At 57.0% G+C, this 56,125-nt stretch carries 57 protein-coding genes and 1 tRNA gene (2 of these 58 running past the window's edge); 26 read left to right on the top strand and 32 right to left on the bottom strand.

The genetic code is table 11. The annotated features are described in order from the left end of the window. Positions 1-217 carry the 5' end (the start) of a carbamoyl-phosphate synthase large subunit gene (carB, locus tag ACRZ96_RS06235; RefSeq protein WP_480771934.1) on the bottom strand. The gene continues 3,128 nt to the left of window position 1, outside the view, so the window shows 217 of its 3,345 coding nt (coding positions 1-217); it begins with the start codon at positions 215-217; its stop codon lies off the left edge, out of view. Positions 218-394: 177 nt separating this feature from the next. Between carB and ACRZ96_RS06240 the strand changes: the two genes are divergently transcribed. The 4 genes from ACRZ96_RS06240 (at position 395) to aspS (ending at position 4,647) form a co-directional block, all read left to right on the top strand. Next, a complete protein-coding gene (locus ACRZ96_RS06240) occupies positions 395-1,522 on the top strand; it encodes an aminodeoxychorismate synthase component I (RefSeq protein WP_480706985.1) in 1,128 nt (375 codons plus the stop codon). Beyond that, positions 1,477-2,124, top strand: coding sequence for an aminotransferase class IV family protein (locus tag ACRZ96_RS06245; protein WP_480706857.1), 648 nt, complete (start codon positions 1,477-1,479; stop codon positions 2,122-2,124). Before ACRZ96_RS06240 ends, ACRZ96_RS06245 begins: the two co-directional genes overlap by 46 nt. Further along, positions 2,121-2,792 carry a CPBP family intramembrane glutamic endopeptidase gene (locus ACRZ96_RS06250; RefSeq protein ID WP_480706855.1) on the top strand — a complete coding sequence of 224 codons (672 nt, stop codon included), beginning with the start codon at positions 2,121-2,123 and terminating at the stop codon, positions 2,790-2,792. Before ACRZ96_RS06245 ends, ACRZ96_RS06250 begins: the two co-directional genes overlap by 4 nt. Positions 2,793-2,871: 79 nt before the next feature. Beyond that, entirely contained in the window at positions 2,872-4,647 is a 1,776-nt protein-coding gene (aspS, locus tag ACRZ96_RS06255; RefSeq protein ID WP_170392347.1) for an aspartate--tRNA ligase, read from the top strand. Between the two features lie 232 nt (positions 4,648-4,879). On the opposite strand, the gene ACRZ96_RS06260 is transcribed toward aspS, so the two are convergent. Then, positions 4,880-5,596, bottom strand: a complete 717-nt coding sequence (locus ACRZ96_RS06260; protein ID WP_170401760.1) for a response regulator — start codon at positions 5,594-5,596, stop codon at positions 4,880-4,882. Positions 5,597-5,730: 134 nt separating this feature from the next. Between ACRZ96_RS06260 and mce the strand changes: the two genes are divergently transcribed. Further along, positions 5,731-6,135, top strand: coding sequence for a methylmalonyl-CoA epimerase (mce, locus tag ACRZ96_RS06265; protein WP_170420613.1), 405 nt, complete (start codon positions 5,731-5,733; stop codon positions 6,133-6,135). Between the two features lie 5 nt (positions 6,136-6,140). Next, positions 6,141-6,416, top strand: coding sequence for a DUF1467 family protein (locus ACRZ96_RS06270; protein WP_170392343.1), 276 nt, complete (start codon positions 6,141-6,143; stop codon positions 6,414-6,416). Between the two features lies 1 nt (position 6,417). Here ACRZ96_RS06270 and ACRZ96_RS06275 read toward each other — a convergent pair whose 3' ends face one another. The 3 genes from ACRZ96_RS06275 to ACRZ96_RS06285 form a co-directional block, all read right to left on the bottom strand. Further along, complete coding sequence (locus tag ACRZ96_RS06275) at positions 6,418-7,116, bottom strand: EI24 domain-containing protein (RefSeq protein WP_170401754.1); 699 nt, start codon at positions 7,114-7,116, stop codon at positions 6,418-6,420. Beyond that, complete coding sequence (locus tag ACRZ96_RS06280; RefSeq protein ID WP_170661835.1) at positions 7,113-7,691, bottom strand: nitroreductase family protein; 579 nt, start codon at positions 7,689-7,691, stop codon at positions 7,113-7,115. The genes ACRZ96_RS06275 and ACRZ96_RS06280 overlap by 4 nt, the downstream gene beginning before the upstream one ends. Before the next feature lie 136 nt (positions 7,692-7,827). After that, positions 7,828-8,076 carry a hypothetical protein gene (locus tag ACRZ96_RS06285; protein WP_170392337.1) on the bottom strand — a complete coding sequence of 83 codons (249 nt, stop codon included), beginning with the start codon at positions 8,074-8,076 and terminating at the stop codon, positions 7,828-7,830. Positions 8,077-8,197: 121 nt separating this feature from the next. Between ACRZ96_RS06285 and ACRZ96_RS06290 the strand changes: the two genes are divergently transcribed. From ACRZ96_RS06290 to ACRZ96_RS06310, 5 genes are all read left to right on the top strand, one after another. Then, on the top strand, positions 8,198-8,899 hold the full coding sequence (locus ACRZ96_RS06290) for a M48 family metallopeptidase (RefSeq protein ID WP_170392335.1): 702 nt from the start codon (positions 8,198-8,200) through the stop codon (positions 8,897-8,899). Beyond that, positions 8,899-9,267 carry a YigZ family protein gene (locus ACRZ96_RS06295; protein WP_170392333.1) on the top strand — a complete coding sequence of 123 codons (369 nt, stop codon included), beginning with the start codon at positions 8,899-8,901 and terminating at the stop codon, positions 9,265-9,267. Before ACRZ96_RS06290 ends, ACRZ96_RS06295 begins: the two co-directional genes overlap by 1 nt. A 68-nt stretch (positions 9,268-9,335) precedes the next feature. Then, a complete protein-coding gene (locus tag ACRZ96_RS06300) occupies positions 9,336-9,587 on the top strand; it encodes a DUF6455 family protein (protein WP_480814327.1) in 252 nt (83 codons plus the stop codon). Between the two features lie 16 nt (positions 9,588-9,603). After that, positions 9,604-9,867, top strand: coding sequence for a DUF6455 family protein (locus ACRZ96_RS06305; RefSeq protein WP_370644304.1), 264 nt, complete (start codon positions 9,604-9,606; stop codon positions 9,865-9,867). A gap of 4 nt (positions 9,868-9,871) precedes the next feature. Continuing rightward, positions 9,872-10,129 carry a DUF6455 family protein gene (locus tag ACRZ96_RS06310; protein WP_170465100.1) on the top strand — a complete coding sequence of 86 codons (258 nt, stop codon included), beginning with the start codon at positions 9,872-9,874 and terminating at the stop codon, positions 10,127-10,129. 3 nt (positions 10,130-10,132) lie between these two features. On the opposite strand, the gene ACRZ96_RS06315 is transcribed toward ACRZ96_RS06310, so the two are convergent. Then, on the bottom strand, positions 10,133-10,375 hold the full coding sequence (locus ACRZ96_RS06315) for a CDGSH iron-sulfur domain-containing protein (RefSeq protein ID WP_170401738.1): 243 nt from the start codon (positions 10,373-10,375) through the stop codon (positions 10,133-10,135). A 215-nt stretch (positions 10,376-10,590) separates the two neighbouring features. On the opposite strand from ACRZ96_RS06315, the gene ACRZ96_RS06320 reads away from it, so the two are divergent. Next, entirely contained in the window at positions 10,591-10,779 is a 189-nt protein-coding gene (locus ACRZ96_RS06320; protein ID WP_255611743.1) for a hypothetical protein, read from the top strand. Positions 10,780-10,914: 135 nt separating this feature from the next. Then, the gene (locus ACRZ96_RS06325; protein WP_170420629.1) at positions 10,915-11,271 is read left to right on the top strand and encodes a diacylglycerol kinase; all 357 of its coding nucleotides are present in this window, start codon (positions 10,915-10,917) and stop codon (positions 11,269-11,271) included. Positions 11,272-11,287: 16 nt separating this feature from the next. Here ACRZ96_RS06325 and rimO read toward each other — a convergent pair whose 3' ends face one another. After that, the gene (gene rimO, locus ACRZ96_RS06330) at positions 11,288-12,685 is read right to left on the bottom strand and encodes a 30S ribosomal protein S12 methylthiotransferase RimO (protein ID WP_480814328.1); all 1,398 of its coding nucleotides are present in this window, start codon (positions 12,683-12,685) and stop codon (positions 11,288-11,290) included. A 93-nt stretch (positions 12,686-12,778) separates the two neighbouring features. On the opposite strand from rimO, the gene ACRZ96_RS06335 reads away from it, so the two are divergent. Next, positions 12,779-14,707, top strand: coding sequence for an AsmA family protein (locus tag ACRZ96_RS06335; RefSeq protein ID WP_480706841.1), 1,929 nt, complete (start codon positions 12,779-12,781; stop codon positions 14,705-14,707). A 51-nt stretch (positions 14,708-14,758) separates the two neighbouring features. On the opposite strand, the gene ACRZ96_RS06340 is transcribed toward ACRZ96_RS06335, so the two are convergent. The 4 genes from ACRZ96_RS06340 to ACRZ96_RS06355 are packed head-to-tail and all read right to left on the bottom strand — an operon-like array spanning position 14,759 to position 19,333. Then, on the bottom strand, positions 14,759-16,255 hold the full coding sequence (locus tag ACRZ96_RS06340) for a phosphomannomutase/phosphoglucomutase (protein WP_480814329.1): 1,497 nt from the start codon (positions 16,253-16,255) through the stop codon (positions 14,759-14,761). 15 nt (positions 16,256-16,270) lie between these two features. Next, positions 16,271-17,104 carry a 3-deoxy-8-phosphooctulonate synthase gene (gene kdsA, locus ACRZ96_RS06345; RefSeq protein WP_170512445.1) on the bottom strand — a complete coding sequence of 278 codons (834 nt, stop codon included), beginning with the start codon at positions 17,102-17,104 and terminating at the stop codon, positions 16,271-16,273. A gap of 5 nt (positions 17,105-17,109) precedes the next feature. Continuing rightward, positions 17,110-18,696, bottom strand: coding sequence for a KpsE/RkpR family capsule polysaccharide export protein (locus tag ACRZ96_RS06350; RefSeq protein ID WP_480586811.1), 1,587 nt, complete (start codon positions 18,694-18,696; stop codon positions 17,110-17,112). Further along, a complete protein-coding gene (locus ACRZ96_RS06355; RefSeq protein WP_170392311.1) occupies positions 18,674-19,333 on the bottom strand; it encodes an ABC transporter ATP-binding protein in 660 nt (219 codons plus the stop codon). Before ACRZ96_RS06355 ends, ACRZ96_RS06350 begins: the two co-directional genes overlap by 23 nt. A gap of 208 nt (positions 19,334-19,541) precedes the next feature. Here ACRZ96_RS06355 and ACRZ96_RS06360 point away from each other — a divergent pair, with 208 nt between their 5' ends. Next, on the top strand, positions 19,542-20,129 hold the full coding sequence (locus ACRZ96_RS06360; protein WP_170636042.1) for a uracil-DNA glycosylase family protein: 588 nt from the start codon (positions 19,542-19,544) through the stop codon (positions 20,127-20,129). Then, on the top strand, positions 20,122-20,910 hold the full coding sequence (locus ACRZ96_RS06365) for an SseB family protein (RefSeq protein ID WP_480814330.1): 789 nt from the start codon (positions 20,122-20,124) through the stop codon (positions 20,908-20,910). Before ACRZ96_RS06360 ends, ACRZ96_RS06365 begins: the two co-directional genes overlap by 8 nt. Before the next feature lie 9 nt (positions 20,911-20,919). On the opposite strand, the gene yghU is transcribed toward ACRZ96_RS06365, so the two are convergent. Continuing rightward, the gene (gene yghU / locus ACRZ96_RS06370; RefSeq protein WP_170401711.1) at positions 20,920-21,795 is read right to left on the bottom strand and encodes a glutathione-dependent disulfide-bond oxidoreductase; all 876 of its coding nucleotides are present in this window, start codon (positions 21,793-21,795) and stop codon (positions 20,920-20,922) included. 242 nt (positions 21,796-22,037) lie between these two features. Between yghU and ACRZ96_RS06375 the strand changes: the two genes are divergently transcribed. Continuing rightward, a complete protein-coding gene (locus ACRZ96_RS06375; protein ID WP_170392303.1) occupies positions 22,038-22,556 on the top strand; it encodes a YHS domain-containing (seleno)protein in 519 nt (172 codons plus the stop codon). 61 nt (positions 22,557-22,617) lie between these two features. Here the strand turns inward: ACRZ96_RS06375 and ACRZ96_RS06380 are convergent, their stop codons facing one another. After that, the gene (locus tag ACRZ96_RS06380) at positions 22,618-23,280 is read right to left on the bottom strand and encodes a J domain-containing protein (RefSeq protein WP_170401705.1); all 663 of its coding nucleotides are present in this window, start codon (positions 23,278-23,280) and stop codon (positions 22,618-22,620) included. Positions 23,281-23,483: 203 nt separating this feature from the next. Then, entirely contained in the window at positions 23,484-24,350 is an 867-nt protein-coding gene (metF, locus tag ACRZ96_RS06385; protein ID WP_170609018.1) for a methylenetetrahydrofolate reductase [NAD(P)H], read from the bottom strand. A gap of 94 nt (positions 24,351-24,444) precedes the next feature. Here metF and ACRZ96_RS06390 point away from each other — a divergent pair, with 94 nt between their 5' ends. Continuing rightward, positions 24,445-25,350 (top strand): LysR family transcriptional regulator, encoded by a 906-nt coding sequence (locus ACRZ96_RS06390; RefSeq protein ID WP_170512437.1) that lies wholly within the window; start codon positions 24,445-24,447, stop codon positions 25,348-25,350. Between the two features lie 95 nt (positions 25,351-25,445). After that, a complete protein-coding gene (locus ACRZ96_RS06395; RefSeq protein WP_170392295.1) occupies positions 25,446-26,231 on the top strand; it encodes an inositol monophosphatase family protein in 786 nt (261 codons plus the stop codon). Between the two features lie 59 nt (positions 26,232-26,290). Here the strand turns inward: ACRZ96_RS06395 and bhcD are convergent, their stop codons facing one another. From bhcD to bhcA, 4 genes are all read right to left on the bottom strand, one after another. Next, positions 26,291-27,256 carry an iminosuccinate reductase BhcD gene (bhcD, locus tag ACRZ96_RS06400; RefSeq protein ID WP_480814331.1) on the bottom strand — a complete coding sequence of 322 codons (966 nt, stop codon included), beginning with the start codon at positions 27,254-27,256 and terminating at the stop codon, positions 26,291-26,293. 72 nt (positions 27,257-27,328) lie between these two features. Beyond that, entirely contained in the window at positions 27,329-28,492 is a 1,164-nt protein-coding gene (gene bhcC, locus ACRZ96_RS06405; RefSeq protein ID WP_480706835.1) for a 3-hydroxy-D-aspartate aldolase BhcC, read from the bottom strand. A gap of 11 nt (positions 28,493-28,503) precedes the next feature. Further along, complete coding sequence (gene bhcB / locus ACRZ96_RS06410; protein ID WP_480706833.1) at positions 28,504-29,475, bottom strand: beta-hydroxyaspartate dehydratase BhcB; 972 nt, start codon at positions 29,473-29,475, stop codon at positions 28,504-28,506. A gap of 11 nt (positions 29,476-29,486) precedes the next feature. Further along, positions 29,487-30,677 (bottom strand): L-aspartate--glyoxylate aminotransferase BhcA, encoded by a 1,191-nt coding sequence (gene bhcA, locus ACRZ96_RS06415; RefSeq protein ID WP_480706831.1) that lies wholly within the window; start codon positions 30,675-30,677, stop codon positions 29,487-29,489. 202 nt (positions 30,678-30,879) lie between these two features. Between bhcA and ACRZ96_RS06420 the strand changes: the two genes are divergently transcribed. Next, positions 30,880-31,701 carry an IclR family transcriptional regulator gene (locus ACRZ96_RS06420; RefSeq protein ID WP_170625223.1) on the top strand — a complete coding sequence of 274 codons (822 nt, stop codon included), beginning with the start codon at positions 30,880-30,882 and terminating at the stop codon, positions 31,699-31,701. Positions 31,702-31,708: 7 nt separating this feature from the next. Here ACRZ96_RS06420 and ACRZ96_RS06425 read toward each other — a convergent pair whose 3' ends face one another. Then, the gene (locus tag ACRZ96_RS06425; RefSeq protein WP_170732976.1) at positions 31,709-32,452 is read right to left on the bottom strand and encodes a rhomboid family intramembrane serine protease; all 744 of its coding nucleotides are present in this window, start codon (positions 32,450-32,452) and stop codon (positions 31,709-31,711) included. Between the two features lie 42 nt (positions 32,453-32,494). Next, complete coding sequence (gene putA / locus ACRZ96_RS06430; protein ID WP_480814332.1) at positions 32,495-35,893, bottom strand: bifunctional proline dehydrogenase/L-glutamate gamma-semialdehyde dehydrogenase PutA; 3,399 nt, start codon at positions 35,891-35,893, stop codon at positions 32,495-32,497. A gap of 103 nt (positions 35,894-35,996) precedes the next feature. Here putA and ACRZ96_RS06435 point away from each other — a divergent pair, with 103 nt between their 5' ends. Both ACRZ96_RS06435 and ACRZ96_RS06440 read left to right on the top strand, forming a co-directional pair. Then, complete coding sequence (locus ACRZ96_RS06435; RefSeq protein WP_480814333.1) at positions 35,997-36,473, top strand: Lrp/AsnC family transcriptional regulator; 477 nt, start codon at positions 35,997-35,999, stop codon at positions 36,471-36,473. 40 nt (positions 36,474-36,513) lie between these two features. Next, a complete protein-coding gene (locus tag ACRZ96_RS06440; protein WP_480706825.1) occupies positions 36,514-37,074 on the top strand; it encodes a tetratricopeptide repeat protein in 561 nt (186 codons plus the stop codon). Positions 37,075-37,135: 61 nt separating this feature from the next. Here ACRZ96_RS06440 and ACRZ96_RS06445 read toward each other — a convergent pair whose 3' ends face one another. Then, complete coding sequence (locus tag ACRZ96_RS06445; RefSeq protein WP_480706823.1) at positions 37,136-39,025, bottom strand: PhoX family protein; 1,890 nt, start codon at positions 39,023-39,025, stop codon at positions 37,136-37,138. 177 nt (positions 39,026-39,202) lie between these two features. Beyond that, on the bottom strand, positions 39,203-40,846 hold the full coding sequence (locus tag ACRZ96_RS06450) for a hypothetical protein (RefSeq protein ID WP_480814334.1): 1,644 nt from the start codon (positions 40,844-40,846) through the stop codon (positions 39,203-39,205). 294 nt (positions 40,847-41,140) lie between these two features. On the opposite strand from ACRZ96_RS06450, the gene ACRZ96_RS06455 reads away from it, so the two are divergent. The 4 genes from ACRZ96_RS06455 to ACRZ96_RS06470 all read left to right on the top strand — a co-directional run bounded on the left by ACRZ96_RS06455 (position 41,141) and on the right by ACRZ96_RS06470 (position 46,164). Continuing rightward, positions 41,141-41,214, top strand: a tRNA-Gly gene (locus tag ACRZ96_RS06455). Positions 41,215-41,357: 143 nt separating this feature from the next. Then, complete coding sequence (locus tag ACRZ96_RS06460) at positions 41,358-43,178, top strand: ABC transporter transmembrane domain-containing protein (protein WP_480706819.1); 1,821 nt, start codon at positions 41,358-41,360, stop codon at positions 43,176-43,178. Positions 43,179-43,338: 160 nt separating this feature from the next. After that, on the top strand, positions 43,339-45,228 hold the full coding sequence (locus tag ACRZ96_RS06465) for an acyl-CoA synthetase (RefSeq protein WP_480706817.1): 1,890 nt from the start codon (positions 43,339-43,341) through the stop codon (positions 45,226-45,228). Between the two features lie 12 nt (positions 45,229-45,240). Continuing rightward, entirely contained in the window at positions 45,241-46,164 is a 924-nt protein-coding gene (locus tag ACRZ96_RS06470; protein WP_480706815.1) for an alpha/beta hydrolase, read from the top strand. Positions 46,165-46,170: 6 nt separating this feature from the next. Here the strand turns inward: ACRZ96_RS06470 and ACRZ96_RS06475 are convergent, their stop codons facing one another. The 10 genes from ACRZ96_RS06475 to ACRZ96_RS06520 all read right to left on the bottom strand — a co-directional run. After that, positions 46,171-47,007, bottom strand: coding sequence for an alkaline phosphatase family protein (locus ACRZ96_RS06475; protein WP_480706813.1), 837 nt, complete (start codon positions 47,005-47,007; stop codon positions 46,171-46,173). 162 nt (positions 47,008-47,169) lie between these two features. Further along, a complete protein-coding gene (locus tag ACRZ96_RS06480; protein ID WP_170512411.1) occupies positions 47,170-48,807 on the bottom strand; it encodes an ABC transporter ATP-binding protein in 1,638 nt (545 codons plus the stop codon). Beyond that, on the bottom strand, positions 48,804-49,619 hold the full coding sequence (locus ACRZ96_RS06485) for an ABC transporter permease (RefSeq protein ID WP_170402849.1): 816 nt from the start codon (positions 49,617-49,619) through the stop codon (positions 48,804-48,806). The genes ACRZ96_RS06480 and ACRZ96_RS06485 overlap by 4 nt, the downstream gene beginning before the upstream one ends. Further along, positions 49,619-50,575: an ABC transporter permease gene (locus tag ACRZ96_RS06490; protein ID WP_170392259.1), complete on the bottom strand. Its 957-nt coding sequence runs from the start codon at positions 50,573-50,575 to the stop codon at positions 49,619-49,621. Before ACRZ96_RS06490 ends, ACRZ96_RS06485 begins: the two co-directional genes overlap by 1 nt. A 15-nt stretch (positions 50,576-50,590) precedes the next feature. Beyond that, positions 50,591-52,177 carry an ABC transporter substrate-binding protein gene (locus tag ACRZ96_RS06495; RefSeq protein ID WP_170392257.1) on the bottom strand — a complete coding sequence of 529 codons (1,587 nt, stop codon included), beginning with the start codon at positions 52,175-52,177 and terminating at the stop codon, positions 50,591-50,593. 334 nt (positions 52,178-52,511) lie between these two features. Further along, positions 52,512-53,615, bottom strand: coding sequence for a glycerate kinase type-2 family protein (locus tag ACRZ96_RS06500; protein ID WP_480771940.1), 1,104 nt, complete (start codon positions 53,613-53,615; stop codon positions 52,512-52,514). Continuing rightward, positions 53,615-54,052: a D-aminoacyl-tRNA deacylase gene (gene dtd, locus ACRZ96_RS06505; RefSeq protein ID WP_480771941.1), complete on the bottom strand. Its 438-nt coding sequence runs from the start codon at positions 54,050-54,052 to the stop codon at positions 53,615-53,617. The genes ACRZ96_RS06500 and dtd overlap by 1 nt, the downstream gene beginning before the upstream one ends. Before the next feature lie 22 nt (positions 54,053-54,074). After that, a complete protein-coding gene (locus ACRZ96_RS06510) occupies positions 54,075-54,743 on the bottom strand; it encodes a nitroreductase (protein WP_480771942.1) in 669 nt (222 codons plus the stop codon). 63 nt (positions 54,744-54,806) lie between these two features. Further along, on the bottom strand, positions 54,807-55,898 hold the full coding sequence (locus ACRZ96_RS06515; protein ID WP_170392249.1) for a TFIIB-type zinc finger domain-containing protein: 1,092 nt from the start codon (positions 55,896-55,898) through the stop codon (positions 54,807-54,809). Positions 55,899-55,933: 35 nt separating this feature from the next. Next, a protein-coding gene (locus tag ACRZ96_RS06520; protein WP_170563990.1) for an SPFH domain-containing protein crosses the window boundary here: on the bottom strand, positions 55,934-56,125 show its end. Its footprint extends 957 nt past the window's final position; 192 of the gene's 1,149 nt are visible here — the last part of the coding sequence; the start codon falls outside the window, past its right edge; it ends in the stop codon at positions 55,934-55,936.

Raw genomic sequence — 56,125 nt, forward strand, 5'->3', positions numbered from 1 at the left:
CCTCGGGCGTGATCGGCTCGATATAGGTCGCATCGGCTAGTCCCGGGTCGGTCATGATCGTTGCCGGGTTCGAGTTCACCAGAATGACCCGATAGCCTTCCTCGCGCAGCGCCTTACACGCCTGAGCGCCGGAATAGTCGAACTCGCAGGCCTGACCGATAACAATGGGGCCTGCCCCGATGATCATGATCGACTGGATGTCGGTTCTTCTCGGCATGGCTTGGCCCCTTCAATTGTCCGCGAGTCAGGGCACCGCCCCAGCGCCCAAATTGTCCTGCGTTATAGGGACCGCGCGAAAAGGTGCAAGAGGTATCGGAAACGGGTTTGAAATTGCCGCTTTCCCCTCTTTCCCTTGGCGCGCTATTCTCTATACCGCGCAGCACGGCAAATGAGGATGCAATTGCGTATTCGTTTCGATCAAGGACCAGCTGGGCGCGGAACCCGGTTTGAGCGTCCGTCCCGGATTATCCGCGCGGATAACGCGGCGGAGGTGCCCCAGGCTCTGGCGGCGCTGGATCAGGCGCGCGCGGATGGGGCCTGGCTGGCAGGATACGCAAGTTATGAACTGGGCTACGTGCTGGAACCCCGTCTGGCAGACCGGCTGCCAGAAGGACGACGCCTGCCACTACTGTGTTTCGGTGTGTTTGACGCACCGGATCGCGTTGGACTGCCAAAGGCGTCGGGCAGTGTCACTGCGTTTCAGCCCCGCTGGGACGAGGCGCGATATACGCAGGCCTTTCGTACAGTGCATGAGGCGATTGGTGCGGGTGACATTTATCAGGCAAATCTGACCTTCCCAATTGATCTCGATGTAACCGGAGACAGCGTCGCGCTTTATGCGGCGCTTGCGGCTGGTCAACCCGTCGGCCACGGCGCCTTGGTTGAGCAGGAGGGGCTGCCTGATCTGCTGAGCCGCTCGCCCGAACTGTTTTTCCGAACCGACGCCGAGGGCCGGATCGAAACGCGCCCGATGAAGGGAACTCAACCGCGCAGCGAGGACCCGGTCGAAGACGAGCGTCGACGCGCTTTTCTGTCTTCGGATGAAAAGAACCGGGCCGAAAATCTGATGATCGTTGATCTGCTGCGCAACGATATTAGCCGGGTCGCGCTGGCCGGATCGGTGAAAGTACCCGAGCTGTTCAAGGTTGAGACCTATGCGACTGTTCATCAGATGGTCTCGCTTGTGCAGGCGCAGTTACACCTTGGCGTAGGCCTTTCGGATATTCTGACCGCCCTGTTCCCGTGCGGATCAATCACCGGAGCGCCAAAGATTCGAGCGATTGAGATCCTGTCCGAACTGGAACCTTGGCCTCGCGATGTTTATTGCGGAACCATCGGTTGGGCGGCCCCGGACGGTCGGTCGGAATTCAACGTGGCCATCCGGACCCTCATGGTTGACGGCGGCAAGGCGACCCTTAACGTAGGCGGCGGGCTGGTCTGGGACAGCACCGCGCCATCGGAATATGAGGAGGCGCTATGGAAAGCCCGCTTCGCCCACCAACTGAGCCTGATTTCCGTCTGATCGAAACTTTGGCCTACCGGCCGGGGCAGGGGTTCGTCAGGCTTGATCGTCATTTGGCCCGCATGGCGCGCACAGCACAGAAGTTCGGCATTGATTTTGACCGAACCGCCGCTTGGACGATTTTGGATGCGAGTTTGTGTGAGATTGCATTGCGCTGCCGTTTGACCTTGGACGCGGATGGCAAATTTGAACTGACGTCCGGAGAATTGGCTGCCAATCCGTCCGTCTGGCGTGTGGATTTGGCCAAACAGAGACTATCATCATCGGATATCTGGCTGGGTTACAAAACGACCCGACGAGCCGTCTATGACATGGCGCGGGCGGGCTTGCCGCTAAGAGTTGATGAGCTTTTGTTTTTGAACGAACGGGATGAGCTTTGCGAGGGCACTATCACGAACCTGTTCCTGACCATGCCCGATGGCAGACGACTGACGCCCTCACTGCGATGCGGATTGCTTCCCGGGGTTTTGCGCGAGGAATTGTTGGATAATAAAGAAGTTACCGAATCCGTTCTGACCTTGACCGATCTAAAAAACGCGCAATCTATCCACTGTGGAAATTCCCTTCGGGGGCTGATCCGTGCGGAGCTTGTGGCACCTTGAGCAAAAATACCGAATGGGTGGAGACCCCTGTTACCAACTCACGCCTCAGGATTGAGTTTGTGCTCTTCTTTGTGGCGGTTCCCATAGCCATCGCGACAATGTTCCCGCCAAACTGGATGTTCCCCTCGCTTTTTGCGTTTACCGGACTGGGCATACTACTGCTGCAAGATACGCCCGGTTTTTCCTGGGCGGAGCTTCGGTATGGCTGGCGAAACTGGTCGTGGACCGAAGTCTTTGTATTTACCCTGTTCATGGCTGCCTTCTGTTCCGCCCTGGTGCTGTGGGCGCGACCGGATGCAGCCTTTGTTTTGCTGCTGCATCGGCCAGAGATGTTGATATTCATCTGTATCGGCTACCCGGTGTTGTCCGCTCTGCCACAAGAGCTGCTTTTCCGCTCTCTCTTTTTCCGACGCTATCACGCGATCCTACCTGAAGGGCGGGCCGCATACCTTTTGAACGCTGGCCTGTTTTCGCTTGCGCACCTCATGTACTGGAGCTGGGTCGTAGCCATCATGACTTTCGTCGGAGGCCTCCTGTTCACCTGGGCCTACCGCAAGCGCGGATCATTCTTTTATGCAGTTCTTCTGCACGCAATTGCCGGTAATATTATCTTTGCGGCAGGGCTGGGCGTCTATTTCTACTCGGGCAACGTGCAAAGGCCGTTTTGACGGCGCGACCCGCCTTGACTTTCCAAGCCTGACGGGGTGTATCGGCGCGACGAATTCTGCGCCCGAAGGGATATGATCCATGCACGCCTATCGCAGCCACACCTGCGCCGCTCTGACCGCCGCCAATGTCGGTGAAACCGTCCGCCTGTCCGGTTGGGTGCATCGTGTCCGAGATCATGGCGGCGTACTGTTCATCGACCTGCGCGACCATTTCGGTGTGACCCAGGTTTTGTGCGACGGCGATAGTGCGGCATTTGCTGAACTGGAAAAGGTACGGTCCGAGTGGTGCATCCGCATCGACGGCACTGTCAAAGCCCGCGACGCTGATCTCATTAACCCGAAATTGCCGACAGGCGAGATCGAGGTTTATGTGCGTGAGCTGGAGGTTCTTGGTGCTGCCGACGAATTGCCGTTGATGGTGTTCGGCGATCAGGAATACCCCGAGGAAACACGTCTGCGCTATCGCTACCTCGACCTAAGACGCGAGGCGATGCAGCAAAACATGACCCTTCGCTCGGACGTTGTCGCATCCATGCGCCGCCGGATGTGGGATCAGGGATTCCGTGAATATCAGACACCGATCATTACCGCATCGTCGCCCGAAGGCGCACGCGACTTTCTGGTCCCCTCGCGACTACATCCGGGCAAGTTCTACGCCCTACCGCAGGCCCCGCAGCAATTCAAACAGCTGATCATGGTGTCGGGCTTCGACAAATATTTCCAGATTGCACCCTGCTTCCGCGATGAAGACCCGCGTGCAGACCGATCGCCCACCGATTTCTATCAACTCGACCTAGAGATGTCGTTCGTCGAGCAGCAGGATGTGTTCGACACGATCCAGCCCGTGCTGACTGGTGTGTTCGAAGAGTTCGGGGGCGGGCGCAAGGTCGATCAGGAGTGGCCGCAGATTTCCTACAAGGACTCAGCCCTATGGTACGGCACCGACAAGCCTGACCTGCGGAACCCCATTAAGATGCAAGTGGTCTCTGACCACTTCCGCGGTTCTGGCTTCGCGATTTTCGCGAAGCTGTTGGAGCAGGAAGGCACCGAAATCCGCGCTATCCCTGCGCCGAGCGGTGGCAGCCGCAAATTCTGTGACCGTATGAACGCATTTGCCCAGAAAGAAGGTCTGCCCGGTATGGGTTACATTTTCTGGCGTGATCAGGGCGAGGGTATGGAGGCCGCAGGTCCACTGGCCAAGAACATCGGCCCCGAACGAACCGAGGCGATCCGTCAGCAATTGGGTCTGGGCGTCGGTGATGCCGCGTTCTTCCTGGGTGGTAAGCCAAAAGCCTTTGAGAAGGTGGCCGGTAAGGCCCGTGACGTGATCGGAGATGAACTGAATCTCACCGAGAAAGACCGCTTTGCCTTTGCCTGGATCGTCGATTTCCCGATCTACGAGCAGGACGAAGAAACCGGTGCGATTGATTTCGAACACAACCCGTTCTCGATGCCGCAGGGTGGAATGGAGGCGCTGCAGGGCAATCCTCTGGACGTACGCGGGTATCAGTATGACCTGGCCTGCAACGGCTACGAGCTGGTGTCAGGTGCGATCCGGAATCATAAGCCTGAGATTATGTTGAAGGCCTTTGAACTGGCAGGGTACGGCGAAGACGAAGTCAAATCCCGCTTTGGCGCCTTGTTTAACGCCTTCCACTACGGCGCCCCGCCGCACGGCGGCTGTGCCGCAGGTATCGACCGGATCGTGATGCTATTGGCGGATGAGGCTAACATCCGCGAAGTCATGATGTTCCCGATGAACCAGCGCGCTGAAGACCTGATGATGGACGCGCCATCCGATCCGACCTCGGATCAGTTGATGGAACTGGGTCTCAGGATCATCCCGCAAGACTAAATCTAGCCGCCCGCCCTGAGCGGGCGGTCTACGTTTGGGGCAGTACAATACAATCGGTGTATCCGCCGCGCCACGCAAATCTGAGTTGCGTGGTGGTCTCAAAACAAGCTCAACTCAATCCAGTGGATTTGCGGCATCCCGACGATTGCGGATGCCCTTGGCCGTCTGTCGTGTCAGGCGGTAGACCCAGATGCAAAGGATCGATGCGGTAATAAAGTATGCGGTCAGCATCTCAGATCGCCTCTTGCCGTTCGAGCCGATCCTGAACCAGACCCGCAATCCGTGCAGCCTGGGCGGTGACCGGTGTCCCCTGCGCACGAGATTGGGCAAGGTCCCGGGCTGCTTCGGCAAGCACAGTATCTTCGGCGTCTCGCGCAACGCTTTGCAGGAATTGTACCGCATAATCCAACGTGCGCTGATCAGTGGGGCCGGTAAGCACGTCGGCGATATGGGCCATGTCGTCCCGATAGGCCAGCGGATCGGGCTGAACGATATTATCCCTGACGGAATCCAGACCTCCTGGGCGGCGATCTTCGGGCAGAAGTTCAAGTATGGAGGTCTGGAAATAAGCGACCGAGGTCAGGGGTTTGGCCAGAAACCCATCTGCACCTGCGCGTCTGGCGATAACCTGCATGCTGTCATCGCCAGACAGCCCGAGAATGACACCGATGCGGGGTACAGCGTGGGTCATTTCGGCTATCAGGTCAGCGCCGGACCCGTCAGGAAGACCCATATCGACGATCAGGACCGAGGGACGATAGATTTGCAGATGGCGCCGCGCTGATTTCAGACAATCCGCACGACGGATACGCGCACCGCTATGCAAGCACATCAATCGTATTGCATCGCACGCATAGCGGCTGTCTTCGACCACAAGGATTGTTTGGCCCAGCAGCGGTCGCATCTTGGTGGCCAGCGCTGGAGAGGCGAAAGGTCCCGAATCGTCCATGGCAGAACTCCTGTTTAGCAGATGCCTCACGCTAGGAACTTCTGGCTAATACAGGGTTAACGACGATTTGGCGCACTTGTCCTTTGGGTATACTGCCCCCATAACCGCTGCAACGCAGAAGGAAGGAGAGTCCCATGATTGGTCGCCTGAACCACGTAGCCATTGCTGTTCCCGACCTGGAGGCCGCATCGGCCCAGTATCGCAATGCGCTTGGCGCCAAAGTCGGCGCTCCACAGGATGAGCCGGATCATGGGGTCACCGTGGTCTTTATTGAACTACCCAACACCAAGATCGAATTGCTGTATCCGCTGGGTGAGAACAGCCCGATCAACGGGTTTCTGGAAAAGAACCCATCAGGCGGCATCCACCATGTCTGCTATGAGGTCGAGGATATCATCGTAGCACGCGATCATCTGAAAGAGACCGGCGCGCGCGTTCTGGGATCGGGTGAACCCAAGATCGGGGCGCATGGCAAACCGGTGTTGTTCCTGCACCCGAAGGATTTCAACGGCTGCCTCGTTGAGCTGGAGCAGGTCTGAAGTCGATGACCATTACCGCCGCTCTGGTTCTTTTCGCTGTAATTTGGTTTCTGACCTTGCTGATTGTTCTGCCTGTGCGCATCAAAACGCAGGGGGATCTGGGGGATATTGTTCCGGGCACTCATGCGGGTGCGCCGGAAGTCCATCACATGAAGAAGAAGCTGTGGATTACCACCGGGATATCGGTGGTGCTGTGGGCGATCATTGCAGGCATCATTATCTCCGGCGTAATCAGCGTACGCGATTTCGATTGGCTGAACCAACTGGAACCGCGCGAGTAGCTCAGGTTCGGCTACCCGACAGACCGTGATAAATATGCGTGAAAGTCGCCGCTCCTAGGATCGGGATCAACAGGTTGACCAATGGAACAGAGAGCGGGACCGCCATAAGAATACCGGCGACCCAAATGGTTGTCGCGTGCTTCGCGCGCAGCTTTCGCGCCCCCTCGCGCCCCAGTCGGCGCATCGCAGCCAGGGTGAAATATTCTCTCCCCAAAAGAAACCCGTTCATACCCCAAAAGATAAACAACGCGAATGGCGTGAAGAGTGCATAGAGGATCAATGCCAACAGGTTGGCAACGATCAGTACTCCCAGAAAACTGAGCGTATCCCGTAGCGCATCGCCAAAGGGGATGCGCTGAGCCGGCGGCAGACCGGGGTAATGCTTATCCTCAACCGCCTGTGCGACCTCATCCAGAAACATCGAGGTGATGGCTGACGCAACGGGGACCATCAGAAACACCGACAGCACCATCATCAGCAGGAATGATGACACGCTGAGCAGGTCGTTCAGCCATGTCACCTCACCCAGTATTGGCAAGGTGGCCTGATCGCCGACCAGCGCGTTGATCAGCCACAAAAAGCCGGCATAGGCAGCCACCAACAACGCGAATGTCAGGCCAACACCCAACAGAAGTACCTTGCGGAATCTTGGGTCGCCGATCTGTCCCAGCGCCTGTAGAAACGACTGGATGATGATCATTCGGAAACCCATTGGGTTAGTGCCTCCACATTGGGGCGCGGTCGTTCGGGAGGGGTCGTACCTTCGGTTGCGATATGGATAAAGCCTGCAATCTTCTCGTTTTCGGCCAAGCCAAGCCCCTGTTCGCAAAACTCGCGATCATGCGATTGCCAGCCGGACAACCAATTGGCCCCCCAACCTGCGGCCAGCGCTGCGTTCAGCAGAGCCAGACATACCGCACCCGCTGAATAGGTCTGTTCAATTGCCGGTATCTTGTCGGAAGGTTTCTGCACCTCAATAACAGCAACCGCCAAATGGCCCATTTCGAATTGGCTGCGCGCCTTGGCGATATCTTCGGGCGATTTTCCCAAGGCGAGACCACAAGTTTCTGTAAGATCTGCAAGGCGTTGCATGGCCCCATGCTCGACAACAACAAAACGCCAGGGTTCCAGCTTTCCATGGTCCGGGCTGCGCGCTGCAGCAGTCAGCAGCGGCCTCAGCTCTTCCCGGGTCGGGGCCGGGGCTACCAGTGTTTTGGCCGGACGAGACCGGCGCGCGTGCAGAAAATCCAGCGCAGCTTGGTTCTTCAGGGTCATATGTTAACTTCCTTCACATGGCAGTCTGTATGTCGGAGGCATACTGTTCTCTTTCAAGGGCAAACTGCTCATCAAAAGGCGACAAATTCAATCTGAATTGCTGCTTGTGATCAGACCCAAGATCCAAAAGGAACCATTAGTCTTTGGTGCTCTCGGACTCACGTATCTGATAAACGCCCTCGGGCAAATCCAGCGCAGCGGCCAGATCGCGTACCTGCTCTGGTGACAGGGTAATCTTCTGAATCTGATCGGTCCGCGGGTCCAACTGCTCAAGTGTGACGCATTCAGCGAAGTTGTTGATGACGACATCCTCTTGCAAAGGCTTTGCGCCTTCGTCCACCAGCGTAATCACCGTCGAGTCGAATTCGTGTTCAATTGAAAACATATGTGCAGAGTGCAGGGCATAAGATCGCAATGCAACCCGTTGCAAGCTGTAATCGGCTGTGGCCCGGCCTTAAATGCCGCGCTATGCTTGTCTGCCGACAGAGTGACCGAAAGGAATGTGAATGCGCCGTCTTGCCCTGTTGCTGGTGATGCTGTTGGCGGCTTGCGATATGTCGCCTGTTATCGCGATCCCGGCCGATCAATGGCAGCCATCGTCATCAGAACAAAAGGACAGGGCGCGCGTATTCGAGCAGGTCAGCCGGGCTGTCGGAACGACCGCAAGCCGGGAATGCCGCCGCCAATCGAGGACTGCCAATTGTGATTTCGTGATTTTGGTTGATCTTTCGTCAAAGGCCCCAGCGAATGCGTTTCAAACCTTGGACAAGGATGGGCGGCCGCTAGTCGTTTTTACACAGCCGATGATCGATGCAACGCAGAACGCGGACGAGATGGCCTTTGTCATGAGCCATGAGGCCGCCCACCATATATTGGGTCACATCGCCCGGCAGGCGCAGAACGCCAAAGAAAGCGCGCGGATATTCGGTGAACTCGCGCGCAATCAGGGCGCGGACGATGCAGGTATTGAGCGCGCACAGGCGCTGGGTGCTGAGGTCGGGGTGCAGAACTACACGCGTGAGTTCGAATTGGAAGCGGATCGTCTGGGGACACAGATCACTTACGCGGCGGGGTATAATCCGCTGGTCGGGATGGCTTTCTTCCAACGCATTCCTGATCCGGGTGATCGTTTCCTTGCCACGCACCCTCCCAATGCCCAGCGGGTCGAAGTTGTGTTGCAAACGGCGCGGGAACTGGGATTACGATAATGGTCAACTTAACCCGATTGGGTGTCGTTCTCAGTGATCGCGGGTCGAAATATGCTGTGACGGGCGCGGGGGTCACCAGTCGTGCTGATGTCGATGCGGTACTGGCGGAACTGAAATCCGACAAGGCATATGCGAAGGCAACTCACAACACGTGGGCGGCCATCTTGCCAAACGGTGCGCTCAAGGCCGATGACGGAGAGTCTGGCGCGGCAATGGTCATTTTGCGGATGATGGAGCGGGCCGAGCTGACGGATCACGTAATCATCGTGACACGCTGGTACGGTGGCAAGAAGCTGGGCGGGGACCGCTTTCGCCGCGTGCAGGACGCCACGCGGGCCTATCTGGACCAGCTGGCAACCGGGCATTGACCTGAGTCAAGGGCACTGTGCGGGGCATGCGTTACTCTTTCCATAGAGTGAATGGAAAAGGAAACCGCATGTCTGATCGTGAAACGCTGCGACGTCACGCCGACCTTGTAGATCGGATGGCCACGACGCTGGGCGTAGATTTGCAAGAAGTTGCCTTCGAAGGGGCCTTACAGTTCGACGAAATCTCGGACGCGGTATTGAGGTGTACGGAATGCCCGAATCCGGGCCATTGCAAGGCCTTTCTGGCCAAGAACCTGACAGCGCCCGACACACCTGAATATTGCCGCAATCACGAGCTGCTGAACAGGCTCAAGCCGTAACGCCAAAGGGGGTACCGTGCCACGACTTGGACGGATCATGACCCATCTTCGCCTTGTATTGCGAATGGCACAGGCGACGGGAGCCGACCTTGCCACCGCACATCGCGACGGGCACCTGAGCCAACAGGAATGGGCAGATATGGTTCAGCTCTGCCGCGGGTGCGAATGGGCGCGGGCATGCCCAGACTGGTTGAACGAGAACGAAACGGCGGAAAGCGCGCCCTGCACCTGCCCAAACCGACACAGGTTCGCCACCTTGAGGGTCAGCAAGCAAAGGTGATCAAATGGATCGAACATCACTGGGCGAGATCGAAAAACACTTTTGGCTGACACGCTCGGTCGCGCGATCCTTAGGGATTTCTCTGACCGAAGCAATGGCCGAAGGGAAACTGACACCTGCCGACTACGCTCAGATGGTGACCCGATGCCGGGGCGCAATATGCGACGAACGTTGTCAGAAATGGCTTGCCGCACAACAAGGAATGGCTGAGAAAGCACCTGATTTTTGTGCCAATGCTCAGGTTTTGAACGACTTGACCTGACTTTCAGAGCTTATTGTGCGTTCCGTCGCACAACGGCGGATTGGCGCAGTGCTTGCAGCCACAGAAGAAGACCTTCTTGCTGGCATCAGCAGTATATTTTACGGGTTCAAACGACGTATCTTTGTGCGAACCATCGCAAAACGGTTGCCGCTTGGATTTGCCACATGCGCACCAGAAATAGGTTTTTCCTTCGGTCACTTCGACCGGATAGGGCGATTTCTGGGCGATGATCGGGGCGTCTGACATGTGGCTACTCCGTCTTTGGCTGATGTCGAAGTCAAAGTTTAGGGCTCTTTGTCAAAAAAGGTAGACTGCGAATGAAAACCCGCCTTCCAGCGTGGTTTCGCCTTTATTCACGAATGCGTTATCGATTCGGTTGCCATATGAAATTCTTGGTCCTATTCTGATACCGGCCCCGAAAAACTGGGCAATATCAGAAAAGTAATAGAGGATTGATGGACATGAAACTGAAATTTGCTGCTATCTGCGCCACGGCCGTTGTATTGACTGCGTGCTCGCAGCAAGAGGAACCGACCCCGGTTTACATCCAGCCCGACTATGACAAGTTTGGTACACCCAGTTGCTCGGCAGGCTATGAACTGGCCACAACCGAAGCAGGCCAGACCGTATGTAACCCGGTCACCCAATAAGTATTAAGCAGGCGGTTCTGATCGCAGGGCCGCCTGCACACCTCTAAAAAGAACACCGCCCTCGAGGCGGTTTTTTCTTGCCTTTCTGCTGTGGGTCGCGGACGTCTTCTTGCAGGACGACTGATCGGAAACCCCATGCGCAAATTCTTTGACCACCTAAAGGATCGTACCCGCTGGAGCTGGCAGGGCCTGGCTGCAACCTGGCGGCAAGAGTATTCGTTTCGTGGGTGGGTTTGGGCCAACCTGATTTCGGCTTTATTGGCGCTTGCACTCCCTCTAGGTACGGCAGAACGGGCGCTGATCCTTGCTTTGGGCATTCTGGTCTTGGTGGCCGAGTTATTTAATACGGCCATCGAGCGTGCCGTCGATCACACCTCGACCGAGCACCACGCGTTGGCGGGGCAAGCCAAGGATGCAGCAAGTGCAGCGGTGGCGTTGTCTGCAGTCGCTGCCGGAGTGGCGTGGATCGTGATTTTGATCGGCTTGTTCTAGGGACAGACGCCTTTCGTTACGCCGAGGGGTGCAAACGCCCCCACAAGTCGTATTCTCCGGCTTCATCTACCTCGACCGTGACGATATCCCCGGGTTTCAGGCCTTCGAAGCCTTCGTCGATAAACAAGTTGCCATCGAATTCTGGAGCATCGGCCTTAGTGCGGCAGGTCGCGGCCTCTTCATCCACCTCGTCTACGATGACATCGAGTTTTTGGCCAACCTTTGCTGCCAGCTTGGCCTCAGAAATGGCCTGAGCTTTCTCCATGAAACGCTCCCATCGCTCTTGCTTGACCTCGGCCGGGACGTGATCCGGCAGGTCGTTCGAGCGGGCGCCATCGACATTTTCGTACTGGAAACAGCCGACACGATCCAACTGCGCTTCGTCCATCCAGTCCAGGAGCGTCTGGAACTCTGCCTCGGTTTCGCCGGGGTAGCCGACGATGAACGTGGACCGCAAAGTGATATCCGGACAAATAGCGCGCCAGTTGGCAATCTCGTCCAGAGTTTTTGCCCCGGCGGCAGGGCGGGCCATACGTTTCAGAACATCGGGATGCGCATGTTGGAATGGAATGTCGAGATACGGCAGCACATTGCTACCCGCATCTGCCATCAGCGGGATCAAATCGCGCACATGGGGGTAGGGATAGACGTAATGAAGCCTGACCCACGCATCGAATTGGCCGAGTTCCCGTGCCAGATCGGTGATATGGCTGCGCACCTCCCGATCTTTCCATGGGTTCACGTCATACTTACGATCCAGCCCATAGGCCGAGGTATCCTGTGAGATCACAAGCAGTTCGCGCACACCGCTGTCGACAAGTTTCTCAGCCTCGCGCAGCACTGCATGGGCCGGGCGGCTTGCGAGTTTACCGCGCATGTCGGGGATGATGCAAAACTTGCACTTATGATTACAGCCCTCGGAAATCTTGAGATAGCTATAGTGGCGCGGGGTAAGTTTGACGCCCGAAGCGGGCAGCAGATCGACATAAGGGTTTGGATCGGGTGGTACGGCTGCATGTACTGCGTCCAGCACCCGTTCGTACTGATGCGGTCCTGTAACCGCCAGAATGCGCGGATGGTGTTCCCGGATATAGTCAGGCTCAGCCCCCAAACAGCCGGTCACAATGACCTTGCCGTTTTCAACCAATGCCTCGCCAATTGCGTCCAGCGACTCGGCCTTGGCGCTGTCCAGAAACCCGCAGGTATTCACAATAACGGCATCAGCACCCGTGTAGTCCGGCGAAATGCCGTACCCCTCGGCCCGCAACCGGGTCAGGATGCGTTCGCTGTCAACCAGCGCTTTTGGACAACCCAGCGACACCATTCCAAGGGTCGGTTGGCCACGGCGGGGCGTCTCGGCGATCCGGGCCTCTGGGGCTAGATCGGGGCGGAGGTTCGGTGGGTTCGTGCTCATGGCCGGGCATATAGAGGGGAAAGCTTCCCCTTGCAAATCCCGCCCGCTCGGGGCTGACTTGAAACAGAGCAGAAAGGCCGGAAAGGCAGACCCATGAAGTGGCTCATTCGTTTTCTATTTCTCATAGTTGCAGCCTTCGGGCTGGTCATTGGTGCCTTGCTGCTGATGCCAGGCGAAAAACTGGCGACAATACTTGCTGAACAAGTAAAGGCGCAAACAGGCCGCGATCTCGCGTTGACCGGTGACGTCAAACTGTCATTTTGGCCGGTATTGGGGATGGAAACCGGCCCTGTGACATTTGGCAATGCGCCTTGGGCCGGGCCGGAACCGATGCTAAGCGCCCAAAGCCTCGCGGTTGGGGTCGATGCCTCGGCGTTGTTGTCTGGGAATATCCGGATCAAACGGGTGTTGGCCGATAGCCCGGTTCTACGCCTTGAACGCGCCGATGGGCGCGGCAACTGGGAGCTGCATCAGCCAGGTAACTCCTCGCAAACGGGCGCTACGGCGCAAGCCGTTGAAAGCCGACCCATCACGCTCGAGCGGTTGGAACTTACCAATGCGCGCCTAATCTATCTTGAGAATGGCGCGGTTAGTATGGATTTTGCCGATGTCGATCTTTCGGCCCGCTGGCCTGACGTGACGGCCCCAATGGAAATGCAAGCCAGTATGTCCGTCCCCGGAGGCAGCGTCGCAGTGGACCTTACCATCCCCGACTTGCCCGCATTTTCCAGCGGCGCTGTCACGCCGTTGCAGCTGAGCCTAACCGCGCCTGGCGGAGATATTCAGTTCTCGGGCCGGGTGAATCTGGCCGGCGAAATGGATGGCAAGACGACGGTCACGGCCAAGGACACCCGAAGGATGCTGGCCGCGTTTGGTCACGGAGGAGTCACCGTGCCCGAGGGACTAGGACAGGTCGCGAGCGTATCCGGGCAGATGACCTATACCCGGGACGGGCGGATTTCATTGCGCAACATGATCGCGGTTCTGGATCAAAACCGGCTTGAGGGCGAAGCTGATATCCAGATTTCAAATCCGCCCCAGATGACTGCGCGTCTGAACGCAGGCGATCTCGACTTATCGAAGGTAAGCGGAGGCAACGCTTCTGACGGCACCTCAGATACGGAAGGGTGGTCAAAAGCCCCAATTGATGCGTCGTTTCTGGCGCTGGCAAATGGCAAGATCCGCTTGCAAGCGACCTCGATTGCGGTTCCGGGTATGACCTTTGGGAAAAGTGATCTGACACTCAGCCTTGATCGGTCGCGGGTTGTATTGCAGATGCACCCGGCCTCGCTGTTCTCGGGGCAATTGAATGGCCAGGTGGTCGCCAATAATCGCAACGGTCTGTCGGTTGGTGGAAATCTGAAAGCCGCCAATATCGATATCAACGAGGCGCTCGAAACGCTGGGGGATATCAAACGGCTTTCGGGCACCGGTTCAGGCAATCTTGAATTTCTGGGCGTTGGACAGAGCGAAGATCAGATCATGCGATCGCTCAGCGGCAAAGGAGATATCGAGGTCGGGCGGGGCGTTATCTCGGGGCTGGATCTTGACCGCCTTATGGGGCGAGGAAAGGGATCGGGTGGTACGACCGTATTCAACAGCCTTACGGCCAGCTTTACGATGAAGAATGGCGACTTGACCAACAAGGACCTGTTGATGCAGCTGGATAATTTCCGGGCGGACGGTACGGGCCGCATTGGCTTAGGAGCTCGCGATATCGATTATCTGTTTACACCAGTCGCCCTGCGCGCCAACTCAGGGCAGGGGATATCGGTACCCGTCCGAATTAAAGGTCCGTGGAGCGACCCGTCGATCAAGCCGGACCTTACCAAAGTCATTGAGGCGGCAGCCGAAGGCAAAGTTAAAGAACTGGAAGACGACGCAAAGAAGAAGGTTTTGGAAAAGGTTGGTAAGGAATTGGATACCACGGTGACGGATTCCGATCACATCGAAGACGCGCTGAAGAACAAGCTTGAGGATGAGGCCAAGAAAGGCCTGCTCAAGTTGTTTGGCGGGGATTGATCTAAGCGCGATAACAAAGGGCGCCGAAACGGGAGCCCTTCATTGTGTCATTTAGATTGTCTGATCGTATTCGCCCACGCCGGGTTCAGTTCGAATGACGGCGTCGATATCTGCGAAGATCGCGCGCATTTCATCCTCGCTTTCGCTGCTTTCGCAGACGACGACCAGATTGGGTGTATTGGATGACGCGCGAACGAGGCCCCAACTGCCATTATCCAAAATGACGCGGGCTCCATTGACGGTCACTACCTCTTTGATAGCCCGCCCTGCGAAGTGTTCGCCGGCGTCGGCTTTGGCAACCAATTTGCCGACCAGGCGCTGCAGGATATCGTATTTCTCCGTATCCGCTGCGTACGGAGACATGGTGGGCGTCGACCATGTCCTTGGCAGTGCTTTCCGAAGGTCTGACATGCTTTTGTCCGGGTTGCGGTCCATCAGTTTGCAGATTTCCACCGCCACGCGCATTCCGCAGTCGTATCCGCGCCCGACCGGTTCCGCCAAGAAATAGTGTCCCGATTTCTCAAACCCAGCCAGCGCACCGATTTCCTTGACGCGGCGCTTCATATGGCTATGGCCGGTTTTCCAGTAGTCGGCTTTGACCCCAAGCGCTTGCAACTCGGGATCGCTGGCGAACAGCCCAGTGGATTTCACATCGGCTACAAAGGTCGAACCTGGATGCAGCTTGGCCAGATCACGGGCCATGATGACGCCGACCTTATCGGCAAATATCTCTTCGCCTTCGTCATCCACAACACCGCAACGATCGCCATCCCCATCAAACCCTAGCGCCAGGTCCGCGCCGCTGGATTTGACTGTGTCGGCCATGTCATGCAGCATTTCCATGGCTTCCGGGTTCGGGTTGTAATTGGGGAATGTGTAATCCAGCCGTGTGTGGCTGGGCACAACCTCAACCCCGATCCTTTCGAAAATCTCGGGCGCGAAGGCGGCGGCGGTGCCGTTTCCGCTGGCGCAGACCACTTTCAGCGGACGTGACATTCTGAAGTCACCGACCAGATCGTCGATATAGGCTTCTTTCACACCGTCGACGAATTCATATGACCCGCCCGGGCGCGCGACGCCTTCCCCATTCAAGACGATGTCGCGCAGTTCCGACATTTCGTCAGGGCCGTGGGTCAGTGGGCGGTCAAAGCCCATTTTGACGCCGGTCCAACCGTTCGGGTTATGGCTTGCCGTGACCATCGCAACCGCCGGTACGTCCAGATGGAACTGCGCGAAATACGCCATCGGGCTGAGCGCTGGGCCGATATCTTTCACCTGAATACCCGCCTGCATAAGTCCAACGATCAGAGCGTTTTTGATCGACAGGGAATAATCGCGATAGTCATTTCCCACTGCAATCACGGGTTCGATCCCGCGTTTGAGCATCTGTGTGCCCAGACCCAAACCCAGGGCCGTCATGCCTGGCAGATTGATCTCATCGGGGTATTTCCAACGCGCGTCATATTCGCGAAAGCCCGTGGGCTTGATCATCGGATCGCGTAGAAAGCTCCAGGTGTTTGGGGTCACCTCAGGCAAAGGCTTGGTCATCACAAATCTCAATCGTTAAATCTGAATTGGGTTTTCTTTGGCCAGCGCATCAAATCGCATCAATGTGTCAACCAGATGGCCCATTTGATCCAGAGGGATCATGTTCGGCCCATCTGAGGGGGCGGTGTCGGGATCCTGATGGGTTTCTATGAAAACGGCTCCGACGCCCAGAGATACAGCGGCTCGCGCCATCACCGGCGCAAACTCACGCTGTCCACCCGAGGAACCACCTTGGCCGCCGGGCTGTTGCACCGAGTGTGTCGCATCCATGACGACCGGATATCCGGTTTGCGCCATCTGCGGCAGCGATCGCAGGTCCGCGACCAGCGTATTGTAGCCAAACGAAGTTCCACGCTCGGTCAGCAGGATGTTCTGATTGCCGGTGCTTTCGATCTTAGTGACGATATTCGGCATTTCCCACGGGGCAAGAAACTGCCCTTTTTTTACGTTGACCGCTTTGCCGGTATTGCCCGCCGCCAGCAGCATGTCCGTCTGACGACACAGAAACGCAGGGATTTGCAGAATATCGACGGCCTCAGCCGCAATCGCGCATTGCGCTTCGGTATGGACATCGGTCAGTACCGGTATGCCCATGGTTTTGCGGATATCTTCCAGCACCTGCAGCCCGGACTCAATGCCCATGCCGCGCTTGCCGGACAGCGAGGTCCGGTTGGCTTTGTCATACGAGGCCTTGAACACATATTGCGCACCTACGGCGTCGCATGCCTCTTTCATGGTGCCGGCGATCATTTGGGCGTGATCGGCGGTTTCAAGCTGGCAAGGGCCGGCAATGATGGTCAGCGGAAGGTCGTTGCCAACCGTCAGGTCGGCTATTTTTACATGTTTCATGAGTCTTACGAGGATACCTGTTCACGAAGGACCGACGCGGTAAGCGAGATCATCAGGTAGATACCAGCAAATAACAGGAATGCCAAAATCGTATTTTCGAACTTGCGCGGATAGCTGGGTTCCTGGCTGGCGACCGGGTTCACCGAGACGGTCAGATACCGCACTTTCCGATTGGCCTCGGTCCGCGTGGCTTCCATTTGCTGCATTGCCGTTTGCAGCATCATGTCACGCGCCGCCAGATCGGCCTGAGCCATCTGGATTCGCACGCTCAAACGCGCCAGCGAATTTTCGCCCGCCGACACGTCCAGCATTTCGGCATTCAACTCATCAAGGACCGCTTGCAGCCGCGCGATATCCGCCCGTGTACCATCCACCTTGGCCTGGTTGGGGCGCGTATTATCGAGAAGCGCGGCCAATTGTAGTTCTTTGTCCTGCAGCTCGAATTCGAACTGATCGATCCTTCCTCGCAGGCTGGCGATCACACTTTGCGGGTCCAGTATCGCACCTTGTAGCTGCAGTTCGATCAGGTCTTCCTGAGCCTGTCTGCGTGCCTCTTGCGCAGCCTCAAAACTCGCCAAGGCATCGCGCATCTGGTCTTCGCGTTTCAATTCAGTCAGACCATTGATGGTCTCTTCCGCGTAAGAGATAAGCCGTCTGGACAAATCGACCGCTATCTCGGGGCTCGGCGCTGCGACCTCCATTCGGATGACGCCGTCACTAGGATCATATCCGATTGTGATCATACGCTTATAAAGCTTGTAGGTTTCTTCAAGCGTCGCATCAGCCGGCAATCGTTGGATCGGGTCTATCCAATCCTGCCGAAAAAACTCAGTAAATCCGACATCACGTTCAAGCCGTTCCAATGCATCCTTGGATTCCAGAAATTCCTGAGTGGACACGGAATCCTGCGCCGTCGCAAACTGCGTGCCCGCCAGAAATCCACCGAACGAAGCACCGCCGCCATCCGCTTGCAGGATCGAAAACACCGAGTCGCTGGCATACATCGGTGTCGCCACGCGATAGAAATAGTAGCCCACGATGAATGTTGGAATGAATACGAACACCGTCAATCGTGCGAATAACCCGGCAAGCTTGCGGCGGCGGCGGCGGGCGATGTCTTTCTGGATCTGCCCGATTTCATATTCACGACGTTCGGCCGGGCTGAGTTCGGGTCCTGGCAGGTTCTTCTGCGAGTCCCTGGTCGTTTGCGGCAGGTGAATCTTTATATTGTCTTGCGCGGCGTCATCACCAGTTGGCTTACCTTGGTCAGGAGCTGCCAGATCAAGCAGGTTTGTGCGCTGAAACGGATCAATTCCTTTCTTTCGTAACAGCCGGACCGCATCGTAGTCTGACGTCGCCGCCAGCCCGTTCTTGTGCGCCAAACGCCGCGCGACGCGCAATTGCCGCCCTGTCAGACCTTCGCGTTTGATCGCATCCAACTCGTTGCCCGGTTGCTGAGTGTCGTCAGCCGAGTTTGTGCCTTGGGTCGCCTTTCGGATGCGCGAAATGGCGTCCGAGCGTGCCTCGGCAGTGCCAGAACCGCGTGCCGTGCGGTCGGGATTGTATTTCCTAGCCTTGGGTTTGGTAGTCATAGAGCTGCTTTGCCTCTTCCAAGGTTTCAAACATGTAAAGCTGGCCGTCTACCAATACCGCAGCCTGCCGCGCGAATTTTTCAAGAAGCGAAGGGTTGTGCGATACGATCACCAAGGTTGTCGTGCGCAGCTTCTCTTTCAGAATGTCGCCCGCCTTCTTGTTGAACTCGACATCGGTTGTCGAGGGCATCCCCTCGTCAATCAGATACATATCGAAATCTAGGGCCAGCATCAGTGCAAATGTAAACCGGGCCCGCATTCCGGACGAATAGGTTCCGAGCGGCTGGTCGAAATACTCACCCAAGTTGCACAGCCATTTGCAGTAGGCTTCGACATAGTCGGGATCCATGCCGTAGATCTTCGCGATATAGCGTGCGTTCTCCAGCGCGGACAGGCGCTTGGCCACACCTCCTGCAAAGCCCATGGGGAAGGATACGCGGCAGTCGCGCCGAATCACGCCTTCGTCGGGCTTTTCCAGCCCTGCCATCATGTTGATCAACGTGGTCTTGCCGGTTCCGTTCGGGGCCAGCACGCCAAGAGATGTTCCAAGCTCAACCCGGAACGAGACCCGATCCAGAATCACCTTGCGGCGGGTTCCGGTCCAGAAAGACTTGCTGACATTTTCGAATTCCAGCATGTGCGGCCTGCAGATCGCTCGGGGTTTTGACGGTTTGAGGATCGGTGTGCTACCGATCCATGTTGGCCACATTATGTCGAAATATGAAACAAATGATCAATGCGCATCCGCGTTCATGACATTGATGTGTTGCAAGGACGGTTTCATTGGCTCGAGGGTAGATGATGCCTATCTTCATCGATGAACATTGCAAAAGCCTGTTGAGCCGATGAATTCGCTGATTGAGGACATCCAAGCCTGCCGTTTGTGCGCGGATAGGTTCGCGCAGACCACGACTGCGCACCAGCCGCGCCCGGTGGTCTGGTTTCGCCCCGGTGCGCGCATTTTGATCGCAGGTCAGGCACCGGGCGCGCGCGTCCATGCTTCAGGGAAGCCTTTCACCGACCCTTCGGGTGACCGGCTACGGGATTGGCTGGGACTGGATGAGAACGCATTTTATGACCGTTCGCGCGTATCCATCGTGCCGATGGCGTTTTGCTTCCCCGGATACAATGAGCGCAAGGCCGACCTGCCTCCGCCGCCGATATGCGGGCGCACCTGGCATGACAAGGTGATGGCTGCGTTGGGAGAAGTACCGTTGACGATCCTCGTCGGGGGTCATGCCCATAAATATCATCTTGGCGTAAAAACACCGGTTACCGAGACTGTTAGTCTTTGGCGAGACCATGCACCGCGCGTCTTTGCCTTGCCTCACCCGTCCTGGCGCAATACGGCTTGGCTGAAGAAAAACCCCTGGTTCGAGGCCGAGCTGTTGCCGGTGCTACAGAAACGGGTGAATGAGGTTCTGAATGACTGAAGCCACAGCTTTGGATGCTGCACATAACTCCATGCAGGCGGCCCCGGAAGACGACAACGCTCGACTACGCTTTTTCGAAAGACTGGCCGATAGCGAGCTGTTCCTGATGCTGACCGAGGAAGCGAAGGATGAAGGTATTTCGCCCGAGCTGTTCGATGTGGCGGATGGTCGTTTTGTTCTGGTGTTTGATATTGAGGAACGACTGGCGGCATTTGCGGGTCGACCGGTCCCCTATGTCGCTCTGTCAGGTCGTGTTCTTTCAGGGATGTTGTCGGGGCAGGGGGTCGGGCTGGGTCTGAACCTTGATGTTGCACCGTCGTCGATGTTGATCCCCGCTGAAGCGCTCGGTTGGTTGTCTGACACGCTGCAGCATGGTCCAAAGGAGGTGAAGCAGCGACTTGCCGAATTCTATCCGCCCTCCGGTTTGCCAGATGTTCTGTTGACCGCGCTTGATGCAAAGCTGGCGACGGCTGCAGGTCTGGCTGCGGCGGCGTTTCTAGTTGGGACAAAGACTGAAGATGGGGGGCAGGGCCATTTATTGGGTTTTGTTTCAGCGGTCGAAGGTGCGCAGCCAGCGCTTGCACGCGCCGTATCCGAGGCATTGACCTTTTCGGGGATCGAGGCCGGAGCGCTGGATGTTGGCTTTTTTGAAGTGCAGGATCCGGCTACTTCTGCCTTGGCAAAGGTTGGGCTGCGGTTTGATTTGCCCCAGCCTCAAGCGCCCAAAATGGAAAGGGCCGCGCCAGGCAGTGATCCCGAGCGGCCCCCAATATTGAAGTAGCGCAGGACGTTAGTCTGCCGCTTCCAGTTTATCCTGCGTGCGGGTCTCAAAATCGCTGGCGTCATGGCGTTCGTGCAACTGCGTATGCGGCTCTCCAAACGCACGATTGACCATCCGGCCGCGCTGAACGGCGGGGCGAGCATCGATGGTTTTGGCCCAACGCATCACGTTTTCATAGCTTTCGACATCCAGGAATTCTGCCGCATCATATAGACGGCCCAGAACAAGCTGCCCGTACCACGGCCAGATCGCCATGTCGGCGATGGTATAGTCCTGACCTGCAATATAAGGCTTATCGGCAAGTTCCAGTTCCAGCACATGCAACTGGCGTTTGGCCTCCATCGCGAAACGGTCGATCGGATATTGCCATTTCTCAGGCGCATAAGCGTAGAAGTGGCCAAAGCCACCGCCCAGATATGGCGCGCTGCCCATTTGCCAGAACAACCAGTTCATCACTTCTGTCCGCTCGGCACCGCTGGCGGGCAGAAACTCACCGAATTTCTCAGCGAGATGCAGCAAGATGGAGGCGCTCTCGAAAACGCGCACAGGTGTTTCACCTGAATGATCCCACAGCGCCGGTATCTTCGAGTTAGGATTGGCCCCGACAAAGCCCGAGCTGAACTGATCACCTTCACCGATGTTGATCAGCCACGCATTGTATTCGGCCCCGGAATGGCCCAATGCCAAAAGCTCCTCCAGCATGACCGTAACCTTGACGCCGTTTGGGGTGGCGAGCGAATACAGTTGAAGCGGGTGCTTCCCGACCGGAAGATCCTTTTCGTGGGTCGCACCGGCTATGGGCCGGTTTATATTGGCAAAGCGTCCTCCGCTTTCGCTGTCCCAAGTCCAGACCTTTGGGGGTGTGTAAGTGGATTGTTCGCTCATCTTTTGCCTTTCTGCATCATTTGGCCAAAACGCGCCGCCTTCACAGCTAATATTGCAAAACTCAAAGTCCAACCCCGGATGTGGCGAGATATTTGTAACATTGCGCCTCGTTCACCTCACAAAACCCCTCTGGTTTTCACAGCGGCGCGAGGGGGTCTTCGCGCCGGGCCAAAATTACCTATTGTTTGACCAGACCCGCAGTTCGGGTGACCAGAAACCGTAAGGACATGAGGACCAATCACATGAAACGCTTTGCGCTGACCCTTGCCGCGACGATGGCTTTTGCCGTGCCCGCGTTCGCCGGAGAACAATATGTTGATGGCACCGGATTTGCCGTATCGGGATACGACGTTGTTGCTTACCGCAGCCTGGATCAGGTTCCTGTAGGCCAGTCGCAACCCGAGGCTGTTCGCGGTCGGGCCGACATCACCGCAGACTATAATGGTGTTACCTGGGCGTTTGCGACCGAAGAGAACCGTGACAAGTTTCTGGAAAACCCGGCCTTTTACGCACCGCAATATGATGGCCATTGTGCATACGGCGTGTCGAAAGGCGGCAAGGTTCCGGGCAACCCAAATCTGTGGCGTATTGTCGATGACAAGCTCTATCTGAACATCACTGATGTTGTTGTTGGTTTCTGGGAAGAGGATGTTCCGGCCAACATCGACCTGGCGGAAGGCAACTGGCCCGGAATCGAAGGGGATGCCGCTTCGACCAGCGTGATCCCGAAATTCACATCAGAAGGCCCGATTTCCAACTGATTCCGATTAATGAAAGAAAGCCCGGCCACTAAGGCCGGGCTTTTTTCGCTGGCGGGTTCTCTCACCCCGCCAACTCGAACATATCCCGCATGTGTTGATCCGCTTCGAACCGTATTGTTACACTCTTGGCACCGGGAAATTTCCTCTCGCGTATCGGGTCAGGAATGACAATCTCACCGGAGCCCGAGCCCTTGGACCGAAAGGTCAGAATCTCTGTTTCTGACTTGCGGTAGCCGGAAAGGACCGAGGTTGGCAATGCAACGCGGTTAGACCCTTCGCAGACTGACGATGCAACGAAGTAGGTAAGATCGCGCCCGAAGCATCCGATTGCATCAGGAACATGGTCCGAAGATTCGCGGGCGCTTTTGGCGGCGTCCGGTTCACCTAGTTCCGATAAATCCTTCAGCGCGCGTTCGGGTTTTAACAGATCGTGACAAGCTTTGATTTCATCTGCGGCCAGTTCGATTACGCGTTTCTTCAGACGAGGACGACGCGGTGTAGAAGAATCTAAACCGTTTTTGCGTGTCATCCCTTCTTTACGCAAAAAATCATAGGCTGATTTAGCATCCGAAAAACCGGAATAATCACCGTCGGTATGATCAGGATGATCGTGGAACGCGATTTTGCGCCAGGCTTCACGAATCTCGTTTGCGTTTGCATTTGGGGGCAGACCAAGAACCTGCAACGCTTCGGCCCGAGCCTGTACCTTGCTCACTGGCTTCATACTCAAAACACTCATTAAAACTACAACGGGGTCAGATTGCCATTGATCACATTTTTGTCAAATTTTTTCAGGAATTAGACTGAGGTAGGGCAACAGTTGACGGGTGCATATCGAGATTGTCGCCTGCGCAGCGGTTGTCGCAAATGAGCATGGCAGACGACTGCCATGCCCGGCGATACAGGGCAAACGCAAAAACTGTGGGATCAGGCGACGTTCTGCAATTCGGTCTGGGGTGTAATGCCCAGGGCAAAGCAGACATCCCGAGTAAGCTCGGGTCGGTTGAGCGTATAGAAATGCAGTTTGTCCACGCCGCCTTCTATCAGGTCCGAGCAGAGTTCGGTGCATAGCGCCGTCGCCAGAAGATCTTCGCGATCGTCCCGGATTGCTTTGTCAAATGCGTTCTCGATCCAGTCGGGAATGTGGGCGCCACAGCGTTTTGCAAAGTTACGCGCACCCTTCCAGTTCTCGATTGGAAGAATGCCCGGTACGATAGGCTTGTCGATCCCCGCTTTTTCGCAGGCATCGCGAAACCGGAAGAAGGTTTCAGCCTCGAAGAAGAATTGGGTCAACGCCTCGTCCGCGCCCGCATCTAGCTTGGCCTTTAACCAATCCACATCAGCGCGGGCATTGCTTGCTTCGGGATGTTTGTCCGGATAAGCGCCGACACGGATGCTGAACATCTCGGTCTCGGCCAGTGCAGAAATCAATTCTACCGAGTTGGTGAAACCATCAGGGTGGGGGGCGAACCGGTCTTGACCTTTAGGTGGGTCGCCACGCAGGGCAACGATATCCTGAACGCCTGCGCGCGCGAATGTGTCTGCGATCTCAAGCGTCTCCTGACGCGAGGCATCGACACAGGTCAGATGCGCAGCAACAGGCAGCCCCGAGGATTTGTGTAAGGTTGCAACTGCATCACGCGTCAACTCACGTGTTGTACCACCAGCACCATAAGTCACCGATACGAACCGCGGGTTCAGCGGCGCCAAGGTCTGGACCGTATCCCAAAGGCGAAACGAGGCCTCCAGAGTCTGCGGCGGGAAGAACTCGAATGAAATCTCAGGCTTGGTCATGTTGGCCTCGTAGCTGTCATTTATACCCTTGTGCCATTATGTGTAGTGTGAGACAAACTCATATTGTTCAACAACAACATGAGTTGCGTGAGTAATGCATATCGAGTTTCGCCACTTACGGACGATCAAAGCCATCCACGAATGCGGTGGGCTTGCGCGTGCAGCTGATCAGCTAAACATCACGCAATCCGCACTAAGTCACCAGATCAAGGGGTTGGAAGATCAGGCCGGGGTTGAGCTGTTTTTACGTCGATCCAAGCCGATGAAGTTGTCGGCAGCTGGTTTGCGGCTGCTGCGGCTCGCTGAACAAATTCTGCCGCAGGTCGAGGCGATGCAGGATGAGTTTTCATCGCTGCGCGACGGTCGAACCGGTCGGATGCACATTGCGATCGAATGTCACGCTTGTTTCGAGTGGCTGTTTCCGGTGCTTGAAGCTTTCCGTAAATCCTGGTCAGACGTTGATGTGGATATCCGCCCGGGCCTTGCATTCGACGCATTGCCCGCCTTGCAGAAGGAAGAGGTTGATCTGGTGGTGTCCTCAGACCCCGAAGATCTGCCGGGTGTCGAATTTGTCGAACTCTTTGACTACCAGGCCGTATTTGTCGCGGCGTCTTCGCATCCATTGGCTGAAAAGCCCTTTATCGAAGCTGAAGATTTCAGAGGTCAGACACTGATAACCTATCCAGTCGAACGGACGCGTCTGGACGTGTTCAGCCAGTTACTCATCCCAGCGCGGGTCGAGCCGGCCACGATCCGGCAGGTTGAACTGACCGCCGTGATCCTGTTGCTGGTGGCGTCCAACCGGGGTATCTCGGTGCTGCCTGATTGGGTAGTGCGTGAAGTGAAGTACAGTTCCGACTACGTCACGCGCCCGCTTACCAAAGATGGGATTACCCGCAGGTTATATGCTGCGGTCCGCAGCGAAGACCTTGAAAAACCCTTTGTGCAAGAGTTGGTGAAACTGGCGCGCGCCGAGGCGCGTAAGCTTCAGACACAATAGCGCCGGACGCAGATCAGCCATGCGCATCATTCCTCTTGGCAAGGGCGCGTTGCCCCAGTATACGCGCGGCTTGACCGGACAGGAGCCTATGGAAAATGGTTGGCAGTGCAAATCTCAACATCATGATCAAGGCCGCGCGCAAGGCGGGGCGTTCTCTGGTCAAGGATTTTCGTGAAGTCGAGAACCTGCAGGTGTCGATGAAAGGTGCGGGCGACTTTGTGTCGAAGGCTGATATCGCGGCCGAAGCCATCCTGAAAGAGGAATTGCTGGGTGCCCGTCCGACCTATGGTTGGCTGGCCGAAGAGGGCGGCGCGATTGACGGTGAAGACCCGACTCGTCGCTGGATCGTCGACCCACTGGATGGGACCACCAACTTCCTGCACGGGCTGCCGCACTGGGCCGTTTCAATCGCGTTGGAACATAAGGGCAAGATCGTTTCGGGTGTGATCTATGACCCTGCCAAGGATGAGATGTTCTTTGCCGAAAAAGGCGAAGGTGCGTGGATGAACGACATGCGCATCCGTGTGTCGGGCCGCCATCGCATGATCGAGTCGATCTTCGCGACAGGTCTGCCATTCGGTGGCCGTTCGGACCTGCCTGCGACCTTGCAGGACCTGGCCCGTCTGATGCCTGCCTGTGCAGGTGTTCGTCGCTGGGGTGCTGCCGCGCTGGACATGGCCTATGTGGCCGCCGGTCGTTACGAAGGCTTTTGGGAGCGTCGCCTAAACGCCTGGGATCTGGCCGCAGGCATCATCATCGTGAAAGAGGCGGGCGGCTTTGTTCAGGCGCTGAACCCCGAAGGCAGCGTGCTTGAGGATGGCGAAGTGATCTGCGCCAATGAGCCGATCTTTGACAATTTCGCAAAGGTAATTCGGGGCTGATATTCAACCCCGGTCATTTGATCATGGTACGCGCGTCCGGTCCGGGCGCGCGTTTTGGTTTAGAAGTCGACCTCGATCGCGATCCCTTGCTGGACCGCCAGATCAACTGCCGCGCTGGCCACCGCAAGATCTTGCAGCCCCACGCCAGTACCGTCGAACACGGTCACCTCAGCCTCGGACACACGCCCGGAATGGGTGCCGTTGATGACCTCTCCGATCTGCCGGATATCGCCTTCGGCTTTCATTCCGGCAGCCACGGCATGCTGGCTTTCACCCAATGTCACGGCCTGCGCGACCTCGTCGGTAAAGACGCTTGCGCGGGCGATCAGGTCTGTGGCGACCTCTTGTTTGCCGACGGTATCAGTGCCCATACATGCGATGTGTGTGCCGTCGGAGACGTGCTCGGACATCAGTGTTGGCGCGAAGGAGGAGGTGATGGTGACAATCACGTCCGCCTGCACCATGCCGGGCATATCCACAGCCTCAAAAGGCAGCCCCGCTTCAGCCGCGACCTTTTCGAGATTTGGCAGCATTTCTGGATGCAAGTTCCAGCCTATGACTTTCTCAAAGTCCCGCTGTTCCAATGCCGCGCGCAATTGGAATGTCGCCTGATGCCCGGCGCCAACCATTCCGATCACCTTGGCATCCTTGCGTGCCAAATGGTTGATCGAAACCGACGAGGCTGCAGCCGTGCGCAGCGCGGTCAGCAGGTTGCCCCCAACGATGGCCCGAACGCGACCCGTATCTGGATCAAACAAAAACACGGTGGATTGGTGATTGATCAGCCCGTGCGTTTCCAGATTGTTTGGCCAGTACCCGCCTGCTTTCAGGCCAAGGTTCATGCCCGCGCGATCAAACCCGCCTTTGAACCCATAGAGCGCATCCGCATGACCTATGGCCTCGCGCACGACCGGGAAGTTGTAGGCATCCCCAGCCGCCATCGCGGCAAACACCTGCTCAACCGCAGTATAGCTTTCCTGTCGGCCTAACAGAGCGCCGATTTCCTTTTCAGGAACGATGATCATCGCGTTTGTCTTTCTTTTTGATGGCATTAGAAAGGGCGGTGCTAAACGTCCGCCCCTGCATTCATCTGTAATTCAATAGGCCTTGCCACGGGCAGAGACCGGCCAAAGGGCTTCAACCTTGCCGCCGCGCACACCGACGTACCAGTCATGAACGTTGCAGGTCGGGTCACAGTGGCCGGGCACCAGCCGCAGCTTGTCGTTGACCTTCAGCACCCCATCCGGATCGCCAATCACCCCGTGTTCGTCCGAGCACTTCAGGTATTCCACTTCGTCCCGCCCAAAGATGAAGGGCAGGCCGCTATCGACGGATTGCACCTTCAGACCCGCATCGCAGATTGCCTTGTCCGCTTTGGCGTGGCTCATCACGCTGGTCAGAATGAACAAGGCGTTTTCCCATTCACCCTGATCGATCCGTTGACCGTCCTTGTCCAGAATCCGACCGTAATCAGCATCCATGAAGGCATAAGAGCCGCACTGCAGCTCGTTATAAACGCCCGAGTTGCTTTCGAAATAATAAGACCCCGTACCGCCGCCTGAAACCAGCTCGCAGTCGATCCCTTCAGCCTTCAATCCGTCGACGGCATCCTTGACCATGGCGATTGCGGTATCCAGTTTTTCTTTGCGTGCCTCATACGTATCCAGATGCTGCATCGCGCCTTGATAGGCCTGCATGCCGGTAAATTTCAGGTTAGGGGCGGCCTCAACAGCCTTGGCGATTTCGATCACAGCGGGGGTCGTGGTGACACCACAGCGGCCCGCGCCGCAGTCGATCTCGACAAAAACCTCCAATTCAGTGCCATGCTTAGCGGCAGCAGCAGACAGGTCAGCGACGTTGTCCACATCGTCGACGCAAACGATTGTGCGTGCGCCAAGCTTCGGCAGGCGCGCCAGACGGTCAATCTTGACCGGGTCCCGCACTTGATTCGAGACCAGAATGTCTTTGATGCCTCCGCGCGCAAACACCTCGGCCTCGGAAACCTTTTGGCAGCAGACGCCGACTGCGCCGCCCAATTGTTCCTGCAGCTTCGCGACGTCTACGGATTTGTGCATCTTGCCATGCACCCGGTGCCGCATCCCATGTGCCTTGGCATAGTCGCCCATCTTCTTGATGTTACGCTCGAGCGCGTCCAGATCAAGGATCAGGCAAGGCGTCTGGATTTCGGATTCATCCATGCCGATCGCGGCAGGGATGTCATAGCCAACTTCGAATTGATCACTGTTCATCGGTTTGTTCATCCTGTTTCTCCTTACCCTTTCAGCCAGGGCAGCTTGTCCAGATCCACGTTGCCTCCGGTGATGATGACGCCGACGCGTTTGCCCCGGAAGGTGTCGGGGTTCTTGAGAATGGTGGCCAGCGGAACGGCCGAAGACGGCTCCATCACCACGCGCAAGTATTTCCAAGTGAGTTTCATTGCGTCGATGATCTCTTGCTCGGACGCGGTGAAGATGTCGGTCACATTGTTCGACACAAAGTGCCATGTGTTTTCCTTGAGCGGGACCAACAGCCCGTCCGCCACCGTTTTGGGGGCATCGTCCGCAATGATATGACCCGCTTTGAAGGAACGGTACGCATCGTCCGCCTGCTCAGGCTCAGCCGCATAGATCGCGGTTCCTGGTGCCAGGTTCGAAACCGTCAGACAGGTGCCTGAGACCATCCCGCCACCGCCGATTGGCGCGATCACTGCATCCAGGCCATCGGTCTGCTCAAGCAATTCAGCCGAACATGTGGCCTGACCAGTGATAACACGAGGGTCGTTGTACGGGTGCACGAACTCTCCGCCTGTTCGGGCCTGCACCTCGGTAAAGGTCGCTTCGCGGGACGACGTGGACGGTTCACATTCAGTGATCGTACCACCAAAGCGTCGTACCGCGTCTTTCTTGGCCTGCGGCGCGGTGCGCGGCATCACCACATTGCATGGAATGCCCCGGCGACCCGCCGCATATGACAGTGACAGGGCGTGGTTCCCGCTTGAGTGGGTGCAAACGCCCTTGGCCGCCATCTCATCGCTAAGGCCGAAGACTGCATTACTGGCACCGCGCACTTTGAATGCACCTGCTTCCTGAAAGTTCTCGCATTTGAAGAACAGCTGTGCGCCGGTCAATTCATTCAGATAGTCCGAGGTCATTACCGGTGTGCGTCGGATGTGCGGCCTGATCCTTTCATGCGCAGCTTGTACGTCGTCATACGTCAGGTCGGCGACGGGGATTTGATCCAACATGACTATCCTCCCTAAGCTGCGGCTTTTGCGTGGCTGGTTGAGCTGGCGCGATAGAATTCCTGCGCCGCAGCAACCCCGCTGCCAAGCTTCACCGGGTAGTTCAGATCGGCCATGGCCATCTCGACCGTGGCCAGCCCCGACAGGACCATAACATCGGTCAGGCTGCCCAAGTGGCCAATACGGAATGCTTTGCCATTCAACTCACCCAGACCAATGCCGAAGGATACCCCATAGGTGTTGAAGGCATGGTCAGTCAGTTCGTTGCTGTCGAAACCTTCGGGCACAAATATGGCGCTGACGGTATCCGAGTAGAGGTCAGGAGATTGTGCGACCAACCTCAGGCCCCAGGCCGCAGTCGCGTGGCGCACACCTTCGGCAAGGCGAGTGTGGCGGGCATACACATTGTCCAACCCTTCCTCGAACAGCATCTTCAGGCTTTCGCGCATGCCGTAGATCAGCTGCAGCGGCGGAGTATAGGGAAAGCCGCCAGACGCATTTGCCGACATCATATCACGGAAATCAAAGAAGGTGCGGGGCAGTTGGGCGGTATCCATTGCAGCCAGAGCCTTGGGGCTGACGCACAGGATCGCCATGCCGGTGGCCAGCATGAACCCCTTCTGCGACCCCGAGACCGCAATATCCACGCCCCACCGGTCAAACTCGAACGGCATTGAGGCCAGAGAGCTCACGCAATCCACAAACATCATGGCCGGGTGATGTGCCGCATCCATCGCATCGCGCACAGCGCTGATATCGGAACGCACACCTGTCGCGGTTTCGTTATGCGTCACCAATACGGCCTTGATTTCATGCGCTTTATCCGCGGACAGGATCGCCTCGAACCTGTCGGCTGGCGCGCCTGTTCCCCATGGGCATTCAACGATCTGAACGTCCAACCCGTGTCTTTCGCACAGATCGATCCAGCGATGGCTGAAGACGCCGTAGCGGGCGACAAGAACCTTGTCACCGGGGCTGAGCGTATTTGTAATCGCTGCCTCCCAACCGCCCGTTCCGCTGGCTGGAAAAGTGATTATCTGGCCTTCGGTGGTGCCGAAAACCTGTTTTGTGTTTTCCAGTACCGGGGCGAAGGTTTCAACGAAATCCGGGGCGCGATGGTCTTGCGTCTGAACCTGCATGGCAAGGCGCAAACGATCAGGAATGTTGGTTGGGCCTGGGATAAAGACCGGGTTTTGATGCGACATAACTCAATCCTCTGCTTTGGGCCCAAGTGTCGCTTGAACGGTTGCGTGTTGCAATTTTCTTGAAAAATATTTTCATTTTATCTGTTAAATTGATAAGGTGCTGAAACGGATAGGAATTCAGTTTATCAAAATGATCTCTGAGAATTCCGGGCCAAAAAAATTGGTTCGAGTTTTCGGGGGGAATCCGAAGGTCAGGTGAGAAATGGAAACGCAAAAGCGGCCGCGCGGCAGACCCAAATCGCTGTTTAAAGAAAGTTCGGCCGGGACCATGCAATCATTGGATCGGGCGCTGGGCGTACTGACCACTGTTGCCCGGCTAGAGCGCGTCGCGCTGAGCGATCTTGCCCGCGAGGTTGATGTTCCGACAGCCACCACGCATCGCATTCTGGTGACACTGCAAAAACACGGGTTCGTATCTTTTGATGAGGAACGGCAGGAATGGTTGGTCGGAATCGAAGCCTATCGGACCGGTGCGTCTTTTCTGCGGCGCAAGAGCGTTCTGGAAATCGGCAGGCCGATCCTGCGGCGTCTGATGCAAGACAGCGGTGAGACCGCAAATCTGGCCGTACCCGATGGAGCAGAGGTGGTCTTCGTCGGGCAGGTCGAAACTCAGAACCCCATCCGGGCCTTCTTTCCACCCGGTGCGCGGACGCCCATGTATGCGTCCGGTACAGGAAAGGCTATTCTCGCTGCGTTGAGCGAAGAGAGTTTAGGCAAAGTTCTGGGCCGGGTTGATCCGGTTGCTTTCACTGAAAATACGAAGTTGCCCGCTTCGGGCCTGTATGCAGATCTGGCTGAAACTCGTACCCGAGGTTGGTCTTACGATCACGAAGAACGGTATGAAGGTATGTCTTGCATTGGTGCGGCCATCTTCAATGACAGGGCTGAGCCTTGCGCCGGTATCTCGGTATCCGGACCCACCGTAAGGTTCAGCCGAGAACACGCGCCCGAGTTGGGCGATCTGGTCATGCGCGCGGCGCAAGAGATCACCCACCTGAGCGGCGGTAGGCTACCCAAGAGCTGACGCTTGATTATTTGCGCGGCACTCTGGGGATGCGCGATTGCGAGAGTTTGTACTTGTGTTCCGGATGCGGTGGATGGCCGTGGGTGCGGTTCCAGAACCCAGTCCCTCCGCGCCTGAGCCATAGGGGGATGCACAGGATCAGCCCAACAAAGAACCCTCCGGTATGCGCCCAATAGGCAACGCCACCTTCATCGGGATTGCTGGCCAGGCTGCCAAGGAATTGCAGGCCCAGCCAGACACCCAGCATGATAAAGGCCGGGATGGTAAAGATCCGGATATAGACGATCAGAATCAACAAGATATCCACGCGCGCTTTTGGGAAAAGCAGAAGATAGCCGCCCATGACACCGGCGATCGCTCCGGAAGCGCCAATTGTTGGCACCACCGAATCCGGTGCCGAAATGACGTGAATCAGCCCCGCTCCGATTCCTGCCAGCAGATAGAACACGAGAAACAGCACATGCCCCATTTCGTCTTCGAGGTTGTCGCCGAATATCCACAGAAACAGCATGTTTCCCGCCAGATGCATCCAGCCCCCATGCAGGAACATTGACGTCACGAGTGTCTCGAACCCATAGCCGTCAGTTATCCGGGCAGGAATGACCGCGTAGTCAATATAAAGCTGATTGATCAGCCGCGCATTCTCCATGACACCCACATAGCTGAGGAAGATCAGTATGTTCGCAGCCATAAGGGCATAAACAACAAACGGAGTACGCCCCGAAGGGTTATGGTCTCGGATCGGAAACATGGCGCGACGCTGGGCTTTTCGCCGCCCAGCGTCAAGGTCCGGTTATGCCGCACCTCCCAGAAGGGCGGCGTTGCCTCCGGCGGCGGTGGTGTCGACACAGACATGGCGTTCCCCCAGCACCCGCGCACGGTCGGGCTGCCCGGGGATCAGCGGGATGATCGGGCCATCGCGCCGGGCCAAATGCTGCTCGATATGGCGGGCAGAGTCGTCGTCGCCCCACCACAGAACGCCCGAGAAACCGGTCAGGTTTTCAAGCCGGTGCAGATCCAGCATGCCCGTCATACGGATCGCTGTGCCGCCCAACGCTTTGACCGCATCCGCCTGAGCCTTGGCGGCCTCGTCCCCCGGACCCATGCACAAAAGCGGGGAGCGGGAATATTCGGTCAGGCGGTTCGATTCACCGGTGGGGCCAGGCAGCGATTGGGTGCTGGGCGTTGCAGGTTGCCCTTCGGGCGCACCTGGTTCAGCCGAACTGTCCCAGCGTCCCGAAGCATTCTGCCGATCAGGCGCGCAGAACCGTGCCATATAGTTCGGACCGCCCGCCTTGGGGCCGGTGCCGGACAGACCTTCGCCACCGAAGGGTTGCGAGCCGACGATTGCGCCGATCTGGTTGCGGTTGACGTAGATATTACCGGCATGGATCGCCTCGGTCACATGCTGCACCCGGTCGTCGATCCGCGTGTGCAGGCCGAAAGTCAGGCCGTACCCCGTGGCATTGATATCCGCAATGACCTTGTCGATATCTTGCGCCTTGAACCGGGCGACGTGCAGAACCGGACCGAACACCTCGCGCTCTAGCGCCGAGATGCCGGGTATCTCGATCAGAGTAGGTGCGATAAATGTACCCTCAGGAGGCGTTGTCATCTCCTTCAGTACCCGTCCTTCTGAGCGGGCCTGGGCCACGTGGTCCGCGATGATTTGCCGGGCTTGCGCGTCAATGACCGGGCCGCAATCAGTTGATATCAGCCAAGGATCGCCCACATGCAAAGCGTCCATCGCCCCTTGCAACATGGTCAGAACGTCCTCGGCAATATCCTCTTGCAGATAAAGACAACGCAGTGCCGAGCACCGCTGGCCTGCCGATTGGAACGCGCTTTCGATAATCGATTGGACCGCTTGTTCCGGCAAAGCGGTGCTGTCTACGATCATGGCGTTCAGACCGCCGGTCTCGGCGATCAATGACGTACCCGGCCGCATGTGCTGCGCCATTGCTGATCGGATTTTCAGCGCGGTCGCGGTGGAACCGGTAAAGGCCACACCAGAGACGCGTTCGTCCGAAGTTAGCGCCGCACCCACCTTCGGCCCGCCCGGAAGAAGTTGCAGCGCATCGCGTGGAACGCCTGCTTCATGCATCAGTTGAATGGCACGATGGGCGATCAATGGCGTTTGCGGGGCAGGGGCTGCCAGCACAGCGTTGCCGGTGGCCAACGCAGCCGATATCTGCCCGGTGAAGATCGCCAGAGGGAAGTTCCATGGGCTGATGCAGGTGAATATTCCGGCGGGTTTGGCGGCAGGAATATTGGCGGCGTAGTAGCGCAGGAAATCAACCGCTTCGCGCAGCTCGGCTACCGCATCGGGCACGGATTTTCCGGCTTCGCGGGCGAGCAGGGCAAACAGCTCTCCAAAATGCGCTTCGTAGAGATCGGCTGCTTTATTTAGAATGTCAGCGCGCTTCTCGGCTGAGGCCTGCCATGGGCAAGCGCTGGCCAACGCCAGTTCCACGTCTTCGGGGCTGGCCGCAGCAACCGAACCGGGACGATCCAATGGTTGCGCGGGATTGATCACGGGAGTGTCTGCCAAAGGCAGTGCATCATCCGACAGCAAAGGTCGGGCGTACCAATGATGGGCGCGGAAGGCGTCGCGTGCGATGTCAATCTGGTCCAGCGTCGGCGTATGGCGCAGATCAAAACCTTTCGAGTTTGGGCGTTCTGGTGCGAACAACTCAGGCCCGGTTGGCAGCGGTTTGCCAGGTGTTTGAACGGCCACGAACGGATCTGCGGCAACGGTTTCTGGGGCGACTTCCTCATCAACGATCTGATTGACGAACGAGGAATTTGCCCCGTTTTCCAGAAGGCGACGCACCAGATAGGCCAACAGATCCCGATGTGCGCCGACCGGAGCATAGATACGGCAGCGCGAGGTCCGCTTGTTGCGCACGATCTGATGCAGGGTCTCACCCATCCCGTGCAGGCGCTGGAATTCGAATGGCTGGCCGTCCGCCATATGTAGGATAGCGCTGACCGTATGGGCGTTATGCGTGGCAAATTGCGGATAGATACGGTCGGTCATTCCCAGCACCTTGCGGGCGTTGGCGATATAGGACACATCCGTCGCCGCCTTATCGGTGAAGACCGGAAAACCATCGACGCCCTCGACTTGCGCGCGCTTGATCTCGGTATCCCAATAAGCGCCCTTGACCAGCCGTACCATCAGCTTGCGGTCGTGCCGCTGGGCCATCTCATAGAGCGTATCCAGCACCAACCCGGCGCGTGGGCCGTAGGCTTGCACGACGATGCCGAACCCGTCCCAACCGGCCAGTGCAGGCTCTGCCATAACTTCTTCGATCACCTGCAGCGAGAGCGACAGGCGATCTGCCTCTTCCGCGTCAACGTTCAGCCCCATGCCCGCTGCCTTGGCCAGCAAAGCCAGCGCGCGCAGCCGGGGCACCAGTTCGTCCATCACCCGTTGTTCCTGTGCCAGCTCATAACGGGGGTGCAGGGCCGACAGCTTGACCGAGATGCCCGGATTTTCGCGAATGTCTTTATGGGTGCAGGCCTCGGCAATAGCGGCGATCGCGCGCGAGTAAGACAGGTGATAGCGGGCAGCATCGGCCTCGGTCCGTGCCGCCTCGCCCAGCATGTCGTACGAGTAGGTATAGCCCTTATCTTCCATTCCTTTGGCGCGCTTCATGGCGGATTGAATGGTTTCGCCCAAAACGAACTGACGCCCCATTTCTTTCATCGCACGACCAACGGCGGTGCGGATCACTGGTTCACCCAGCCGCTTGATGGCCCCGCGCAGCGCGCCGACGGGCGAGGATTTGTCTTCGTCCAGAACCCGGCCTGTTAGCATCAACGCCCATGTCGACGCGTTCACCAGTGACGAGGATGATTGTCCGAGATGTTTTCCCCAGTCTGACGGGGCGATCTTGTCTTCGATCAGTGCGTCAATGGTATCCGCATCTGGCACACGCAACAGCGCTTCGGCCAAACACATAAGCGCAACGCCTTCATCAGTGGATAGGCCGTATTCAGCCAGAAACACTTCCATCATGCCTGGCGACGTGCTTGAGCGGATGTCGCGCACCAGCTGTGCTGCAGCCTCACAAATGGCCGTTCGGTCGGCCTCTGACAGCTTGGCCTGAGAGATCAGCGCGTCCAGTACAGTGGACTGGTCGGCATAAGTTTGAGTGTCGATTTTGGTGCGTAGGCTGTGTGACATGTGTACTCCGGGGCTTTTGCCTAATATAACCGCCTACAGTCAGGAGAAAGGACCGAATTTTCTCGAATTCTGGTCGAATTGACTGAAATATAGGAGCCTGATCATGCAAAACGACTTGTCCAGCCTTGATCGCTTTGACCGTGCGATCCTTACGGCATTAGCTGAAGATGGCCGCATCTCAGTGACGGACCTTGCGCGCAGGATCGGCTTGTCAAAATCGCCGACACAGGCGCGGCTCAAGCGGCTTGAGGCTGACGGGATCATCACAGGCTATCGCGCCATGTTGGACCCGATCCGTCTGGGCCTTGACCATGTGGCCTTTGTCGAGGTGCGTCTCACAGATACTCGTGAAAAAGCACTGGCCGAGTTCAATGCAGCGGTGCGCAGAGTTGCTGAGATTGAACAGGCTCATATGATCGCGTCCAACTTTGACTATCTGCTTAAAATCCGGACCCGATCGATGACAGAATACCGCACGGTGCTAGCCGAGAAAATCTCATCCCTGCCGCATGTTGCCAACACCTCCACCTTCGTTGCGATGGAGGCGGTGAAAGAAGCCGGGTTGCTGGCTCCGCTATAAAGCAGTTGACCTAAACGCCTGATGGATCAGGTTAGAGAGGATGAAAAACGTACTTATCGTTGCCATACTCGCTGGTTCTGCCGCTCAGGCTTCTGCAGATTGCCCGGTTGCGCCGGATCATATTTCTGGCGTCGACGCCCTGATTGCGCAAGCCCAAACCGCGTCGTCTGAGCGCGAGGCGCGGGGCATTTCGGGACGGATGTGGCAACTCTGGACCGATGCGCCGGACGCCCGATCTCAAACCCTGTTGGATCGCGGGATGTCTCTGCGCGAGTCTTGGGATTTGACCGGTGCGCTGGCCGAGTTTGACGCTCTGGTCGCTTATTGCCCGGATTATGCCGAGGGGTACAATCAGCGGGCATTCGTCAACTATTTGCAGCAGGATTACGGTGCGGCCCTGATCGATCTGGATCGGGCCATTGAGCTGTCCCCGAACCATGTAGCGGCGCTTAGCGGGCGTGCATTATCGCTGTTGGGTCTCAAGCGGCTGGACGAAGCGCGAACGGCGCTGAACCATGCACTCGAACTGAACCCGTGGCTTTCAGAACGTGCCTTGCTTGCGCCGGGCGGGCTGCTTGATCCACCGGGTGATGATATTTGAATTGAGACGAAAAAGCGCCCCGGAACCGAAGTTCAGGGGCGCTTTTGATGCAAGGGCTTGATTAGCCGACCAGCCCGTTGTCGGTGCGTTTGATCGCAATCACCGACGAACGCGGCGTACCGCCATCGGGCCAATTGCTGCCCGGATGCTGGATGCCAACAAACATGGTGCGCAGGTCGGTCGACCAGGCCAGACCGGTGACTTCACAGCCATTCGGGCCGGTCATGAAGCGCACAATCTCCCCGGTCACGGGATCGCCAACCAGCATCTGGTTATTGCCGTTTCCTGCGAATTCTTCCTCGTTGTCATCATTCCCGTCTGTCTGAATCCAGACCAGACCGGTCGAATCGATGGCCATGCCGTCGGGTGAGTTGAACAGGTTGCCTTCGTTCACATTTGCCGATCCGCCACGGTTATCCGAATGAACAGTTGGGTTTCCGGCCATGACATAGAGATCCCAATCAAAGCCAGTGGCCGCGTGATCTTCATCCGCTGGACGCCAGCGCACGATCTGGCCGTATTTGTTGGCCTCGCGCGGGTTAGGGCCGTTGACTGCAGTGTCATCGCCCCCAGCATTTGGCTTAACTCCACGGTTCTTGTTGTTGGTCAGGCAGCAATATGCTTCGACCGCAACAGGGCTTGAGGCCACCCATTCCGGGCGGTCCATTGTGGTGCCGCCCGCAGCCGATGCGGCCATACGGGTAAAGATCAGAATTTCGGCCGCGTCCATGCCGGTTGTTTCCGGCGTCAGCGGCAGCCATTCGCCACTCATGTCGTCATTGAACTTGGCGACATATAGCGTGCCGTCATTCAACAAGCCCTGAGTGTCGACACCGGGCGCATAGGCCGCGTTCGAGACGAACCTGTAAAGATACTCGCCACGTTCATCGTCGCCCATATAGACCACGACACGACCGTCCGCAGCCAGCGCGACCTCAGCATTTTCATGCTTGAAGCGACCAAGGCCGGTGTGCTTGACCGGAGTGCTGTCGGGTTTGGTCGGGTCGATTTCAACGATCCAGCCTGCGCGGTGCGGCTCATTGGGGTTTTTCGAGGTGTCGAAGCGGGGGTCAAACAGTTCGTAGCCATTCCAGCTTTCGGCTTTGATGCCATAGCGTTTCATGCCGTCCGCGACCTTCTGATCGTAGCTGGCATTCTCGTCAGAGGAACCAAAGTAGCCGTTGAAATTTTCTTCGCAGGTCAGGTAGGTGCCCCACGGTGTCTTGCCGGAACCACAGTTGTTCATGGTGCCCAGCGACGCGGTTCCTGTCGGATCGGCCTCGGTCTTCAGTAGGTCATGACCAGCGGCGGGGCCGACGATCTTCATTGGAGTGTTGTGGTGGATCCGGCGGTTGAAGGGGCTGTCCTTAACGACCGCCCAGCCCGCAGGGCCTTCCTTGATCTCCATTACGGTCACGCCCTGGATGTTCTGCAACTTCAGAACATCATCGGCACTGGTCGGAACACCTTTCTGCGCGGCAGGCAGGTTGATCTTGCGGTTCGGGTACTCGTGGTTGATCGCAATCAGCTCGTGACCCCGGAACGAGAATGTCTCCATCCCATCCGTATTCTCGCCAAAAACCTTGTCCGAGTTTTCAACCTTACCGCCATCGGTCAAATCGTATCCATCGGCCTCGGAAAACAGCGGATCGCCCCAGCGCATTAGCATCTTCCATTCATAACCTTCCGGAACGTGGACTGTCCCATCGGTCTGGGCGGGAATCGGCGTGAAGGCAAAGCGTTGTGCATCGACCGCCTGTGCTGAAGTTGAGCCCAACAAACCAGCGCCCATCGCCGCAGCGCCCGACCCAAATGCCACAACTCCTGACAGGAAACCCCGTCGCGAGATAGCGCTTTCAACCACGCGGTCGAAGTCGTGTTCATCTGGGCGGGGGAAGTGCAACTCATCCCAATCGTCGGCGGAAAGGGTGGTGAGATCGACGTCTGTCATGGATAGCTCCTGGCTGTCTGAACTAAGAATCGCACCGTGGGTTTAGAGCGATCACATGACAGGAAATTGACAGTCTGAGCAAAGCTTCTTTTGATCTGCGCCGCGTGCAGATTGACGCCGATCTACCTGCGGCGCTGATCAATATTTAGGCGAAACTGTCGCCAAACGACCTGAAGCCTAAGCCGCCTTTGCCTTGCTGCGGCAATAACATGAGGCGTGGATTGGCACCGTGGCCCGTGCAGCAGCTTTGTCCAGTTGCAGCTTGATATGACGGGCCTCGGTCGTTTCACCGCGACGGATCAGGCATTCATGCAGGCCATGGAGGCTCCAGATATTGCCGGGATGCTGGCAGGCGCGGGCGAGCGTGTCGTCCAGACCCAGATCGGCCCGATAGACGGCCTCAGCCTCATCGAATTGACCGTCTTCCATTAACAAGGCCCCCAGGGCGTGCCTTGTCGGCTGCATCCATCCCCATGGCTCGTCATAAACCAGATTGTCATCCAACTCGACCGAGCGGCGCAGATGATCAAGTCCGCCTTCACGGTCACCGGATTTGAACGCGATCTCTCCATCCATCATCGCCTCGCCGATCATCAAAACATCCTCGGCGGTGTTGTTGAATACCAGTCGACTTTCCGGGACGGCTTTTCTGGCCTGAACGGCCACTTTGCGTGCATGCGCTGCATCGTCCATACGACCCAAATTGGCCAGAGCCACAGAGCGCGCCTGATGAATTGCGGCGGTGGTATAGCTGTATAACTCCGCGTCGCCGGGCATGGGTTCATCCAGAATTTCCTGCCACATGCCGAAGCGAACCATGACATGGACCTTCTTGCCATAGAAGGATTCGAACAAATCCGGGAAGTAACGGATCACATTGTCCGGCAATAATCGCATCAATTCCTCGGACGCAGCCAGGGCCAATTCGGGTTGCCCAAGGAACATGGCCCCATAGGCTTCAAAATGTACGTTGTGGACGCGATAGACGGTATAGAAGTTCTCACCCCCGGCCATGGCTTCATATTTCTTGTCGACCGCTGCAGCTCGGTGATTGCGCCAGACCACATTCTGATAGTCGCCGCACAACACGTCGATATGCGTCGCCATGTGAACTAGATGCCCGCTGTCGGGCACCAGATCGACCAACCGATCCCCGTGTCGCAGCGCCTTTTCCGGAGTGGGCGACATCTCCATCAAGTGGATATACATATGCAGCAGGCCGGGATGATCCCAGGCACCGGGAAGCGTTTCAAAGGCCCTTTCCAGAACGGCTTGTGCCTCGGTGGTGGATGCCCCTTCGGCGGGCACGCCCTTCTTGAGATCCCATAGCTGCCAGGGCGTTCGGTTCATCAAGGATTCGGCAAACACAGATGAGACATCCAGGTCGTTCGGATGATCGGAATAAACCGCGCGCATCGAATCGGCGAAGGCGTCATTCCACGGTGCATAGTCCTCTATTTCGGGGTCCGACGGGAAATGGTGTGAGATCGCTTCGATCAAGGCCGCCTCAATCGGGGTCGAAGATGTGCGCAGAGCCATCGCCGTTTCGACTGCCTGTCGCGCCCGGTCAAGGGTGGCAACCTTTTCATCAGGCTCAAAGAACTCCCATGGTTTATTGTAATTTGGACCAATCGCATAGGCGACGCCCCAATGGGCCATACCGCATTTCGGGTCATGAGTTATGGCCTGTTCGAAACAGGCGGCAGCGGCCTCATGGTTATACCCGAACAGCCAGATGAGACCCTGATCGAACAGCTTCTGAGCTTCGCTTGATGAAGTGGTAACAGCACGGCGATACGTGCCGAGGTCAAAATCGGTCATCCTTCAATCCCCCGCTTACTCTCCGCCGAGCACCGGTAATCAGCGCCGAACAGCGGATCATCGAATTATAGCACAATTTCGTGAAAGGCATCGCGGAGCGCGGAAAAGGCTCTTCGAGCTATCCAGCCCTCCTTGTCGGACAAGATTACTCATCGGAAAGCAGCCAGCTGTCGCGGTTGTTCGCAAGTGTCGGTGCCGGCAAAATGGACGTATCAATTCTCACCGCGAGGTGCATTTGATTGAAACATCCTCTTGACGACAAATTTTGTATGAAATAGGTGGTGACCTCGCTGAGCGGGCGTTGTGTAGTGGTAAGACCTTAGCCTTCCAAGCTAATGACGCGGGTTCGATTCCCGCCGCCCGCTCCAGCTGATCCCCCACACAGGTTGCGTCATTTAGCCCTTATCGGGCTGCAAAACTTTGTCTTCAGCTTGACCCCAAACATCTCTGACGCCAAGAAGCTGAGATTGATGCCTGATCAGGGCGACCGACCAAAATACAAGGGCCAGACATGGCAAGAACCAACGCCGCCAGTCCAGCGAACAATTCGGCTCCGCGAGCGCAGGAGCAGCGTGCACGGTCTAAGAAAATCGGCGTGCTGCGGTCATTGTGGCCGTTTATGAAGCCCTATCGACTGCTGATGATCGGTGCGACACTGGCGTTGATCCTGACGGCCAGCATGACGCTGACATTGCCCTTGGCTGTGCGGCGTGTGGTCGACAATTTCCGCATCGAAGATGGTGATTTGCTTGAATGGTACTTTCTGGCCGCCCTCGGTATTGCCGGTATTCTCGCCGTGGGTACGGGTATTCGCTATGCTTTGGTGACCCGGTTGGGTGAACGTGTGGTGGCCGATATCCGAAAGGCGGTTTTTGACCGCGTGATCGGGATGAGCCCCGAGTTTTACGAGCGCATCATGACCGGAGAAGTTCTGAGCCGTATCACCACCGACACAACGCTGATCCAATCGGTGCTGGGATCGTCTGTGTCCATCGCGCTCCGCAATCTTTTGATGTTCGTCGGCGGACTGGTGCTGATGCTGCTGACATCGGCTAAGCTGACTGGGATGGTGTTGCTGCTGATTCCGCTGGTGGTTGTGCCAATATTGGTACTGGGCCGCAGGTTACGGGTGATCAGCCGGGAAAATCAGGACTGGATTGCGGCGTCCTCTGGAAATGCCGGCGAGGCGTTGGGTGCGGTGCAAACCGTGCAGGCTTTTACTCATGAGGACGCCAGCAGGACGCAGTTCGGAGAGATGACAGAAACTTCGTACGAAGTTTCTCTGCGTCGGATCCAGACCCGTGCGATTCTGACCGTCATTGTGATCTTTCTCGTCTTCTCGGGCATCGTTGGCGTGCTGTGGATGGGTGCGAATGATGTGCGTAACGGGGTTATGACCGAGGGCGTGCTGATCCAGTTTGTGATCTATTCGATCATCATGGCGGGTTCAGTCGCCGCGTTGTCCGAAATCTGGAGCGAGTTGCAGCGCGCTGCAGGTGCGACCGAGCGTTTGGTCGAGCTTCTGAACGCTGAAGATACAGTCAACGATCCGTCGCAGGCCAAGGCATTGCCTGTGCCCGTACGCGGAGAGATACGTTTCGACGATGTGACATTCCACTATCCCGCGCGCCCGGACGTTGTCGCGCTGGATCATTTGTCACTGCAGATTAAACCTGGGGAGACAGTGGCCTTTGTTGGCCCGTCTGGTGCGGGCAAGACAACAGTCATCCAGATGATTCAGCGGTTCTATGATCCCGATGCGGGACAGGTCAGTCTTGATGGGCTCGACCTGCGCGAGTTGAACCGTGACGACTTCCGTCAGCACATCGCGCTGGTCCCGCAAGACCCCGTGATCTTTGCCGCTTCGGCGCGCGAGAATATCCGCTTTGGCCGTCTGGACGCCTCAGATGCCGAAGTCGAGTCCGCCGCCCGAGCCGCCGCCGCGCATGAGTTCATCTCGGCTTTGCCCGAAGGGTATGACAGCTTTGTGGGCGAACGGGGCGTAATGCTGTCGGGTGGTCAGAAGCAACGTATCGCCATCGCACGTGCCATCCTGCGCGACGCACCGGTGCTGCTGCTGGACGAGGCGACCTCGGCTTTGGACGCAGAAAGCGAACGTGCGGTGCAGGGTGCGGTTGATAACATGAGGGCAGGGCGCACCACTCTGATCGTGGCGCACCGTCTGGCGACCGTTAAGAAGGCAGACCGGATTGTCGTGCTGGAAGCCGGGCGCATTGTGGCGCAGGGTACCCATAACGATCTGGTGGCGCAGGACGGTTTGTATGCCCGCCTCGCACGCTTGCAGTTCACCGACGGGGTGGCTGCAGAATAAAGTGACGCTCCGGCACATCTCGTTTCGCCGTAGCGTCATTCTACATATTCCCGGACCTGATCGCTAAGCCCTTGCTTGCGCATGGTGTGTTTTGCTTCCATCTTGGAGGTGACAAACAAGCCTGTGCGCGACACGGGAGACAGATCAGGGGAGGAGCCACATGGCCTTTGTGGGATTGGAAGACAAGGCGCGCATCGAGCAGGAGATGGCGTGGGAAGATCGGGACGTACCCGTCACCTTCCATCAACTGTTGTCGCGGACGGCGGGCAAGTTCCCGAACCATAAAGCGATCAGCTTTCAGTTGTTGTCCGGCCCGACCGACAAGGCCGAGACGCTGACATGGTCCGAGCTGCTGGGCAAAGTCAATCAGGCCGCCAACCTATTCCGTTCCCTTGGCATCGGAGAAAACGATGTGGTGGCCTATGTGCTGCCCAACTGCAACGAGACGCTGGTCACCATGATGGGCGGTGCGGTGGCCGGGATCGTGAACCCGATCAACCCATTGCTGGAGCCGGAGCAGATCGCGGCGATCCTGCGTGAGACCAAGGCTAAGGTCGTGGTCACGCTGAAGTCCTTCCCCAAAACCGATGTAGCCCAAAAGGTTGAAGAGGCAGTACGACACGCTCCGGGCGTCAACACGATCCTTGAGATCGACCTGAACCGCTATCTGACGCCGCCAAAATCCTGGCTTGTACCATTCCTGCGTCCAAAGATGGGCGACAAGGAAAAGTTGGCCCATGCGGACTACAAGAACTTCATTGATGAGCTGAACAAGCAGCCTAAGACGCTGAACTTTGAGGACAGCCAGGAAGATCGCGTGGCGTGCTATTTCCACACGGGCGGCACCACGGGCATGCCGAAAGTGGCGCAGCACAAATACTCGGGCCTTATCTACAATGGCTGGTTGGGCAATACACTGCTGTTTGACGAGAACGACGTCATCATGTGCCCACTGCCGATGTTCCATGTCTTTGCGGTGCATGTCATCGTGATGGCGGCGGTGTCGTCTGGTGCACATGTGGTATTCCCGACGCCTGCCGGGTATCGCGGTGATGGCGTATTCGACAATTTCTGGAAACTGATCGAACGCTGGAAGGTTTCGTTCATCATCACAGTGCCGACAGCGATTTCAGCCAAAATGCAGCGACCTGTGGATGCGGATATATCCAGCGTTAAAACAGCATTTTCGGGATCAGCTCCGTTGCCGGTCGAACTGTTCCGTCGGTTTGAAGAAGCGACCGGCGTTACTATCGTCGAGGGCTACGGCCTGACCGAGGCCACTTGTCTGGTGTCATGCAACCCCGTGGATGGGGAAAAGAAGATCGGCTCGATCGGTATCCCGTTCCCTTATACGGATGTCAAAATCCTGCAGGACGGGCCGGATGGACCAACCGAGTGCGGCGTAGATCAGATCGGTGAAATTTGCATCTCGAACCCCGGCGTATACGCGGGAAATACTTATACCGAAACCGACAAGAATACGAACCTCTATCATTTCAACAAATACCTGCGCACGGGCGATCTGGGACGGTTTGATGAGGACGGCTATCTGTGGATCACCGGTCGCGCGAAGGACCTGATCATTCGCGGCGGACACAATATCGATCCCGCAGAAATCGAAGAGGCCTTGCTGGGCCATGATGCCGTCGCCTTTGCAGGGGCCATCGGTCAGCCCGATGCGCATTCGGGTGAGGTGCCTTGCGCCTTTGTTGAACTGGTCGAGGGGGCCTCGGTCACTGAACAGGAGCTGATGGACTATTGCAAGGTCCACGTCCACGAACGCGCGGCACAGCCCAAGCATTTGACCATTCTGGACGAGTTGCCGAAGACCGCCGTTGGCAAGGTGTTCAAACCCGAACTGCGCAAGCAAGCCATCACGCGCATCTACAATGGTGCTTTGGACGCGGCAGGCATACCAGCGCGAGTCGTTTCGGTAATTGACGATAAAAAGCGGGGTCTAGTGGCGCAGCTTGACGCGAATGGATCTTCCGAAGACGATGTCTCAAAAGTGCTGGGTTCGTTTACCCGGCCATGGGAGTGGTCTGAATAATTCGGAGGAACAATGGACTATGAACGTCTGATCGACGAGGAGACCTGGGGTTTCATCCGGCGCACAGCCGAGAGCTATCCGGATGATACAGTAGAGATGTCCATTGCTGACCAACGCCGGGTCTATGACGCGATGTGTCAGGACTTCCGCCAGCCGCGCCCACCTGGCATCGAGGTGCGCGACAGGTCCGCCGATGGCGTACCTGTTCGCATCTATAGTGCCGGTGACCCCACCCGGACCGTCATCTATATACATGGTGGTGGGTTCGTCGTCGGGGGCTTGGATAGCCACGATGATGTCTGTGCGGAACTCTGCGCCCAGACGGGCTATCGGATCGTTTCGGTCGACTATCGGTTGTGCCCTGAGCATGTGCACCCGGCGCAGTTTCAGGATAGCTGGACCGCCACGAACTGGGTGGTTCAGGAATACGGCGAGCCGATTGTGCTGGCCGGTGACAGCGCGGGTGGCAATCTGGCAGCAGCCGTTTCGCACCATGGTCGGGGGCGGTTGGAAAATGTGCTGGGGCAGGTCCTCATATATCCCGGCTTAGGCGGAGATATGTCGCAGGGGTCGTATATCGAACATGCCAATGCCCCGCTGCTGACATTGGACGATATCCGGTTTTATGAGACTGTTCGGTATCAAGGGACCACGCCCCAGAACGATCCTACCTATGCACCGTTGCATGACGTCGATTTCTCGGGGCTACCGCCGACGGTGGTGGTGACCGCCGATTGCGATCCGCTGCGCGATGACGGGCAAGCTTATTGCGACCGGATCACGGCCGCAGGTGGGCAGGCCCATTGCATCAACGAGGCCGGTTTGGTCCACGGATATCTGCGCGCCCGAACATCGGTCAGGCGCGCCGCGGACAGCTTTGAGCGGATTTCCGTGGCGATTGAGGCTTTGGGGCAGGGGATTTGGTCCTACGACTGAACCGCGTCAGGTCAGGAACGGCTTGGCTTTCATCGTATCCGCCACCGGTGCGCCCATGCGCTGAAGTATGGTTGGGGCTAGCTGTAGCTGGTCGATCACGGTATCGGGATCAGGGCCTTTGGCCTCTCCAAAGTAGTAAAGCGCTGTTTCCTGCTGCAAAGGGCTGCGCCCTCCGTGATGGCCACGTTCGTCTTGGCCATGATCAGCCGTCACGATGACGTCATAGCCCAACTGCTGCCAGCGCGGGATGAACGGGGCCAGCATTTCGTCCATGACAAAACAGGCATGATCCATCTCTGTGCAATCGTGGAAGAAACGATGCCCCATGCTGTCCAGTGTGCAAGTGTGCAGGATGCCATAATCCAGTCCGAAGCGCAGACACATGTTGGTGAGCGAGGCAAACAGATCGACATCGCTTGGCGTCATCTGGTTGGCGTTGCCATATCCCGTCATTGAATGAAAGCGACCATGGTTGATTGTCAGGTTGTCGGGCTCGTCATATTCAACATCGCGGACGTAGTCGAACGGGTGGCGATTGAAGAATTGAGACCAATAGCTGTGGGTGACCGCGCCGGTTACACCGCCTGCCTCACGCACCTGACTGAACACATCCTTATGGCTTAGTCGGAAGACGTTGCCGTTGCCTGTACAGCCATGCTCTTGCGGTGTGACCCCGGTGTGGATAGACGCATAGCAACTGGCAGAGGTCGAAGGCAGTACAGAGCGGAGTTTCCAAACCCGGGCAGCACCGCTGTCGACCCATCCTTCAAGATTGCCAAACAGTCGACGAAAGTTGCGCCAGGGGACGCCGTCGAGGATGATCAAAAGCAGTTTGCGGTCCATGTTCCGGCCCTTGTTTCTGAGTATTCGTTCCGGCGAACCTATGAGATTCGTCCGGCTATGGCTGCGCATTTGCGCCCCAAATAGCAAAATCCCGACGTCTGCTTGTGTTCACAGCGCCGGGAATTTGAATGGTCTTCGGTGTTTCTATGAGAAGGGCGCGGATCAGTTCCCCGCGCTCTCCATTTTGCGGTGAGCGACAACCTCTTCCAGCCAGCCAAGATGCATCTCAGGCACCGAGCTAAGCAGCAAGTCTGTATAGTCGTCGAATGGAGGGCTTAGCACCTGGCTCTTGGGACCGTAGCGAACCACCCGACCCTGGTACATCACCGCGATACTATCGCTGATCGCACGGACTGTCGCCAGATCGTGGGTGATGAACAGGTATGCCACATCCTCGATCTTTTGCAGATCCAGCAGCAGCTTGAGGATACCGTCCGCGACCAGCGGGTCGAGCGCCGAGGTGACCTCATCACAGATGATCATCTTTGGCTTGGCCGCCAGTGATCGCGCGATACAGACACGCTGTTTTTGACCACCCGACAGTTCCGCCGGATAACGATCGATGAACTTCTCGCCCAGTTCGATCTCATCCAGCAACTCGACGATCCGCTTGCGTTTCTCGGCGCCGCGCATGTTGAAGTAGAACTCGAGTGGGCGGCCGATAATCGTACCGACGGTCTGACGCGGGTTCATTGCCACGTCGGCCATCTGGTAGATCATTTGCAGCTCACGCAGGTCTTCACGCGTGCGGCCTTTCAGATCAGAGCTGAGCTTGCGGCCCGCAAAGGTAATCTCACCATCACGGGGTGGAAGAAGCCCGGTGATGACCCGTGCCAGCGTAGACTTACCCGACCCGGATTCACCCACAACCGCCAGTGTCTGGCCCGGATGAAGCTCGACGTTGACATTATGCAGCACGTCGAAATTCAAGCCTTTGTAGCGCGCGGTGATACCATCGACGCTCAGCACGGGTTCAGGAGTTGGTTTTTTCTCTTCGTGCTCGATTGAGCGGACCGAAACCAGCGCCTGTGTGTACTCTTCTTGCGGGCGGTTGATGATCTGGTCGGTATTTCCGTATTCGACCGTATCGCCCATCCGCAGCACCATGATGTCATCACTGACCTGGGCCACAACTGCCAGATCATGGGTGATATACAAGGCGGCAACGCCCGAGTCGCGAATGGCGTCTTTGATGGCCATCAGCACATCGATTTGGGTAGTCACGTCCAGTGCCGTGGTAGGTTCGTCAAAAACCACCAGATCAGGCTCGGGGCAAAGCGCCAGCGCCGTCATGCAGCGCTGCAGCTGTCCGCCCGAAACCTGATGCGGGTAACGATCACCGATATTGTCAGGGTCGGGCAGACCCAGCTTGGCAAAAAGCTCACGCGCGCGGGCTTCAGCCTCTTTGCGCGAAAACTTCTTCTGCTCAACTGCGGCCTCGACCACTTGATCCATGATCTTCTTTGCGGGGTTGAACGATGCGGCGGCGGATTGGGAAACATATGTTACCTCACCACCGCGCAGTTTGCGGATGTCCCCATGAGATGTCTTGAGGATATCACGCCCGTTCACCCAAACCTCGCCCCCGGTGATTTTCACACCGCCACGGCCATAGGCCATTGAGGCCAGACCGATGGTAGATTTGCCAGCCCCGGATTCGCCGATCAGACCCAGCACCTTGCCTGGCGCGAGGTCAAAGCTGACCCCGTGCACGATCTCGATGTCATGGGGCTTTTCACCCGGCGGATAGACGGTCGCGCCGATTTTGAGGTCGCGGACCTTGAGAAGGATATCACTCATCCCCGGCCTCCTTTCAGCGATGTGGTACGATTCAGGACCCAGTCAGCCACCAGGTTGACCGAGATTGCCAGCGTCGCAATCGCCACAGCGGGATAAAGCGCTGCGCCGATACCATAGACGATGCCATCCTTGTTTTCTTTCACGATACCGCCCCAGTCAGCCAGCGGTGGCTGGACGCCCAGTCCCAGGAACGACAGGGTCGAGATGAACAGAACCATGAAGATGAACCGCAGTCCGAATTCGGCCACAAGTGGCGACAGCGCATTGGGCAGGATTTCCCGGAAGATGATCCAGGCGCGCCCTTCGCCGCGCAGCTTGGCGGCTTCAACATAGTCCATAACGTTGATGTCCACCGCTACAGATCGCGATAGGCGATACGGGCGGGTGGCATCCAGTAAGCCCATAACAAGGATTAGGATCGGGACGGTCACCGGAACGATGGCCAGAATGACCAGTGCCAGGATCAGAGTCGGGATTGACATGATCAGATCCACCGTACGGCTGAGCGCCTGATCAGCCCATCCGCCCAGTACAGCAGCCAGCAAGCCCAGCGACGTACCGGTCAGAAAGCTGAGCAGCGTCGCCGCTGCCGCGATGAAGATTGTCGTGCGCCCGCCATAGATCATGCGGGTCAGCAGATCGCGACCGATATTGTCAGTGCCTAGCAGATGTTCGGGGCTGCTCGGCTCCCAGACGTCGCCGACGACTTCTGCCATTCCATAGGGTGCAATCAACGGGGCGGCGATCGCCACAAAGAAATAGGCGAAGGTGAAGATAAGGCCAATCAGAGCCGAAAGAGGAATGTTCTTTATCATTTCGGATGCCTCAGTCTTGGGTTGGCAAGGATCGACACGATATCTGCAACCATGTTCAGACCGATATAAACGGCCGCAAACACCACGCCGCAGGCCAGAACAACCGGCACATCACGTTTGGTCACGGCATCCACAAGGTATTGCCCCATTCCTGGATAGACGAACACAACCTCGACCACGACAACACCCACGACCAGATAGGCCAGGTTCAGCATGACGACGTTCACGATCGGTGAAATCGCGTTGGGAAAGGCATGGCGGGCAATAACCTGAAATGTGCTGAGGCCTTTCAATTCAGCGGTTTCGATATAGGCCGATTGCATGAGGTTCAGAATGGCCGCGCGCGTCATGCGCATCATCTGTGCCAGCACGACCAGCGTCAGAACAAAGGCAGGTAGCGCGATTGCATTCAACTTTTGTCCAAACGACATAGAATCATTGATCATCGCAAGCGACGAGAACCATCCCAATTTCACTGAGATATAGTAGATCACCACATAACCGATCAGAAACTCGGGGATCGAAACCGTCGTCAGGGTGATGGCTGAAATCAGTTTGTCGGGCCAGCGATTGCGGAACCGCACGGCAAGCAGCCCCAGAAAGATTGCAAGCGGTACGGAAACTATTGCTGCCACGCAAGCCAGGAACAGAGTGTTCCCAAGGCGTTTTCCAATACTCTCGGAGATATCAAGTTTGTTGGTCAGGGATTGACCCAGGTCACCCTGAAGTATGCCTCCCAACCACTCGAAATAGCGTGTAAGGGCAGGGCGGTTCAGGCCCATTTCTTCGCGTAGGTTTGCCAAGGCCTCTGGAGTTGCGGACTGCCCCAGGACGGCTTGCGCGGCGTCTCCAGGTAGGGCTTCGGTTAGGCCGAAAATCAGGGCCGAAGCGCCGAGCAGCAAAAGGAGTCCCAGCGCCAGGCGCTGGGAAACCAATTTGATGATGGGATGCATTATCCGTAGCCCGTTTTAGACGAACCACATTTTGCGGGATATGTTGCCGTTCATCATCTCTTGCGTCGGGTCAGATTCCCATCCATCCAGCTGGTTGCTGACGCCTTCGACAAAGTCGTTGAACATCGGGCAGATCAGGCCGCCTTCGTTGCGTACCATTTGACCCATCTGGCTATAGATGGCTTTGCGTTTCTCAGGGTCGAGTTCCGCTTTTGCTGCAAACAATAAGTCGTCAAACGCCTGAACCTTAAACCTCGTGTCATTCCAGTCTGCGGTCGACAGATATGCAGTCGAGTACATCTGGTCCTGAACCGGGCGGCCGCCCCAATAAGACGCACAGAAGGGTTGAACGTTCCAAACCTCGGACCAGTAGCCATCATTGGGCTCACGCTTGATTTCAAGCGGAATTCCAGCCTGTGCAGCAGTCTGCTGGAAAAGGGCAGCAGCATCTACAGCACCTGGGAACGCACCATCGGCAACGCGCAAAATAATCGGAGAGCCATCATGTCCAGATTTCTTATAGTGCTCTGCAGCCTTTTCAACGCTGAACTCGCGCTGTTCGATGGTTTCATCAAACAATGGATAGGCTGAATTGATTGGCATATCATTCCCGATCGAGCCATAGCCGCGCAGAACTTTGTCAACCAATTCCGCGCGGTTGATGGCGTACTTCAGTGCGGTGCGCAGTTCATTGTTATCAAACGGAGCCGTGTCGCAATGCATGATGAAGACATAGTGACCGCGACCAGCGGTTGAATGCACCGTCAGGTTAGGCGCACGGCCCAACAGGTCGGCAACTTTGGGTTCAACGCGGTTGACGGCGTGGACCTGTCCGGACTGCAGTGCAGCGGTCCGTGCCGTCGCATCGTTGATCACAACAACTTCTACGCTGTCAAAATTGCCGAAATCGCTGTTCCAGTGGTTTTCGTTCTTGGTGAACAAGTGGCGGACGCCGGGTTCGTCCACTTCTAGTTTGTACGGGCCGGTGCCGATACCTGCCGCAGGATTATCCATGCCGCCATCGGGCTGAATGATGAGGTGATAGTCGGCCATCAGATACGGCAGGTCGGCGTTCGGCTCGGTCAGTGTGACCTGGAAATTGTCTCCATCGGCCTTCATCGACTCGATGCCTTTCATGATGCCCAAGGCACCTGATTTGGAATCCTCGTTCGAGTGGCGCTGCATAGTTTTCAGCACGTCTTCGCTGGTCATGGTCTTGCCGTTGTGGAACTCGACCCCTTGACGCAGCTTGAACGTCCAAACTTTGGCGTCTGCACTTCCTTCGACGCTTTCAGCAAGGCGCGGTTCGATGGTTCCGTCGGGCGCCACTTCGACCAGTTGGTCGCCGAACTGCTTGCCGTTCTGGAACGGGACTGAGCTTGCGTAGGTTGCCGGATCAAGTGAGTTGGTTGATTCACCACCCTGCAAACCGAATTTCAGATCGCCGCCCTTTTTCGGACCAGCGGCACGTGCGGCATCGGCAAACATAGTGCTTGCCATTGCGGCCGAGACACCCAGTGCCGCTGCTTTACCCATGAATTCACGGCGGGTCAGCTTTCCAGCTGTGACCTGCTTTGACATGTGAGTGAGTTGTTCGTTCATCCAGATTTCTCCCAGTTGATAGGATGTTCAGCCCGTTGGTGGGCTTTTTATTGACGCATGAGTCAACTTAGGTGCAATTCAGGGCAGCGGGCAAGTGCAAATCTCTTGAAATAATGGGGAGGTTCCGCCTTTGATCGCGCCAGATGATCTTGTTATGAGCCTTTGGAAATCCAAAACCCCTTATTCCTAACTACTTACTCTGACCTGAACAAATTATCCGATAGTTGCCTGGTCAGTTTTGCATGAACTTTCGTTCCACAGATCAAACGCCATTCCGGACTTTAAGTGATTCTATCGGGTGGGTTTTTCGGATGGGTGGGGTCAGGGTCCCGGATCAGTTTTTTATTGCAACAATCAGATCCATTACGTTTGTTCCTGTGGGTCCCGTGACCAACAGCGCCCCCGCCTTGTCGAGGAAACTGCCGCTATCTGCATTGTCCAGATACGCTTGCGCCTTATCAGACCAAGTGTCGCCGGTAACGATGGCGCCTGCTGCATCTGTTGGCCCGTCGGTGCCATCTGTTCCTCCGACGATGACGGTCAAATCAGATTGCCCTGCGATTTCGCGCGCGAGTGCTAGAGCAAGGGCCTGATTGCGCCCACCGCGCCCTGGCGCATCAGGTAGGACCACGGTTGGTTCGCCGCCAAATACCATGGCGCCCTTGGGCATATTCCGCAGCCGATCTCCTAATTTAGCTGCAACCGAGAGATAGTCATCGTGCATCGCTTCTTCGTTGTCGAGGACCTTGATGCCTGAGTTCTCGGCCGCAAATGCTGCGGCGTCACGCGCGTGTGCATTTGATGCGATTATAGCGGTGTGGGCAGAAAACTCCGGTTTTTCGGGCAATGATCCGATACCGGAGCCAATAACGCCCAGATCATCACCCGGGACGTCGGAGATCGCCAGAACGATCACGCTTTTCCCCGAGAATGCCGACAACAAACCGCCACCCTTGATCCGGGACAGCTTGCGCCGTTCCGTGTTCATTGCACCGATGTCGAGACCTTCACTCAGCAGTCTTTGGTTGAGGGCCTCAAGATCATCCAATGTCGTACCGGCCACGAGGTCCTCGGCAAGCGAAGAAGCCCCTCCCGAAACTAGCAGAAGCAGTTTGCTGTCGGGTTTCATCGCCTCAACCGTTTCGCGCAATGCCTGCCCACCCTTCAGACTGCGGGCATCGGGAACCGGGTGTGCAGCTTCAATCACCACAATATGCTCAGGCAGGTCGTGGCCATGGCCATCCTTGGTAACCACCAGAGTGGGCACTGGGCCAAACCGTTCGACGGCCGCACGGGCCATGGCCCCTGCGGCTTTTCCAACGGCCAATATCTGATCTGGGGCTTCGATCGCCCGAGTGGCCTCCAGTGTTGCGTGATATCCATCAACCGCCGCCACACCTGCGCGCCAAATGTCCTGTGCCTGTTGCGAACTCTGCATCAGCTTTCCATCCAAATTGTGACTGGTCCGTCATTGACCAACTCTACCGCCATGTCAGCTCCGAACGCACCTGTCTCAACCGGAACGCCCCGCGATGAAAGGTTGTGTACAAACGCCTCGTAAAGGTGTTCGCCCTCAGCCGCCGAGGCGGCCCCGGAAAACCCAGGCCTGTTTCCACGCGACGTGTCAGCTGCCAAGGTGAACTGGCTAACCACCAGGGCCGAGCCCTCAATATCCAATATCGAACGGTTCATCTTTCCCGCGTCGTCCTTGAAGATACGGAGCTTTGCGATCTTTTCAGCCAATTGATCAGTTTGCGCCTCTCTATCCCCTTGCATCGCACAAACCAGAATCATCAATCCGGGCCCCGATCGCCCGATCACTGTTCCATCGACTTTGACCGAGGCACTGGAAATTCTTTGAAGTAAGGCGCGCATCTGCAGGTCCTGTATTTTATTGCTATTCGTGCCAATCGATCACTTCATCCAGCGCGGCACGTTCCGTTCTGAACGCGTTCGCCGGGTGATCCATATCCGCATATCCGAACGAAATCGCGCACAGAATCAAGCGATCTTCTGATATCCCGAAGTAACGGTGAAGAAATGCGCCATGGGCCGCTACCGCTGCCTGCGGGATACAAGCCACACCAAGGGCCTGCGCCGCCAGTGAAAATGCGGTCACGAAGCCACCACAATCCATCGCGCCGTAAGGGCCCAGTTCAGCCGGGCTGGACAGTATGGCGCAATGCGGGGCGCCGAACAGAGCGTAGTTCTCCATCATCTGTTGCGCCGAAGCCCTGCGATCACCTTTTTCGATACCAACCGCTTTGTAGAGGGCCCAGCCACAGGCGCGACGGCGCTCTTGATAAACACCGGAATAGCCGGTTGGAAAGGGTAGGTCCGGAGCAGGCGCAACGTGCGAAGCTTCGTGTTGCAACGCGTCCCGAAACTGGTCTGTCTCGGCCCCGCTGGTGATCACGATCTGCCAGGGTTGCGCGTTGCACCAGCTTGGAACACGCGCAGCACTGGCGACGATCTCTTCAATCTGTTCGCGCGGCACCAGGTCCGTGCGAAAGGCACGGCAAGAAAAACGATCGGCCAAGAGCGCGTTCAGAGCGTCAAGGTGCAATTCAACATCTCCTTTCAGGCATGCCGAGGAGTAGGTTCCATGAGCGTGCTCTGCTTATCAGCTTTATTGCTGTCCAGTTGCCACCAGATACCCGACGCCGGCCGCAACGAGAAGGCCCAGAACCACGGCGATCGTTATCTTGATTGCGGACCAGGGACGCTCACCCTGAACGCGGCCAGTCCGGCCATTGACCACAAAACGATAGGTCTGGCCGCGGTATTTGTAGGCCGCCATCCAAACCGGCAAGAGGATGTGTTTGAATGTGACATCTCGCACTTCGGTGTCGACAGCGTGAATGCGCTGACGATCGCCTCCGATATCAAACCGCACGTCACGCTCGATCACCCGTGCCATATGTGCGCGGGCCTCTTGATAACCTTCTCGCAGTTCGACCGTGTAAGCCTCGGCGCGGAAACCGGCCAGATATTCCGGCTGATACGGTTCAAGCGCAGGCAAGTCCCATGGTTCCAGCGCGTCCGTATAGGATTTGGGCAGCGATTGAGACGCCAAAACCAGAACATCGTCAAAGAACCGTGCGACCCGTCCGGATTTTGGAGTCCAGCGTACTTTGGGAACCTGTTGCTGCACGCGCTTTCCATCGCGCATCACAGTGCGAGTTTCGTAATACACCACACCGCGTTCCCCACGATAACTCGACTTGGTATCAGCGTCGAAGGTCCAATACGGGACATAAATGCCCTGCATCTTGCGTCCCTTTCGGGCGTATTCCTTCAACCCGTTGGGTGCAAACCACAGTCGGCCCAGCCAATCCCCCATTGCCTTGTGGGCCGAGCGTTCATCCAGTGCAAAGGGCAACACTCCGCGGGGTTTGATATGGCGGCTAACGCCTGTATCGGTCACTACCGGAGTGGCACAGAACGGGCACTCCGCAGCATGGGTGTTCGGATCAAACTCAACCTGAGCCGCGCAGTTCGGACAGGTCAGAACACGGGTTTCTTCAATCTCGCTGTCAGGCAAGCGATCCGCGATGGCGGCGTCGAAATCCAGCTCTCGCAGACTTGCACCACCCCATGGGCCAGCACCGATCGTTCTGGTGTTGCCACAATGATCGCAAGTCAGCGTTCCGTCACCGGGATTGAACCGATAATCCGCCCCGCATTGGTCGCAGGGGAAACGGTGTTCGTCTTTCGCCATGACAGAACCTCGAAATCAGGTTACCAAATGTCAGATCACGCGCCCGGAGGCGGCGGAGGCAGGATCGTGAACAGCTGTGCCAGTTCCTGCACGTCGCCTGCCTTCTTCCAACCGTCCTGTCCGGCGGTCCAAACGTGGGTCTCGCGCGTTATCTCACCATCGGTCGCCATTCGGCCCATCTTGGCCTTGGAAAACGGCCCGCTGGTCTGACCATCCACTGCGATATG

It is taken from the genome of Ruegeria sp. CF1, from assembly GCF_056537445.1.

Coding starts and splice junctions, on each gene's coding strand:
- ACRZ96_RS06240 (WP_480706985.1), top strand. CDS start 395: ATGCAATTGCGTATTCGTTTCGATCAAGGACCAGCTGGGCGCGGAACC.
- ACRZ96_RS06245 (WP_480706857.1), top strand. CDS start 1,477: ATGGAAAGCCCGCTTCGCCCACCAACTGAGCCTGATTTCCGTCTGATC.
- aspS (WP_170392347.1), top strand. CDS start 2,872: ATGCACGCCTATCGCAGCCACACCTGCGCCGCTCTGACCGCCGCCAAT.
- ACRZ96_RS06260 (WP_170401760.1), bottom strand. CDS start 5,596: ATGGACGATTCGGGACCTTTCGCCTCTCCAGCGCTGGCCACCAAGATG.
- mce (WP_170420613.1), top strand. CDS start 5,731: ATGATTGGTCGCCTGAACCACGTAGCCATTGCTGTTCCCGACCTGGAG.
- ACRZ96_RS06270 (WP_170392343.1), top strand. CDS start 6,141: ATGACCATTACCGCCGCTCTGGTTCTTTTCGCTGTAATTTGGTTTCTG.
- ACRZ96_RS06275 (WP_170401754.1), bottom strand. CDS start 7,116: ATGATCATCATCCAGTCGTTTCTACAGGCGCTGGGACAGATCGGCGAC.
- ACRZ96_RS06280 (WP_170661835.1), bottom strand. CDS start 7,691: ATGACCCTGAAGAACCAAGCTGCGCTGGATTTTCTGCACGCGCGCCGG.
- ACRZ96_RS06285 (WP_170392337.1), bottom strand. CDS start 8,076: ATGTTTTCAATTGAACACGAATTCGACTCGACGGTGATTACGCTGGTG.
- ACRZ96_RS06290 (WP_170392335.1), top strand. CDS start 8,198: ATGCGCCGTCTTGCCCTGTTGCTGGTGATGCTGTTGGCGGCTTGCGAT.
- ACRZ96_RS06295 (WP_170392333.1), top strand. CDS start 8,899: ATGGTCAACTTAACCCGATTGGGTGTCGTTCTCAGTGATCGCGGGTCG.
- ACRZ96_RS06300 (WP_480814327.1), top strand. CDS start 9,336: ATGTCTGATCGTGAAACGCTGCGACGTCACGCCGACCTTGTAGATCGG.
- ACRZ96_RS06310 (WP_170465100.1), top strand. CDS start 9,872: ATGGATCGAACATCACTGGGCGAGATCGAAAAACACTTTTGGCTGACA.
- ACRZ96_RS06315 (WP_170401738.1), bottom strand. CDS start 10,375: ATGTCAGACGCCCCGATCATCGCCCAGAAATCGCCCTATCCGGTCGAA.
- ACRZ96_RS06320 (WP_255611743.1), top strand. CDS start 10,591: ATGAAACTGAAATTTGCTGCTATCTGCGCCACGGCCGTTGTATTGACT.
- ACRZ96_RS06325 (WP_170420629.1), top strand. CDS start 10,915: ATGCGCAAATTCTTTGACCACCTAAAGGATCGTACCCGCTGGAGCTGG.
- rimO (WP_480814328.1), bottom strand. CDS start 12,685: ATGAGCACGAACCCACCGAACCTCCGCCCCGATCTAGCCCCAGAGGCC.
- ACRZ96_RS06335 (WP_480706841.1), top strand. CDS start 12,779: ATGAAGTGGCTCATTCGTTTTCTATTTCTCATAGTTGCAGCCTTCGGG.
- ACRZ96_RS06340 (WP_480814329.1), bottom strand. CDS start 16,255: ATGACCAAGCCTTTGCCTGAGGTGACCCCAAACACCTGGAGCTTTCTA.
- kdsA (WP_170512445.1), bottom strand. CDS start 17,104: ATGAAACATGTAAAAATAGCCGACCTGACGGTTGGCAACGACCTTCCG.
- ACRZ96_RS06350 (WP_480586811.1), bottom strand. CDS start 18,696: ATGACTACCAAACCCAAGGCTAGGAAATACAATCCCGACCGCACGGCA.
- ACRZ96_RS06355 (WP_170392311.1), bottom strand. CDS start 19,333: ATGCTGGAATTCGAAAATGTCAGCAAGTCTTTCTGGACCGGAACCCGC.
- ACRZ96_RS06360 (WP_170636042.1), top strand. CDS start 19,542: ATGAATTCGCTGATTGAGGACATCCAAGCCTGCCGTTTGTGCGCGGAT.
- ACRZ96_RS06365 (WP_480814330.1), top strand. CDS start 20,122: ATGACTGAAGCCACAGCTTTGGATGCTGCACATAACTCCATGCAGGCG.
- yghU (WP_170401711.1), bottom strand. CDS start 21,795: ATGAGCGAACAATCCACTTACACACCCCCAAAGGTCTGGACTTGGGAC.
- ACRZ96_RS06375 (WP_170392303.1), top strand. CDS start 22,038: ATGAAACGCTTTGCGCTGACCCTTGCCGCGACGATGGCTTTTGCCGTG.
- ACRZ96_RS06380 (WP_170401705.1), bottom strand. CDS start 23,280: ATGAAGCCAGTGAGCAAGGTACAGGCTCGGGCCGAAGCGTTGCAGGTT.
- metF (WP_170609018.1), bottom strand. CDS start 24,350: ATGACCAAGCCTGAGATTTCATTCGAGTTCTTCCCGCCGCAGACTCTG.
- ACRZ96_RS06390 (WP_170512437.1), top strand. CDS start 24,445: ATGCATATCGAGTTTCGCCACTTACGGACGATCAAAGCCATCCACGAA.
- ACRZ96_RS06395 (WP_170392295.1), top strand. CDS start 25,446: ATGGTTGGCAGTGCAAATCTCAACATCATGATCAAGGCCGCGCGCAAG.
- bhcD (WP_480814331.1), bottom strand. CDS start 27,256: ATGATCATCGTTCCTGAAAAGGAAATCGGCGCTCTGTTAGGCCGACAG.
- bhcC (WP_480706835.1), bottom strand. CDS start 28,492: ATGAACAAACCGATGAACAGTGATCAATTCGAAGTTGGCTATGACATC.
- bhcB (WP_480706833.1), bottom strand. CDS start 29,475: ATGTTGGATCAAATCCCCGTCGCCGACCTGACGTATGACGACGTACAA.
- bhcA (WP_480706831.1), bottom strand. CDS start 30,677: ATGTCGCATCAAAACCCGGTCTTTATCCCAGGCCCAACCAACATTCCT.
- ACRZ96_RS06420 (WP_170625223.1), top strand. CDS start 30,880: ATGGAAACGCAAAAGCGGCCGCGCGGCAGACCCAAATCGCTGTTTAAA.
- ACRZ96_RS06425 (WP_170732976.1), bottom strand. CDS start 32,452: ATGTTTCCGATCCGAGACCATAACCCTTCGGGGCGTACTCCGTTTGTT.
- putA (WP_480814332.1), bottom strand. CDS start 35,893: ATGTCACACAGCCTACGCACCAAAATCGACACTCAAACTTATGCCGAC.
- ACRZ96_RS06435 (WP_480814333.1), top strand. CDS start 35,997: ATGCAAAACGACTTGTCCAGCCTTGATCGCTTTGACCGTGCGATCCTT.
- ACRZ96_RS06440 (WP_480706825.1), top strand. CDS start 36,514: ATGAAAAACGTACTTATCGTTGCCATACTCGCTGGTTCTGCCGCTCAG.
- ACRZ96_RS06445 (WP_480706823.1), bottom strand. CDS start 39,025: ATGACAGACGTCGATCTCACCACCCTTTCCGCCGACGATTGGGATGAG.
- ACRZ96_RS06450 (WP_480814334.1), bottom strand. CDS start 40,846: ATGACCGATTTTGACCTCGGCACGTATCGCCGTGCTGTTACCACTTCA.
- ACRZ96_RS06460 (WP_480706819.1), top strand. CDS start 41,358: ATGGCAAGAACCAACGCCGCCAGTCCAGCGAACAATTCGGCTCCGCGA.
- ACRZ96_RS06465 (WP_480706817.1), top strand. CDS start 43,339: ATGGCCTTTGTGGGATTGGAAGACAAGGCGCGCATCGAGCAGGAGATG.
- ACRZ96_RS06470 (WP_480706815.1), top strand. CDS start 45,241: ATGGACTATGAACGTCTGATCGACGAGGAGACCTGGGGTTTCATCCGG.
- ACRZ96_RS06475 (WP_480706813.1), bottom strand. CDS start 47,007: ATGGACCGCAAACTGCTTTTGATCATCCTCGACGGCGTCCCCTGGCGC.
- ACRZ96_RS06480 (WP_170512411.1), bottom strand. CDS start 48,807: ATGAGTGATATCCTTCTCAAGGTCCGCGACCTCAAAATCGGCGCGACC.
- ACRZ96_RS06490 (WP_170392259.1), bottom strand. CDS start 50,575: ATGCATCCCATCATCAAATTGGTTTCCCAGCGCCTGGCGCTGGGACTC.
- ACRZ96_RS06495 (WP_170392257.1), bottom strand. CDS start 52,177: ATGAACGAACAACTCACTCACATGTCAAAGCAGGTCACAGCTGGAAAG.
- ACRZ96_RS06500 (WP_480771940.1), bottom strand. CDS start 53,615: ATGCAGAGTTCGCAACAGGCACAGGACATTTGGCGCGCAGGTGTGGCG.
- dtd (WP_480771941.1), bottom strand. CDS start 54,052: ATGCGCGCCTTACTTCAAAGAATTTCCAGTGCCTCGGTCAAAGTCGAT.
- ACRZ96_RS06515 (WP_170392249.1), bottom strand. CDS start 55,898: ATGGCGAAAGACGAACACCGTTTCCCCTGCGACCAATGCGGGGCGGAT.